Genomic DNA, 44,399 nt, shown 5'->3' on the forward strand with positions numbered 1-44,399 from the left:
CCGATGCGATCAGCATTTTTATTGCCCGCCCAGATTTGCTATAACCTATGTCAATTGCTTTAAATTGAGTTGGATTTGCTGCCACTAAACGCTCAACAAACGCCATTGTTTGTTGATAATCAGGCGAGTTCATGCCTTCACTAAGTTCAAAGTCAGTGGTTAAAGGACCTTTCATTTGCATCAATTGCTCGCTTTGCCCTTGCCAAGGCTCCAGCGGCGGCAAATGAGCATCTAATGACAAGCTTGCGGTTAACATGATCATGCTTGCTATCATTTTTATTTCTCAATTTTCAGCCTAGATAGCACAATTATATCAATATTTTAGTTAACATCTTACAATGTGCGGTGATTCAACAAAAATATGCAGCTAATAACATCTCGCTCACACAAATAGGCTTTATTTTTCTTAAGAAGATACTTATGACGACATCAATACTCATTACAGGGTGCTCAACAGGAATTGGCTACTATTGTGCTCACGCACTTCACAACGCTGGCTTTCATGTTATCGCCTCTTGCAGAAAACAAGAAGATGTATACAGGTTAACTCACGAAGGACTAACCTGCATCCAACTCGATTTGAATGATGAACAAAGCATAGCTAACGGCTTTGAACAGGCCTTGAAGTCATGTGACGGGAAGTTAGATGCCTTGTTTAATAATGGTGCTTATGGGCAACCAGGCGCGGTCGAAGACCTACCCACTAAAGTATTGAAACAACAGTTTGAAACAAACTTTTTTGCATGGCATACCCTAACAAACCTCGCTATTAAGCATATGCGTTCACATGGTTCTGGTCGCATAATACATAATTCATCAGTGCTTGGTCTTGTGGCGCTACCATTTAGAGGCGCTTATAATGCCAGCAAATTTGCCTTGGAAGGTCTAACCGATACCCTACGCATGGAGCTGATAGGCACCGATATTCAGATCAGTCTAATTGAGCCTGGCCCTATTGCCTCTAAGTTTAGAGAAAACGCAAAACAAGCATTTGTTGATAACATTAATATCGAAGATAGCCCCCATAGACAAGACTACTTAGCACAATTGGATAGACTCGCCGCACAACGTGCGCCACAGCCATTTACCCTTGAACCACAAGCCGTCTATAAAAAACTATTACATGCATTGACAGCAAAGAAAGCCAAGCCTAGATATTACGTGACCTTCCCAACCTACTTTATGGGTTATCTTAAACGTATTCTCAGCACTAGTTGGTTAGATAAAATACTTATCAAGAATCGTTAAGATCAAAAAAAGGAGCCAAAGGCTCCTTTTTCGGGAAATAAGCTTAGTTGCTTATTAAGCAGCTAGACCGTCTTTTGCTTTAGCAACTAATGCTGCGAAAGCTACTTGGTCGTATACTGCGATATCAGCTAGGATCTTACGATCGATTTCAACAGATGACTTTTTAAGGCCATTGATGAAACGGCTGTAAGAAAGGCCGTTTTGACGTGCTGCAGCGTTGATACGTGCAATCCATAATTGACGGAAAGTACGTTTCTTCGCGCGACGGTCACGGTATGCGTATTGACCTGCTTTAGTTACTGCTTGGAAAGCTACGCGGTAAACACGTGAACGTGCTCCGTAGTAACCTTTAGCTTGCTTTAATACTTTTTTGTGACGTGCACGTGCGATAACACCGCGTTTAACTCTTGCCATTTCTGATATCCCCTATTAAGCGAATGGTAACATGCGGTCGATAAGACCAATGTCGTTTTTGTGAACCATAGACTTAGCACGTAAGTGTAGTTTACGCTTAGAAGACTTCTTAGTCAGAATGTGACGAAGGTGCGACTGTTTACGCTTATAACCGCCTGAAGCAGTCTTTTTGAAACGCTTAGCAGCGCCTCTGTGTGATTTTAGCTTATAAGCCATTGCAATAACTCCAAATGTATTGCTTTAAACAATGCAAGCAGGCGGATGTAAACACCACTTTAAAGGCCTAACTCACAACCAATTCCGGTGAAGACTCGCGCCTTTCTTTAAGACCGGTTAATGCAGGTGACCGTAAGGTACTTTAGACCTGCATTAAATTCGCGCGCATTATGCCGTGTTTATTACTTTTTAGCAATAGGCGACATCATCATAACCATCTGACGCCCTTCAACACGATTTGGGAATGATTCAACAACTGCTAAATCTTCTAAATCGGTTTTAACACGGTTTAGCAATTCGATACCAATTTCTTGGTGAGCCATTTCACGACCACGGAAGCGAATAGTGATTTTAGCTTTGTCACCCGCTTCTAAGAATTTTCTTAGGCTGCGTAACTTAACCTGATAATCACCCTCGTCCGTGCCAGGACGGAACTTGATCTCTTTAATTTGGATCTGCTTTTGCTTTTTCTTTTGTTCTTTTTGTAATTTTGCTTTTTCAAAAAGGAACTTACCGTAGTCCATTACCTTACAGACAGGAGGTTCAGCATTGGGACTAATCTCAACTAGATCCACACCTGCTTCATCAGCAATCGCTTGAGCTTCTTTTAACGACATAATGCTCGCTTCCTGACCTTCAACGCCAGATAAGCGAACTTCTTTCGCAGTTATTTCTTCATTGATACGATTTTTTTGAGCTGTAGTTTGCCCTTTTTTTCCGCCTCTAATGGTACGTTCCTCCAAGAAAATCAAAATATGTTGCGTATGACAATCGTAGATGTTTGTGCCACACGCAGGTTGTATTACTGTCGATGTTTAATTTCTTCACTGAGTTTAGCGATAAAATCTTCGACTGAGAACTTGCCTAGGTCTTCACCCTTACGCGTTCTCACTGCTACTTCTTGTTGCTCAACTTCTTTGTCACCAACAACCAGTAGGTAAGGTATACGTTTTAAAGTATGCTCCCGAATTTTAAAGCCAATCTTCTCATTTCTCAAGTCAGCACAGGCTCTAATTCCAAGTTTATTTAACTTTTGTACGATTTCGTGCACATAATCTGCTTGTTTATCGGTAATATTCATAATTACCACTTGCTTAGGTGCTAACCAAGTTGGGAATAAACCAGCGTATTCTTCTGTAAGAATACCGATAAAGCGTTCGATTGAACCCAAGATGGCGCGGTGAATCATAACCGGCGTCTTACGTTCATTGTTTTCAGCAACATAAGTTGCACCTAAACGACCAGGCAGAGCAAAATCTAGCTGCACAGTACCACACTGCCATGCACGCTCCAAACAATCATACAAAGTAAATTCGATCTTTGGACCGTAGAACGCACCTTCACCTGGTAAATATTCAAACTCAATGTTGTTCGTTTTAAGTGCTTCAGCAAGAGCAAGCTCCGCTTTATCCCACATTTCATCTTCACCGATGCGTTTTTCTGGACGCGTTGATAGCTTAACGACAATTTTCTCGAATCCGAACGTTTCGTATGTGTCGTAAACCATCTTAATACAAGCGGACACTTCATCCATGATTTGTTCATCAGTACAGAAAATATGAGCATCATCTTGAGTAAAGCCGCGTACGCGCATAAGGCCATGCAGTGCACCAGACGGTTCGTTACGGTGACAACAGCCAAACTCAGCCATACGCAATGGTAAATCACGGTATGACTTCAAACCTTGGTTAAAGATTTGTACGTGTCCTGGACAGTTCATCGGTTTAATCGCGTACTCGCGTTTTTCCGACTCAGTGGTGAACATTGCATCTGCGTACTTGTCCCAGTGACCTGATTTTTCCCATAACGCGCGGTCCATCATTAATGGGCCTTTAACTTCTTCGTAGTTATATTCACGTAACTTTTCACGTACGAAGTCTTCTAGTTCGCGGTAAATGCTCCAACCATCGTTGTGCCAAAACACCATACCCGGCGCTTCTTCTTGCCAGTGCCAAAGGTCTAACGCTTTACCAATTTTACGGTGATCACGTTTCTCTGCTTCTTCTAGACGCTTCAAATAGGCTTTTAACTGCTTTTTGTCAGCCCAAGCTGTCCCGTAAATACGTTGCAGCATTTTGTTTTCTGAGTTACCGCGCCAGTACGCACCTGCCACTTTCATAATTTTAAAGTGTTGGCAGAACTTCATATTTGGCACGTGAGGACCACGACACATATCAACGTATTCTTCATGGTGATATAGGCCAGGTCTGTCATCTTTGTCGATATTCTCGTCTAAGATTTCGATCTTATAGGTTTCGCCACGCGCAGCGAATGTCTCGCGCGCTTCTTGCCAAGAAACAGTTTTCTTAACAACGTCATAATTCGTCTTCGCAAGTTCAAGCATGCGCTTTTCAATGGCATCTAGGTCTTCTTGCGTTAGAGAGTGCTCTAAATCAACATCGTAATAAAAGCCATTGTCGATCGTTGGACCAATCGCCATTTTTACGTCAGGGAATAATTGCTTAATAGCGTGACCGATTAAGTGCGCACAAGAGTGACGGATAATCTCTAAACCGTCTTCGTCTTTTGCTGTTATGATTTCTAACTGTGCGTCTTCATTGATAATATCGCACGCATCAACGCGCACACCATTCACTCTCCCAGCAATAGTTGCTTTAGCAAGGCCTGGGCCGATATCTTGAGCAACTTGTAATGTTGAAACTGGGTTTTCAAAGACACGCTGACTACCGTCAGGAAGGGTAATAATTGGCATGATAAATCCTATTTACAGTGGTGACACCTACAACGCATCACATGTATTAATAAATTAATTTTTAAAATGAGTGCCCAACAACGCTTTTACGAATAAGCATTGGCGCCGGCAGCGATTTAGCATACCGTGTGCTTGGGGACTTTCAAACCGACGAGTATTTTGACCGTGCGCGTGACGAAATTCAAGGGAAAGACTAAAATTGATTCAATAAATTGTTAAATTTATGCACCCTAACGTCCCTGTGTGAGTAAAACATGACCAAACCGACGCGATATTGCTTTGCCTCTTTAAACCTGTTGAATTTTGCAGCACCGCCATATTCGTTTTATCAGCTAAGTGAACACTATGATGAGACCCAATGGCAGTCTAAAACTCAATTCGTTACGGGGCTTATCGAGCACATTGATCCAACACTAATTGTATTTCAAGAAGTGTTTAGTATTGATGCACTTAAATCTCTGTGTGAAGATATGGGCTTACCCTACTTCGCAACGGTTGATACCCCTCAACTAGACGCAATCTACCCAAACGTACTGTTTAACCCTGTTGTGGCGATTGCCTCAAAACTTCCTTTTCAACAGGTTTGTGCCTTTGAGCCCTGTCCTGAACTGCTAGAGTACCTCAACAATCAACATCAGTTTCGCTTTAACCGCACGCCGGTGAAATGCTGTATTGAGATAGCAGGTTTTGGCCCTATCACCTGCTACGCCGTTCACTTTAAATCACAACGGGTTCACTCCATGGCACACATGGTTGACGGCTCGGAGCAAGACGATCCCTTACTGGCGCTGCTACACAAAACCGTAGGTACTATGCAGTCGCAAATTTCACGCTCACTCGAAGCCTCAATCGTGTATTACGACGCTTTGAAAACACAGCGTGAACAGCGCCATGCCACCTTAGTTATGGGTGATTTTAATGACAATCTGACAAGCCCAGCACTATCGTTTATGACTCAAACATTTCCACTACAAGTTAACACCCATAATCGCTTCGACAGCGTAGGTTTATTTGATAGTTTTTCTTTTGCAGATAATGCGCATAGTTTTACTCAAAAGCCCGCCAGCCATTATTACCAAGGTGAAGGCAACGTGTTAGATTATATCCTAGCCTCCCAGCAGTTTAACCCAAACAATGAAGCATCCGTGCTCAAATCCCTAACCTATCATAATTATGATGCCCACTTAGACCCTAAACGCGACGAGGAAGATATTCGCTACTCTGATCACAGTGCAATTGCCATTGAGATCATGTTGTAAGCTTTTGCTTTATCTGAGAGATTGCTATACTCCGTCGATAATTAATTTGATGATTGGAAATATACAATGAGAACATGTGGCGTTGAGATCACAGGCAGCGAAGTGCTGTTATGTCTGCTAACTAAAGAAGATGACGTATTTGATATACGTGATGTGCGCCAAACACGCTTTACCCTAGCTAATGTTGGACAAGAAACAGATCAAATGCGTAAGTTCCAGTTCGACTTTGCAAAATTAATGGCCGATTATCAAGTCGACTCTGTGGCTATTCGCCAGCGCGCGCCTAAAGGCAAATTTGCAGGCAGCGCCACAGGTTTTAAAATGGAAGCGGCAATTCAGCTTATTGAAGGTTTGGATGTGCGCTTACTTTCTCCTACAGAAATAAAAGAGCAGCTGAAACGCAATCCTTTGCCCATAGATTTTGAAGATACAGGCCTTAAAAAGTATCAGGAAAACGCCTTCGTTAATGCGTACGTATACATTATGAAAAAAACCTATCGCCCTGACGAATAAAGGTCAATATAATAATAAAAAATCCGACTCAGGTCGGATTTTTTATTGGGTAATGATTCACTGCAAATGCAAAGCATACTTTTATCAAAAACAACGCACATACCAATTTATACCACCAAAGCATATCTAAGCTACTAACTATCAGTAGGCCAACACACACCACCAGTAGAGCCAATGAGGGCTGCTTTGGGATATCAAATAAACGGTTTAAAATACAGGCTGTCACGCTTACATATAGCCAAAAGAACAAAGATGGTAACAATGGCTGCTCAAAAAGCAGCGCTACAGCCACTAGATGCAGATGAATTAAAATAAATACCCATCGGGCACGAAGATTGGACGCATAATATTGGTTTGTTCCACGAGTGAAATTCGCGGCACACCCTGCGGTGATATCAATGATTAACACGCCACCACACAGATATTGCCACCAAGCATAGTGTTGTAGAGGTGTTTGCCATTGCATGAGTACAAAAATAGCTGTCGAACCGAACAAGGTAAACGCGCCTATCCCCAGCAAAGCCAATATGCTCTGCTGAGCTCCTAATACTTCGTGTAAGCATTTAGGCATATCCATACAATGGTTTGGGTGAAAAAGACTCTTAATACTTTTCTAACTCATAAAGCCTATCTGCCAGCACCTCAAAATGTTGTTCTAAATGTGATTTAGCATCGTCTATCGCTCGGTTATAAACTTGCTTGCCAATTTGTTCTATAAAAAAATCAACCAAAAACGCCGCGTCAAACTGCTCCAAGTCTAAATCAAGATTTTTGCGACAGTAATGCTGTGCCTGTAATACTAAGGCGTCATGTTGTTCACTAGTGAGATCAATTTTACGACTCATGCTCTGCCTCTACTTGATATAACTTGTCTGATACCGCTTTAAGATCCACATGGCTAATAAAGTCGTCGCTCAAGGTTAAAATCGCATTGAGATTATGCGTGAGCTTTTCGGTTTGCAGCTCACCGGGCTTTAGCGCTGTATGTAATAGGTGTAGTGCCATATCGGCCAATAGCAGTCGTTGTTTCTGTGGCCATTCTTTATCGGTTTTACTGGCTGGGTGCTTAAGCACGGCTTGCTCAACTTCATCGTGAAGGCTCCAGCTCAGTGTTAAAATATCTTGTCGTTGTTGTTTATCCATATCCTTGACTCCTGAAAATTCACATGTCTGGTACTTTGAATAAAATAACGCGCCAGTGCAATGGCGAATAATTCAACTTACTAAATGTTTATAGGTAGATTAATGATTCAATGTGTCAGCTTTTGGATTTTTTGGGTAATAATGCTCACCTTGTTGCGCACATAAATTGAACTCACGGGTGTTCTTGTATGGCAATTTCATAAATCCGGCCACCCCTACATCTTCAATGCTCATCGCATATTGCATGATGCGGTTGAGTAACGCTTTAAATTGCGCTTCTTTGCTTGCATCCAAAAGCCGATAGTAATGGTGTATTTTGAGACGATTTTCTAACGATTCAAAGATGATACAACCAGTGTGATGAATTTGGTTTAATTCGAATACACACTTAATGATGCTCTTTGGCAACTGCAATTGCTCATCAGGGTCTTTACCATCTTCAAAGTAACTGTGAGGTCGAGTCAACTCGTTGCTAGATACATCCACAACCGAATAAGACAGTTGAGGTAATTGATCAAAAATAAAGGCACCTGTTCCATCACGCTCTAGCTGAATGGTTTGCCTTGCATCAAACAAGCAACATTTGAACAAGCCTTTTTGGGTGATCCCCTGTGCCAGCATTACCGTGGCATTAATGGCATCCGTCAACGCTTTTTGTAATTCACTGTCGTGTAAAATTAAACTCGATTCGATATACAAAGAGTCTTGTTTCCAATGAAAGCTCAGCCCACCCACGACAGGGTACTTCGCCAAGCGACTGATTGACGCAAGAAACGCCTTCTCGATATCTCCCGTATCAAACAAAAACTCTTTATAGTACCTATCTAGTTGAGCGTCATTTACATCGTGGAGCTGCTGGTTATGATCGGCACGACGTAAAAACTCTTTCCGAGAGCTATACACCACTGTATCGGGTTGCTCATCGGTGTTGCTCACCCAAAATGGGATGTTGGCTTTCGGGTCTTTACGGGTCAAACGAGGTAAATATGCTCGCGCCATAGCTGGCATATTTCGCATAAAATAATCACCTGCTTGATCTCGAGTACGTTTGTCTTTGCTTAACATCGCATCGATCACTGCGGCAAACTCTTGGGGGAGGCCCAAGCTTTTAGCGGGAATAACCTGTGCACCAAAACGGCAAGATTGAGCACTAGCGAGCGCATAAATGGTTGATGCGACCCCTTGCTCGTCAAAGCGTGGGGATGATTGTGCCCCTGACATTTGTTCATCACCAATGAAGTAGACATCACCCATTCTAGCATTGGTACTGGCGACATCAGAGGACATCAAATCCATGATATTACTGGCTACAGGCTCGCCATGCTCATCTATTTGTGCATATACAGAGCTGCCCCAATCCACCAGCGAAAAATTCTTCGTCTTCTCATCCCAAACAATATTTGAGGGTTTAATGTCACCGTGGACAATCGGCTGAGGAGACATACCATTGCGATGTGCACGTAGGTCACGCAGTACATTGCGCAGCTTCAAAGCCAAAGCAACCAGTTCATCGGGGTAAAATCGACCGCGCTTGAGGGATATTTTTTCTAAATCTTCTCCCGGAGCACGTTCCATCATTAAGATACCTTGCTTTTTAACACGTTCAAAAGCAAAAAACTTCGGTACCATGGGGTTGTGGATCTGTGAAAGCATGTAGGCTTCATCTTCAAGCCTGTCACGTACCGCTTGAGATAAAGTAATGCGAGAAAATTTGAATACCCACTTTTGGTTGTCGGGGCTAACCCCTGCAAACACAAACCCAAATGCACCAGAACCTATGATCTCAACATCACGATAACCGAGCATAGAGAGCTGTTTTTTACAAATATTCAGCCACTGACGATGCTTTTTTGCGTCATGATGCGACAACAAATAGATTGATTGTTGTTCGTTGATATAGAAATTATGGATGGACTTGGCGCTTTGCTTGACCGAGGTCGGGTGTTTCATAGTGGCTTTCACCTGACGAAAAAAGGCCGAATTACTCGGCCTTTTTTAATAATGATTGACTTAGGCGTTTTCAATTTTCGCCCAAGAATCCCTTAAACCCACAGTTTGGTTGAATACCAACTCGCTCGCTTTGTTATCACGACTGTAATAACCCATGCGCTCAAATTGGAAACCCTGCTCTGCTTTAGCTTGGGCCAAAGATGGCTCTAACTTAGCTTGGTTGATAATAACCAATGACTCAGGGTTAAGTGTCTGTGTAAAGTCTTCTGCTGTAGCTGGGTTTGGTACACTAAACAAACGATCGTATTGACGCACCTGAGCTTCAATGCAATGTGTTGCAGAAACCCAGTGGATAACTCCTTTAACCTTACGACCATCACTTGGGTTTTTGCCCAATGTGTCAGCGTCGTAGCTACAGTATAAAGTAGTAATGTTACCCTCTGCATCTTCATCAAAACGCTCGGCTTTAATCACATACGCGTTACGCAGACGTACTTCTTTACCTAACACTAAACGCTTAAACTTTTTATTTGCTTCAACACGGAAGTCTTCACGTTCGATGTAAAGCTCCCTAGTGAATGGCAACTCACGGGTACCCATTGACTCATCACTTGGGTGGTTAGGTGCAACCAAATGCTCTACTTTGCCTTCTTCAAAGTTTTCAATTACCACTTTGATTGGATCTAATACCGCCATAGCACGTGGCGCATTCTCGTTGAGGTCATCACGAATACACGCTTCTAACATGCCCATTTCGACCATATTATCTTGCTTGGTAATACCGATACGCTTACAAAACTCACGGATAGATGCTGGCGTATAACCACGACGACGCAAACCTGCGATTGTAGGCATACGAGGATCATCCCAGCCTTCTACATGGCCGTTAACAACCAATTCGTTAAGCTTGCGCTTAGACATCACGGTGTATTCAAGATTTAAGCGTGAGAACTCAATCTGCTGCGGGTGACAGTCAATGCTAATATTGTCCAACACCCAGTCATATAAACGACGGTTGTCTTGGAACTCAAGCGTACATAATGAGTGAGTGATCCCCTCTAACGCATCAGAAATACAGTGCGTAAAGTCATACATCGGGTAAATACACCACTTATCACCTGTTTGGTGGTGATGCGCAAAACGAATGCGATAGATGATAGGGTCACGCAACACCATGAATGAGCTGGCCATATCAATTTTTGCACGCAACACACATTCACCTTCTTTGAATTCACCTTTGCGCATTTTCTCAAATAATGCGAGGTTCTCTTCAACTGGCGTGTCACGATATGGGCTGTTTTTACCAGGCTCGGTTAACGTACCACGGTACTCACGCGCTTGATCTGGTGAAAGAAAACAAACATAAGCCAGACCTTTCTCAATCAGCTCTACGGCATAACCATGTAATTGATCAAAATAGTTAGATGAGTAACAAATATCCCCATCCCACTTAAAGCCTAACCAGCTAACATCTTCCTGAATCGACTTTACGTAATTGATGTCTTCTTTTTCTGGGTTAGTATCATCAAAACGCAAATTACACAGACCTTTGTAGTCTTGTGCGATGCCAAAATTAAGGCAAATTGATTTAGCATGGCCAATATGTAAAAACCCATTTGGCTCAGGCGGGAAACGCGTGTGCGTTTGTTGATGCTTACCACTAGCCAAATCAGCATCAATGATTGTTCTAATAAAATTCGTTGGGCGATTTTCTATTTCCGCCATGGGCATGCATTCCTCTGAAATTTAGCACTGAATAACTTCGGCATTATTACAAAATCCACCGTGAACTTACAGCAAATCCTGCTTTAGATGTGAATAATTATTTTGCGATAGCACAAATTTTCAGCACAGACTTTAATATTTCATGACACTTTTTGTTCTATCGCAATAAAAAAGTCATAAAACCACTCTATAGTGATGCCATACAGTGATGTAATCCAAGGACAATTATATATGGCTTCAATGACACTTAATCGCGTCTATATTCCAACTAACGCGCGAAACAACCAGTATATACTCGCAGAGTTCAAACCAAGCGAAGAGTTTTATGATTGCTTTGATGACCTGCAAAGTTGTTATGAACGCTTGGCACGTCAACTTTTTGCACTATGCGACGAATATGAGCTTCACAATGTACACTTTATTGCCAACGATAAACTACCCGTCGTGCGTTTTCATGAGGAGTCATATTGCCTGCAAACCCAAAAGCAGATGCTGTTTTTCTATAACCCTAAATATCATGAAGCCCATAAATCATATTGGGAAGAAGGCGTTAAAGCACGTAAGATCACCCTGCTATTCCTAGCTACTGGCAGTGATATTAGAGCTAATGCAGCTCACTTTCATGGCAAAGTAAAGCGTACACTGGAAGCACTATTAGAGACGTCAAAGAACATTGGCGAAAATGCTCTAAGGATCAGAGATCACCAACATTTAACTTATGATATTTTCGCTAAAGCAAAAGGTAACAAAGAAAGCTATGGCTACAAGCTAAGAAGTTTGTACCCTAGGTATCAGGCCAGAAACTGTTCACTACCTGATGAACATTCTGAGATGACCTATGCCACATTTAGTTTACCAGTCACTCGGGCACTTAAAACAGAGTACCAACACCTATTACGTCCCGGTGACTATAGTCAGTTTTATAAGCATATCGAAGATATTTTCCTTTCAGGCTGTGCAGACAAACAATTGTCATTGTGTGCTTTCGTTGCTGATGGCCGTTTGCCATTAGTACGTAACAGCCAGATAGATAAAACAAGCGAAAATAGTGAGCTTCAAAAACTCAGCTTTGATACAGAAAGTGACGAAGTACAAATTACATCAGTGTGGGATGGCGAAAAACTCGTTGATACCATGAATTTTGTTATCGTGGCCCACGCGTCCAACAAGAAAGACATGGGCTATGGCAGGTTTATGAACAGTGTGGAAAGTGTGATCCATTCCTTTACCACTAAGCTACACATTAACCCTGCTAAACAAGATGTCAACGTGCGCTTCTTTCAACACATTAGTTATCAATTTTAACTAACTAGCCCTTGGTGCCAGTTTCCGACTCTACAAGTTCGTGAATTGGCACCTTTATTTTTACCTCGATCCCTTGTCCTAGTTCTGAAAAACAGCGGATCTCTCCTTTTAATAGTTGCGTGACCAAGTTATACACTATATGCATACCCAAGCCACAGCCCCCTTGGCTGCGCTTACTCGTTACAAATGGTTCAAAAACGGTTTTAAGCATGCTTGGTGACATGCCATTACCATTGTCCTGATAATTTATATACCAACCACCTTCAACAACCCCAAAGTCAATATGAACCGTGCCATTTGTGCGCTTCTCAAACCCATGGATCACCGAGTTATTCAACAAGTTTGTGAGAATTTGATACACAGCACCCGCATAGGTTTCGATTTCTATATCGTCACGACCGGTGACTTTTATTTCAATATCTTTTCCTTTTGTCAAAGGTTCCAAAGAGGTCAAAACATCTTGAATGTATGCTTTTAAATTGATTTGGCGACTCATTTCACTAGATTGGTCTACCGCAACCTGTTTAAAGTTGCTTATCAAGTTTTGCGCTCTATCTAAGTTTCTAAATATCAATTGATACCCTTGGGCCTGCTCGGTCAATGATTTACTGAGGTCCTTTTGGCTAAGCGTTTTGCTTTGCAGCTTTTTCTCAATTTTTTGCATGCTCTCTTCATTGTACGTCAATGCGGTTAATGCCACACCCAGCGGCGTATTTATTTCATGAGCAATGCCCGCCACTAAACTACCTAAAGATGCCATTTTCTCACTTTCTATCAACTCATCTTGGGTGTGTTTAAGCTCTAGCATAGCCTGTTCAAGCTTTTGGTTTTTCTTGTATAGTTCATCCGTTCGGACAGCAACTTTGATCTCTAGCTGTTCATTCAGGGCTTGTAGCGCATTTTGGTGTAGCTTTAATTCAGCTATGTCTTTAAGCGCCCCAGCAATACGTATTGCCTGCCCATTGCTATCACGCTTTACCACCTTACCTCTATCAAGTACCCAAGCCCAATGACCATCTAAATCTTTAACTCGAATGGCTATCTCATAGCTTTGTGCTTCACCATGTATACACAGCTCGACTTTATCTTGTAAATGCGGGCGGTCTTCTGGGTGTACGAACTGTCCTAAATCATCTAATGTCATGCGAGTCTGTGTGACACCGTAATCTACCCTTGGAGAAACGCTATGACGATATATGGTATGATCTGTTAAGTGCCAATCCCATAGCTCATCACCACTGGCCCACAATGACAGTTCAAGGCGCTGCTGTAAGTCTTGCATTTTTTTATTGGCCTGAATAATTTGCAGATAGCGACGCTGTCTGGCCTGAACAATCAGCAATATTATCAGTAAGATACTCAGCGCATACGCAGCCTTTGAATAGGTATTCCACCACCATGGGGCGCTAACCTTAATAACAAAACGGTGCGTAGGTGACTGGATATTAAACCGGTTCAATGTATAGGCTTCAACAGTATAATCTCCGGGTTCTAGACGCAGTAAATTTACTTGCCGCACGCCAGAGGCCAGCTTGAGCCATTTATCACTCAACCCCAATACGCGATAATAGAACTGTTGTTGCTCTGAACCATAATCGAGACTGGAGTATTGCAATGAAACAATATCCTCATCATGAGCCAGTTGCAGCTCTTTGGCCAACTCTGCGGAAGTATTCAAGTGCTCATCGACACTAGGCTGTAATGTTCTGCCCAACAACTCTATATTGCTCACAAGCAATGGTTTTTCACTTTTATCTACACGAACTTTTTGTGGGTAGAACTGATTAAAGCCCTTTGCTCCACCAACAAACACACGCCCGTCTGGCGCTAGCCAAGCTGCGTTATAGTTGAACTCATTGTCTTGGATACCATCTATTGGAGAGAAGTTATGTATCTCAAAATTGACGGTGTGTATTTGGCTCAGCCCCCCACTACTGCCCACCCACATATGATCAAAACCATCATAAACCAGCGCCCATACAGCATTGTTCACTAAACCACTTTCTTGACCAATAGTACGTACCAGTTCAAAATCAGCGTTAACCAAAGATAGCCCCAATTCACTGGCAATCCAGACGTTACCATATTGGTCTTGCTCTAGCATAAACACCAAATCTGAGACTAACCCGTTTTGGGTGTTGATATTATCTAGTTGACCATCTTTAAACTTGAATAAGCCATTTCCGATAGATCCAAACCACAACGCACCATCAATATTTTTCATAGAAGAAACGTGAGTTGGCGCCTTAACGGCCGAAGAGAAATAAGGTTCAACCCTGTGCTCATGCTCCACGTACTTAAGCAAGCCAGACGTGCGCGAGCTAATCAAAATCTCGCCATTATATTTTATCAAACTGTTAAAAGTGAGCTCGGGTCCATTGCCAAAATCAGGTTTAAGGTGATTTACTTGACCGCCAGCTATGTCAAACCTGATCACGCCGTTGCCTCTTGTCGTCACCCACATTTGTCCATCGATAAAGGCAATTTGAGTAATGAAGCTCTTATCCAGTAGCGCTAAGGCAGGATATAACTTATGTGCCACAACAAATCCCTTGCCGTCAAATGCATATAGCCCACTAGAGGTAGCAAACCAAAGTCTATCCTGACTGTCTATCGCAAAGCTTCTAATGTCTGGGCTTAATAACGGTGCTTGCGGGTAATTAAACTGACTAACATGACCAAATGATTCACTCAGCTTACTAAAAAAATGTAGTCCTCTTGTTTCTGTGCCTAACCAAAGGTCCTGATTTAAATCGCGCATCACGGTAATGACATTATTGTCCATAAGCCCGCCTGTTTGCAGAGGTCTTTTATACCAATGATTAATAAGCTGCCCTTGTCTATCGAGTAAATACAAGCCATTACTGCTGGCCACCAGCACTTCATCTCCACTTACAGAAACATTATGTAATGTCACACTGTTGTCATTGGTAAAATTGCGAGACCAAAGTACCCTTTCATACAAAGTATCAAAGTAGATCAGTTGCTGCATTTTGCTGATAAGCACAATGCGCTGCGCCGAGAAGCTCATTTTTTCATATTCGCCACCAAGCAATAACTGTGTTTCACCTGAACCTTTTAAGAATTTCATTAAACCTTGATCGCTCAGATAGTAGTAACCATCAGTGCGCTCAATTACGTTGCGGATAAAGCGCCCTGGCAGCGCCACTTTGCTCGGCACGAGTGTGCCCTGATTAACTTGATAAACAACACCATCCTCGGAAGACACCACCACATTAGGTCCATTGCAATCAAGCGAAATAACCCTATCTGATGTGATATCTTCATGCTGCTCTGATAAAAATGACGTAAATGTTCCTTTGCCGCTATGATAGAGGCTCAGACCCGTTCGAGTCCCTATCCAAACCTTATCTGCACTAATACATATATCCGTTACAAAGCCACCTGCAAGGCTTTTGGGGTCTTGTTGCTTGGGTGAAAACTGTTTAAATTCATGGCCATCAAAGCGATTGAGGCCCGCTTGGGTGCCTATCCAAATATAGCCGAATTGATCTTGCGCCAATGCCGTGACCGTGACTTGACTAAGCCCACTGCTATAGTCGTAGTGGCGCATGATCTGAGCCGTATCCGTAAAGTGTGGTACCGCATGAGCGACATTAAGTAGCAGCGCGAAGCATAAACACCATTTGAAATGCATATGGTTCCGAATGAGAAGAGTTTTAATAAATATAGCAAAAAGTTATGCAGTGTGAGGTACGAAAAACATCACACTATTACTGGCGTCAGTCTCAACCGTGTTTACTCTAACGTGAACTCTCTAACCCTGCCGTCATTATGCAATAATTGATAACGAGCAAGTTTGCCTTGTTCAAGGGTGACTAAACTAATAGCGCTATCGGAGATAAGGTATGGCTGCTTAGCTGACTGTGTGAGTAAAGGGTGCTTATTCACCTCCATATGCCAGCGCTTAGTGAAGTAATTCAGCGGACTCCATGGAGCGTATAGAATTGAGTCTAGTTTATCCAAACATTTAATTAACGTTTTAGGGAATTCATTTTTTATCCCTGATGCCGTCAATTGCCATATTCTATTGTCATGTTTGCCAAACCGACTTTGTACAGAGAAACAGAATGAGTAGTGCACATCACCGGATAGAATGATGGTTTCTTTTGGGGTATCTGCGCGTCGAAATATTTCTAACAACTTTCTGGCCGATCCCTCATGTGCCATCCAGTTTTCAACGTCAACCAACAACGGCTGACCACAGAAATTAAAGATAGATTGTATAGCTTCGATGGATTTGACACCAAATACCGGTGCGGGTGACACCAAAATAACTTCTCGCTCATCCACCAAGGTATCTTCTAGCTCCATCAGCATTTCCCAATCTAACAAACCGCTTGGCTCATTAAAATTCTGCTCGTTTCGCCAGCGATGTGTTCGCGTATCAAGTACTACAACTTTGGGGATTGTATCTAAACAATAATGCCAGTTTCCAAACCGATTAAGGGCTTTATCCATGGCTTTAAAGTGCCACCGGTCGACGTGCAAACTTCGCTCAAACTCAGCACATAAGCTACCACTTTGTGCCATTGCATCATTGCCTAGTCCCTGAAACAGCCAGTAGCTCAATAAACCACTATTAATAATCCTACGACTGCTTTTGTGTGCGGCGATTGCCTGCTCCCATCTAGCTGTCAGGTTCCAGTCATCCGTTACATCATGATCGTCAAACATCATCAACGTGGGAATATTCGCAAACAAACGCTGTGCTTTTGGTAAATCTTCCACAAATTGCATGATGGCTTCATACTGCGATGCAAAAGATTTTTGGGATTTGTTATTGGTTCCCTGATACGTCAACTGGCTATAATCAATCAGCTGCCAACTCGTGGCACTAAAGTTTAGTAAGTAGCAGGCAATAAACTCCTGAAAGTAAACCAAGTGATTACCCGCACTAAGGCTGGTAAAATGCGCTTCTCCCCTTTTAAACCAATAACTAAAGCTAAATCTAGAACAATCTTGCCATGGCGTTTTTGGTAAAAAGTGTTGCCTGTTATATAACTGCTGCTGAATATCATCAGGCAGCTCAGTAATATGTGCTTCTTCTTTGTACAGCCCCAATATTGCGACCAACTGGTTGATAGCCAATAGCATCGGACCGGCCACATCGTCAGCATAAATTTGATCGCCGGACATCAAAAGTAAGCTTGGTGTCGGTTTGCCTGCTTTTATATTTTGCTCAAACAAATCATCCGCGGCGGCTAATGAATCCCGACTGGGGTGATGTGGGTTACGACAAGAACCATGCAAGACTTGCTCAAGTTGCACAGGTACTACAAGCTGCGCAGAAGACTCTGATGTATAGCTAACAGCTTCGAGTGAATAAATATCATTATCTAGTAACAACTGATAATGCAATGGTGTATCAGCTTCAAATAGTCCTGATTTAGGCTTAACAATGAGCATTTTTAAAAAACAATACTCGCCTAGCCTGAAGGTTTTTTGTTCAGTAAGGCACTGATACCCTTCAACCTGTACGGTCACTTCATATTGTTTGCTGGTGACGATTTGCAAACAAATTGCTGCTTGCTCCGCACGCCTAAGCATTGGACCAAGCAAAACTTTGGGTAGTAACTTATCGTGTTGCATCCGAGCGCGACGCCAAACTAAATAATTTGTAGAAGTTATTGGTCGTCGCTTGTGCTAACTCTTTATAACTGATCCCTTTTAAATCAGCAACGTAATAAGCAACATCCTGTACATATGCGGGTTGATTGGTTTTTCCTCGGTGTGGTACGGGTGCCAAATAAGGAGAATCAGTTTCGATCAACAACCTATCCAGTGGGAGCTTTTTTACAACGTCCTTCAACTCAACAGCATTTTTGAACGTAACTATGCCAGATATTGAAATGTAGAAGCCCAAATCTAACGCCTGTTTTGCCATCTCCCAGTCTTCGGTAAAACAATGCAAAACGCCACCACAATTTTGAGCGTTATGTGACTTCATTAAGTTGATAGTATCGGCTTTAGCGTCACGTGTGTGAACGATCAGCGGTTTATTTAATTCATTGGCAACCTGGATATGACCAACAAAGCTATCTTGCTGGACCTTATGAGTATCTTGAGAGTAATAATAATCTAACCCCGTTTCACCGATAGCCACTACTTTGGGGTGTGTCGCCAAAGTGCTCAATCTTGCCTTATCCAATACGTCTTTCTGATCAAGTGGATGTACACCGCACGAGGCCGACACATCATCATACACAGAGATAACGTCAAGCATGCTGGGGAATTGATCCAAGGTGACACTCACACATAAAAAGTGCTCTACTTGTTTAGCACGCGCTGCGGCTAGGATCTCGGGTAATTGCTGGCCAAGCTTATCAAAATCAAGTCTATCTAAATGGCAATGTGAATCTACAATCATAACTACTCTTACATGGTGTAGGTGGGTTTATCAGAATTTAACGCTGTGCCCAGCTGCTTTATTATACGGTCATTTACTCGGTCAGGATCCTCAATAAAACTCACGCCAGCACCAGGTGGATTGGAGTTTTGAGCGCCTTGCGGTGTGATCCAAACAACCTTACCAACAATCCGGTGCTCTTCAATTTCATCGGGCAAAGTAACACGTAACACTACATTTTGACCTAACTCAAAGCGTGCATTGCTCTTAACAAAAAGCCCGCCTTGTTTTAAGGTTGCCATATAGCATCGGTATAACTCATCTGGTTCTTGGAGATCTAAGAGCAATTCTTGCACTGGTTTTCCTATTCAATGATATTTTTTATTGTATTCATTAGCTTATTAAGTCCCAGCGATTGGTTTAAACCCAATATTTGACGCGTATCTGACATAAATTGATTGAGCGCCGCCTGCCCTTCGCTATAAGCCTGATACGAAAGCCCTTCTAACAGTTTTGCTTTTAGCTTTTGTTGCATAAATACACAAAATACTTCAAGCAATTCAGGGTGATCATTTAAAATGCCCTGTACCTGATTGAAATTATGACTTGCTTTGATACCACATGCAAATCTGTATAACAGATCAACTTTTTCAAACACCCCCTCATTGAACCACATCGCTATTTTTAAGGGTTGATGAGCAAAGTGTGTCAACCAAGGAAACACCTGCTCCTGTGGGAGCATATTCTGCAGCCACTGTTGTGCATGTTGGGGGTCTGTTACTGTGACTTGAACTTTGTTACAGCGGCTTAAAATGGTCGCTGAGAGCTGACTTAAATCATCACTTGTCAGCAATAAATATCGGCCAGTATTCGGCTCTTCAAGTGTTTTCAGTAATGCATTTGCCGCTGAGTGAGTCATTTTGTGGGCATTGGCAATAACGGCAACCTTACGCCCACCTTGCTGTGCCGAGTGGTGGACAAAATCAGCCAGCTCACGAATAGCATCCACAGAAATACTCTGCCCTTGAGGCGCGATACACAGCAAATCTGGATGGGTTTGAGCCGCAATCAACAAACAGCTTTTACACATGCCACACGCTGTAAGCTGTTGATGTTGCTCACATAGAATTGCTTGAGCCAGCTGTTTGGCCAGCTCTTGCTTGCCTACCCCTGATGGGCCATGGAACAACTGGGCATGGTGAAAGCGCCCCTGCTGCTGGCTAAGCCTAAAATACTGCCAAAGCCCTTCATGCCACTGGTACATTATCCGCGTACCTGCTGAAAAAACTGCTCCAATGCGCGAATAATATCGGCATGTACTTGTTCAATACTCTGGTTAGCGTTGATTGTCACACAGTGTTCATCTTCTTCAGCCAGCTGCAAATAACGCGCTCTGGTGCGCTCGAAAAAGCTTAAAGCCTCTAGCTCTATTCTGTCTAATTCACCTCTGCCTTTAGCCCTTGCCAACCCAACTTGTGGTGGAATATCCAAGTACAGTGTAAGGTTAGGCTTGAGCCCCTTTAATACGATATCGGCCAAAGAAGATAAGGTGCTTATTGGCAAGCCACGACCTCCACCTTGATATGCCTGAGAAGACATATCATGCCTATCTGCCAACACCCACTGACCTTTATCTAGTGCTGGACGAATGACATTATGTAACAGTTGTGCGCGCGCCGCATACATCATCAGCAGCTCCGATTCAGCAGCTACTTTTTCCACATGCTGCTGTTTGATAAGGTCTCTCAAAGACTCAGCTAAAGGCGTTCCTCCGGGTTCCCGTGTTTGCACAAAATCAATTTCATGCTGTCGCAAAAATTGTTGGCATATGGCCATAGCCGTTGACTTTCCGGCTCCTTCAAGGCCTTCTATTACAATAAATTTAGCTGTCATTATTACTCTTTAGAATATACTTTTGTACCGCTTGATTATGTTCGCGTAAACTTTTTGAAAACTGGTGTTGTCCATTACCTTTAGACACAAAATAGTAATACGGTGTCTGCTTAGGTTGAGTCGCCGCATAAATCGCTTCAGCTGAGGGCATTGCAATTGGGGTCGGCGGCAACCCTTTAATTCTATATGTATTGTACGGGGTATGCTCTTTTAGATGTCGACGTTTAATGTCTCCGTCAAACTCATCTCCCAAACCGTAAATCACCGTGGGGTCAGTTTGCAAACGCATATTGCGATTCAAACGATTAATAAACACCGATGCTATGGTTGCTCGTTCGGGTGCATGCCCTGTTTCTTTCTCAATAATAGATGCCAAGATCAATGCTTGATACGGCTCATTTAAAGGCAAAGCATCCATTCGCTGCTGCCACGCATGTTGCAATACCGATTGCATCTTCTCTTTTGCGCGGTTTAACACTGCGCTTGCAGACGTATAGGCTTCATAATGGTAGGTTTCAGGTAATAGCCACCCTTCTGGCGCACCATCAACCTGCATTGCTTCTATGAGCTTTTGCTCATCATTTGGATAAACAACATACGGGCTGCTTTTTAATTTCTTTAAAATGTTTTGGAACGTATCCCCCGCGATGATGGTAAAACTAAATTGCTTCTGTTCACCACGATGTATTTTGTTTACAGCCTGAAGAACCGTCATCCCGCTTAGTTCATATACACCCGCCTTTAAATGAAACAATTCCGGCACAAATTTAGAATAAACTTGGTACTTAAAACACGATTCTACATAGCCCTTAGTTTGCCAGTCTTTGCACAAACGATTAAATCCAGTACCGGGAGTGACTTCATACAATTCAGTTGTTATTTTTAACGGCTCACTTTTGAGGCTCTGAACGCTGTAATAGATGTAAACGGATATTCCTAGCAGTGTTAGTAGGAGAAATAAGGATATTTTTTTTATCATAACACCCCAGACTCTAATTGAGATTTGAGCTTACGCGCAAGAGATAAATCAAATAACTGCTCGCCCAAGGAACGAACAAATATGCACCCCATCAAACTATTACACACGAACAGCGCATCCATTGCTTGTAAATCTTTGCGGCTCATATCTACCCTTTGAATATGGTTATTTCGTTCAAGATGCTGCAAATATACGCCTAAAATACCACAGTTATGCAATGTGGGCGTATACACTTTACCCCCCCTCATAGCAATTAAATTACCAACGGACGCTTCAATAACATTACCACTGATGTCTTCCACCAATACATCATCACAATCATATTGCTGCGCTTCTTGTTTGATGAGCACTTGCTCCAAGCGATTTAAGGTTTTTAGTCCAGCAAGCAACGGCTGATGACCCAATTTGGTTTGTGCATACTGTAAACGAAGACCGCTATCGTGCAAGGCTGGGTAATGGGCCGGATAAGGTGATGTTTGAACGATTACCGTGGGTGTTGCGTGCTCTGGTGGTAAATATCCTCTTCCTCCTTCGCCGCGAGTTACTACTATCTTAAGTACCCCTTGGGAGGTGCTGGCACATACATCCTTGCAGTATTTATCTAGACTTTGCCAGTCTAGTTGTGAAAAACCTAACCGTTGTTGACAGGTTCGCAATCGCTGCAAATGCAAGTCCCACAACAATATCTGGCCATGCTGAACATGCGCTGTGGTAAAGAAGCCATCGCCGTATAGTAGCCCTCGATCGTAACTGGATATTGATTTTTCTTGTTTTATTTCCATATCCTACCCACAAAAAAGCCCAGCGTAGCCAGGCTCTTTATTAGATGCCTACTTGGCATTATACCTTTTTAAATAGCAACGAGCCATTGGTTCCACCAAAGCCAAACGAGTTACAAAGTGCATATTCAAGCTTTGCGTCTCGTGCTGTGTGAGGTACATAATCTAAATCACACCCTTCATCTGGATTATCCAAATTAATGGTAGGCGTGACTTGCTGATTCACAAGTGATAAGGCTGTAATAATAGACTCAACCGAACCCGCAGCTCCGAGTAAGTGTCCCATCATAGACTTAGATGAACTCACCATAACTTGTTGCGCAGCATCACCAAACACCGATTTCACTGCTTGCGTTTCAGCTTTGTCCCCCGCATGCGTAGACGTACCGTGAGCATTAATATAGCCAACTTGTTGGGCATTAATACCCGCATCATTTAAGGCATTTTGCATCGCAAGCGCCGCGCCCGACCCGTCCTCCGGTGGAGAAGTCATATGGTAAGCATCACCACTCATACCAAAGCCTACCAGCTCTGCGTAGATTTTTGCACCACGCGCTTTTGCGTGTTCGTACTCTTCAAGTACCATCACACCAGCACCATCCGCCAGCACAAAACCATCACGGTCTCTATCCCAAGGACGAGAGGCTGCTTGCGGATCGTCATTGCGAGATGACAAGGCGCGAGCCGCACAGAACCCACCCATACCTATCGGTGTAGATGCTTTCTCAGCACCACCAGCTACCATAGCATCAGCATCGCCATACGCTATCATACGCGCAGCATGACCAATGTTATGCAAACCCGTTGTGCACGCCGTAACGATTGAAATATTTGGGCCACGCAAATTGTGCATAATTGAAAGGTGACCAGATATCATATTGATAATGGTCGACGGCACATAAAATGGTGATAATTTTCGTGGACCACTGTTTAACAGCTTAATATGGTTTTCTTCAATCAGTGTTAAACCACCAATCCCAGAGCCTACGGCTACGCCGATGCGATGGGCATTGTCATCAGTCACTTCCAACCCTGAGTCTTGAATTGCTTGCACACCCGCCGCGATACCATACTGGATAAATAAATCCATTTTCTTGGTTTCTTTTTTAGGCATATACAGGGTTGCATCAAAGTCGTTGACCAGGCCCGCAAATTTGGTTCCGAAAGATGATGTGTCAAAGTGAGTGATGTTTTCGATGCCGCTACGGCCATCTAATAAGCCCTGCCAGGTTGACGCTACATCGTTACCCAGCGGCGTCAACATACCCAAGCCAGTTACTACGACTCGACGTTTAGCCACGGTTTCCTCCAAAAAAGGGATTATTATTTTATGAGGGGAATAAAAAAACTAAGGGCAGCGAATGCTGCCCTGAGTGTTCGCTAATTACTCAGCGTGAGCAGTAACGTAATCGATCGCTGCTTGAACAGTAGTGATTTTCTCTGCTTCTTCATCAGGGATCTCAGTATCGAACTCTTCTTCAAGAGCCATTACAAGTTCAACAGTATCTAGAGAGTCAGCACCTAAATCATCAACGAAAGACGCTTCTGATTTCACTTCTTCTTCTTTAACACCTAGTTGCTCGATAATGATTTTTTTTACGCGTTCTTGAATATCGCTCATTCTTCTTTCCTTTATTAAAACGCATTTGCGTTATTTTCAGATTGCGGCGTAGTTTACGGCGCATAATACTGTGATTCAAGGATTTGCTCAGAATTTTTTGTCTGGTCAAACCTCTTAGCTAATATTTTCTACTTTTATCGCTCATTTTAATAGCAATTTCAAGTATGTTTGCAGCAAGATCACAAAAAATTAAACTGACATGTGACCTGTACCGAATTTATACCATGTACATCGCGCCATTTACGTGCAATGTTTCGCCAGATACGTATGCAGCAGCATCTGATGCCAAATAACAAACCGCTGCAGCAATTTCTTCTGGCTGACCTAAACGTCCTGCCGGCACGTTTGCAAGCGTTGCCGCTTTTTGCTCATCTGTAAGCTCGTTGGTCATATCTGTTTGAATAAATCCAGGTGCGATGACATTAACAGTAATGCCACGAGAAGCGACTTCACGTGCTAGCGACTTAGAAAAACCAATTACGCCCGCTTTCGCTGCTGCATAGTTAGCTTGTCCAGCATTACCCATTGTACCCACTACCGAACCAATATTGATGATACGGCCAGACTTTTTCTTCATCATTGGGCGTAATACAGCCTTTGACAAACGATAGATAGAGCTGAGGTTAGTGTCAATAATATCGTCCCACTCACTGTCTTTCATGCGCATCAATAAGTTATCACGAGTGATCCCTGCATTGTTAACCAGTACATCAACATCGCCTAAATCGGCTTTGATAGCGGCCAACGTCGTCGCGATTGAGTCTGCATCGGTTACATTCAGTGCATAGCCTTTACCATTAGCGCCAAGATAATCACTGATTTTTTCAGCACCAGACTCACTTGTTGCTGTACCTGCCACCTTAGCACCTTGTGCAACCAAAGCTTGCGCAACAGCCTTGCCTATGCCTCGGCTCGCACCAGTCACTAAAATGACCTTTCCTTCTAATGAAAATAGTTTACTCATGGTATTAGTCTTCTCTAATTATTTTGCTGCAGATATAGAGGCAATGTCGTTCACGGCACTGCATGCAACAGATTTATCAATACGTTTTGCTAATCCAGCTAACACTTTTCCTGGTCCAAACTCGTAAGCCTGAGTGATGCCTTGCTTCGCTAGTAGTTGTACAGTTTCGGTCCAACGTACAGGGCTGTATAACTGACGCACAAGTGCATCTTTAACTTCTTGTTCAGTTGTAGCAACAGCCACGTCTACATTGTTGATCACGTCGAATTTAGCTTTTGCAAAGTTTAAATCAGCCAAATCAGCTGCTAGCTTTTGTGCAGCTGGCTTCATCAATTCACAGTGAGAAGGCACGCTAACAGCAAGTGGCATTGCACGTTTAGCGCCAGCTTCTTTACACGCTTGCGAGGCGCGCTCAACGGCTTCTTTGTGGCCCGCAATCACAACTTGGCCAGGAGAATTATAATTAACTGGTGACACAATTTGTTCGCCAGCGACTTCACCGCAAACCGCCTCGATCGCAGCATCATCGAGGCCGATGATCGCCGCCATTGAGCCAACCCCTGCAGGCACAGCTTCTTGCATGTACAAGCCACGATTCTCAACCAGCTTCACGGCTTTGGCAAGAGACACGACACCCGCACATACTAAAGCTGAGTATTCACCTAGACTGTGGCCTGCCATAACTACTTTTTGCTCTTGGTTTTCACTTAACCAATGGCGATAAATAGCCACACTTGCGGTTAATAACGCAGGTTGTGTACGGTGAGTTTGGTTTAGCTCTTCCTCTGGACCATTGGATACCAATGCAGCGAGGTCATAGCCTAATGCTTCTGAAGCCTCAGCGAATGTCTGTTTTACGATTTCTGAGGACTCTAATAATTCTGACAACATGCCAACGGCTTGTGAGCCTTGGCCTGGAAACAAAAGTGCAATTTTTTGTGACATATTGTGCTCTTCTAGATAATTATTACGCCACGTAAATTCGGTTACGACAAAACTGTTATTTGCCGAATGACGATGGCGGATGTTCTGATTTTGCTGCTATCTGCGCAAAAGTTGCTTGAATCTTTTCTGGAATGCGGCGTTCTACTTCTCTGGCGGCTTCCTCAATCGCAGCAAGAAATGCTTTATTCGAGGCATTTCCATGACTTTTCACTACAATACCCCGCAATCCTACCAGACTTGCGCCGTTATACTGGTCGGGGTTCACCCTTTTATATAGTTTTTTTATAACTGGGCGTAAAGCTAAAGCTAATATTCGGTACAAAACGTGCTTTTTAAGCGCTTTTGTAAACTTATGCATAATAAGTTTGGCAATCCCCTCGCAGGTTTTTAACGCTACATTACCAACAAACCCCTCACATACAATCACATCCGCTTTGCCAGAAAACATGTCACTGCCCTCGCAATAGCCTTGGTAATTAATATGTTCAGTGCTTTTCATCAATTTTGCTGCTTGCTTAATGCCCTCATGGCCCTTGATATCTTCTGAGCCGATATTGAGCAAACAAACTTTAGGACGTTCAATAGAGAGTGCCTGACCCGCTACGATGGACCCCATAATTCCAAATTGAAATAACGTTTCAGCATCACAGTGAACGTTCGCACCAAGGTCTAGTAAGTATACTGGTTGCTTCTTTTCTGTTGGCACGGAAGAGATTAACGCTGGACGCTTAATGCCAGGCAACATTTTTAATACATAATGTGCCATAAAAAATAGCGCGCCAGTATTACCTGAGCTTACACAAGCTTGTGCTTGGCCTTCTTTAACAAGATCCAAGGCAATGCGCATGGAAGAAGCTTTTTTATTTCGCAAAGCTAAAGCAGGTTCACAGCTATTGGTGACCACTTCTGGACAATGTTTGATGATCAAACGGGGGTGATTGAGCGAGTCGAGCTTACTTAAACCATCACTGATAACGACTTCGTTACCACAAAGCAGTAGCGTTAAGTTGGGGTGCTTATTAACAGCATTGACTGCTGCAGGGATAGATGAACGGGGGCCGTAATCGCCCCCCATCATATCTAACGCTATGGTTAGATGAGTCAGCATAAAGCAATCTCTTAGTTAGAAATTACTTTAACGCCTTTGTAGTAACCATCTGCAGTCACGTGGTGACGACGGTGAGTCTCACCTGAAACTTGATCTACAGTTAAAGCTGGTCCACTGATAGCATCGTGTGAACGACGCATGCCACGACGTGCGCGAGACTTTTTGCTTTTTTGTACTGCCATTAGCCTTCTCCTAAGAATCTTTCTTAAGTTGTTTTAAAATTTCAAATGGATTTGGTTTGCTCTCTTGCGATTCTATTTCTCCGAAGCTGGCAGGCTCGTCAGAATAGGCGCATGATGCTTCGTTGTGCATAGGAACAATTGGAATTGCTAAAATCAATTCGTCTTCTATAAGTTGACGAAGATTGATTTCACCTTCTTCATTTAGTTCCACCACATCGTAGCATTCGGGAAGATCATCCGACTCTGAACCTAATCCAACAGGAGAATAAGCAAAGTCTTGTACCAAATCCAACCCTAATTCATCATTACATCGCTGACAAATAACAGAAAGGTGTGCGCGAATAGTTCCGCTAACAACAACTAACCCTTGCTCATCATTTTTGCAATGAATGTTTACCGCTATTTCACCTGATTGATCTTGTACAACTTGCTCTAGACGAGAAAGTTCTTCAAGCTGAACAACTCCGTCATAACTTAAACGGCGCTGAGCGGCTCTACAAGGATCAAGGGTGATGGGAATTTTCACCTTTTGCATAGGGGCTGCATCATATAGATAGTTAGTAGCTTAGTCAAAATAAAAATCAAACTTTCCTTTGTTTTTCGCGTTATTGCACCCTATCCTACCGGCATTGTTCAATTGACCCGTGAGTATTTATGAAAATACCCCTTATTCTAGCTTCAAGTTCTCCATTTAGGCAGTCGATTTTAAAAAAATTCAACTTACCTTTTGATTACTTTTCACCCAACATTGATGAGTCACCACTTGAGGGTGAGTCAGCAGAGCAGTTAGTGCTGCGACTCAGTGAGCTAAAAGCTAAAAGTGCCCAACAACATTTTGCAAAAGGCCTAGTCATTGGCTCTGATCAAGTAGCACTCCACAAAACCAGCATCTTGGGTAAACCGCACAATAAAGAAAACGCTATCAAACAATTGTGTCGTTTTAGTGGCGACAAAGTTACATTTTTAACGGGTCTGTGCTTGTATGACATTGAGTCAGATACTGCAACAACCATCCTAGAGCCCTTTCACGTGCACTTCAAAGAGCTTACTGAAGCGCAAGTTTCAGCATATTGCGACGCAGAGCAGCCCTATCAATGTGCTGGGAGCTTTAAAAGTGAAGGATTAGGGATCTGCTTATTTGAAAAGCTTGAAGGAGACGACCCCAATAGCTTAGTCGGTCTCCCTTTAATTCGTCTTAACCAGTTACTCGCAGAGCGCGGCTTCGACGTTTTGAGCTTGCAGCCTCATTGCTAGCTCAGCATAGCCTTCACAAATAGCCAGTGCACAGCTTTGTTCAAGTTGCTCCACACTGGCAGCACCACAACTCATTGCAATGGCATCAATGCCACTGTTTTGAGCCATCTTCATATCGAGTAAAGAGTCACCTATCATAAGTGCATCTTCTGGCTCAATATCCAGCTCAGCTAAGATTTGCAGGATCATATCGGGGTCTGGCTTAGATTTAGCGTCATCCGCGGTACGGGTTGTTACAAAGCAGTCGCCTAATCCTGATTTTGCGAGCATATTCTCAAGCCCTGAGCGGCCTTTTCCCGTCGCAACTGCAAGTAACACGCCTTGCGCTTTTAAACTGCGAATATATTCTTCAGCGCCTTCAAACAGTGGTGTATCGGTATTATCGCCATGTTTGTACTGGTGTTGATAAGCTTGAGCAAGCGCTGCCCAATGCGCTTGCTCGTGCGGAAATAGTGTGGCTACAGCCTTATCTAGTGATAAACCAATAATTGCTGCGGCCCTTTCATCACTGGGTATAGCAACACCCACGCTCTTTGCTGCGAGCTTCAACGTGTTGACGATTTTTGGCACGGAATCCATTACCGTTCCATCCCAATCGAAAATAACTAACTTATATTGCATTTACTCTTCCTTTAGGGTCTTCAAACAATTCGTTAGCGCCTTGTCCAGTGGCGCTTCAACGTGAACTGTAGTTTCTGTTTTAGGATGTAAAAAGCGTAAATCGTGGGCATGAAGAAACAACCTGTTTAAGCCACGCTCTCGCATTTTTGCATCAAACACCTGATCACCATACTTGTCATCACACGCGATTGGGTGACCTTTGCACTGAGTATGAACACGGATCTGATGTGTACGCCCCGTTACAGGTGACGCCTGTACTAAAGTACAGCCATTGAAACGTTCTAACACTCTAAAACGTGTGTGAGAAGGTTTACCTTGCTCTTCATCCACACGCACCACCCGCTCGCCTGATTGTAATGTATTTTTACGTAGCGGCTCGGTAACATTTTTGACCTTGGCAGCCCATTCGCCACAAACCAATGCCCAGTAGTTTTTTTCCATAGTTTTTTCACGCAACTGCTCGTGAAGTCCCTTTAATATGGAACGACGTTTTGAAATTAATAAACAGCCTGACGTATCTCTGTCCAAACGGTGAACTAATTCCAGACTTTTTTCATCTGGCCTGAGTACGCGCAATGCTTCTATTAAACCGTAACTTAGGCCACTCCCGCCATGCACCGCCATTCCAGACGGTTTATTAATAACTATCAGATATTTATCTTCAAAGATGATAGCATCTTCCAACGCTGATATTTTATCTAAGTTACGTGGCACAAACTCTTCGCGTTCGGCGGTTTTAATTGGCGGAATACGTACCAGATCATCAATTTGCAGGCGGTACACCGGTTTGACGCGTTTTTTATTTACTCGTACTTCGCCTTTGCGCAAAATTTTATACACCGCACTCTTTGGCACCCCTTTTAAATGGGTAACCAAAAAGTTATCAATCCTTTGACCCTCTTGATCTTCGGTAATGGTAACGAAGCTAACTTTTAAACCGGACTTTTCTGACATTGCCTAATCACTGATTTGAGTAATAATTTAGTTGCTATCACGAGGGTATTAGTGGGATAATCGGCTCGCAATTTTGCGAAACCGCTTTTTTAATCGCAAAATACTAATCGTGAAGCACATCATGGGTGTCAGATCATACAGATTGAAGCTGGGATTTCCAAAGCTTTTGTCACACCCGAAAAAACACGTGCGTTTAACCCCTTACGGTGCGCGTAATAGATCGTAAGTGAGATTAAGCACGATTAAAAAACAGAAAAAGCAAGAAATAAATATATTTGTCTGATAGTTAGCAACGCCGAGCCATTTAGCCCGTGCGAAAACCAAATGCAAATGCATCGCCCAATACAGAGCAGAGTTTGGCCAAATCCAAATCTGGTATTGCAAGGCAGGTTACTGTGAAATGTTCTTATTTTCCCCAGTCGTGAGACTGCATTAAAACCAATAGAACACTAAATTGGCTCCCGCTGAGACAGTCAGGCTCGACTAAATTTGAAAGTAGAGTAACAATATGAAACGTATGCTGATCAATGCCACGCAGCAAGAAGAAATGCGCGTAGCACTGGTTGACGGCCAAAGGCTATACGATCTTGATATCGAAAGCCCAGGTCACGAACAGAAAAAAGCCAATATATACAAGGGTAAAATTACCCGCATCGAACCCTCTTTAGAAGCCGCCTTCGTTGATTATGGTGCCGAGCGCCACGGTTTCCTTCCTCTTAAAGAAATTGCTAAAACATACTTCCCGAGTGGTTATACCTTCAATGGCCGTCCCAATATTAAGGATGTGATCAAAGAAGGTCAGGAAGTGATTGTTCAAGTTGATAAAGAAGAACGTGGTCAAAAAGGCGCTGCATTAACAACCTTTATCAGCGTAGCGGGTAGTTATTTGGTGTTGATGCCAAATAACCCTAGAGCGGGTGGTATTTCTCGCCGTATTGAGGGTGATGAACGTATTGAACTTAAAGAAGCGCTAAGCCGTTTAGAATTACCTAAAGGCATGGGGCTTATCGTGCGTACCGCTGGTGTAGGCAAATCGTACGAAGAACTTGAATACGACCTGAAAGCCTTGCTAGTGCACTGGCAAGCCATTCAAGAAGCTGCCAATAGTGGTAAAGCGCCATTCTTAATTCACCAAGAAAGTAATGTTATTTTCCGTGCTATTCGCGACTACCTACGTCGTGATATTGGTGAGATTCTTATCGATAAAGCTCGCGTATTTGAAGAAGCTAAAGCTCATATCGAGCGCTTTAGACCTGATTTCATGAATCGTGTTAAGCTTTATCAAAATGATGTGCCGCTATTCACACATTACCAAATTGAAAGCCAAATCGAATCGGCTTTCCAACGCGAGGTGCGATTACCTTCTGGTGGCTCAATCGTTATTGACCCAACTGAAGCGCTAACGTCTATCGATATCAACTCCTCTAAAGCTACCAAAGGTGGAGATATCGAAGAAACAGCACTCAATACCAACTTAGAGGCGGCAGACGAAATTGCACGTCAGTTGCGTTTACGTGACTTAGGTGGTTTGATTGTTATCGACTTTATCGATATGACCCCACCGCGCCACCAGCGAGAAGTTGAAAACCGTTTGAAAGATGCTGTTCGCCCTGACCGTGCGCGTGTACAAATTGGCAAAATTTCACGTTTTGGTTTGTTAGAAATGTCGCGACAGCGTTTGCGTCCAAGCCTAGGTGAAGCAAGCCAGCATTCATGCCCTCGCTGTAGTGGCCAAGGAACTATTCGTTCAAATGAGTCGATTGCCCTATCAATCTTACGTTTGATTGAAGAAGAAGCAATTAAAGACAACACCGCTCAAGTGAATGCCCAAGTACCTGTCACTGTTGGTGCTTTCCTCTTAAACGAAAAGCGCAAGTCAGTACATCGTATTGAAAAGCGTCACAATTGTGATGTGGTCATTATTCCAAATCAACATATGGAAACGCCACATTACGAAGTAATACGCCTGCGTAAGGATGAAACATCTCAGGCGGCAAGCTATGAGCAGATGACAGTACCAGAGCCTGAAGTGCTTGAAGTTTCTCGCGCTCCTTCGGCTGTTAGAGAAGAACCTGTACTTAAAGGTGTTGTGATGCCTACCGCTCCTGCACCGACACCAACAGCTGAAAAACCTGCAAAAGCGCCTGTAACTAAGTCAGAGCCTGGCCTGTTAGAGCGTATTGGTAATTGGTTGAAAGGCTTATTTAGTTCTGACACTGCGCCAGAGAAAGAAGTAGAACAGAAAAAGTCCTCCGCGCAAAAGCCTCGCCGTAGTAATGACAACCGTCGTCGCGGGCAAAATCGTCGCCGCAATAATGCGAAGAAAAGAGACGATCAACCACAAAGCGGTAATACACAGCAGGAAGCTCACAGCTCAGATAACCGTTCATCTACAGACAATCGTGAAAAAGGCGAAGGTCGTAATAAACGTCGCCGTCAAAACCAGCGCAAGCGTAATAATGATGCAAATAAAGCTGAAACACAAAGCACGACTGAGTCACAAAAAACTGAGGTAGAAGCTAAAGAAACTAAGGTTAAGCCACGTCGTCAGCGTCGTAACTTACGCAAGAAAGTACGCTTAGACGATCAGGTTGATGCAAACACTACTTCAAAAGATGACTCAACTGTTGCAGCACAAGATGTACAAGCGGTGGAAAATGTCCCTACGCAAACAACACCAAGTGAAGTTGAGCGCACTGAAGAAGTGTCAAAGCCAGAGGTAACGACTACATCTGCTGACAATGGCGCACCACAAAAGGTTAACGAGCTAGATGCGCCAACTGTAACCTCAGAGCCGACTGAGCAAGCGGCAACACCTGATGAAGAGTCGAAAGAAGAGGCACCAAGAACACGCTCTCGTCGCTCTCCTCGTCATCTTCGTGCTGCAGGTCAGCGTCGTCGTAAACCAGAAGGTGATAAAGAAGCCGAACCTGCGTTTATACCTGTTGCTGACCAAGCTGCGGCTGAGTATGAAGCTCAGTTAAAAGCTCAAGAGCAGCACCCTGAAGTAGCTATGACTGCTGAAACTGAGGTAGAAGCGCAACAACAAGCAGCTCAAGATGCGACAAATGCTGAAGCAAGTAACACTACTGATGAAGTTGCTTCACACGATGCAGACTCTCAGGAACCTAAAGTTGTCTCTGATGCTGTTGAAGTAGATGTTGATACACAAACGGCTGAATCAGTGACTGAAGCGATTGATGAAGAGAAAGCCACAGCACAAGTTGAACCATCAACTGAGTCTGTTGAAGTAGATGCTAAAACAAATGCTGAACCATCTGCTGAAGCTGATGCACAAGTAAATGTAGAGACAACAACTGAAACAAATACTGTTGAAGGTGATGTGGATACAGGTGCAGAAACAACACTTGATGCGAATACCGATACAGAGGCTGTTGAGACAAACGTTGAAACTCAAGCAACTGAGTTAGCTACAGATACTGCAGCGGAGCCGCAAACTCAAGACGTTGAACTTGATACGACTGAAACAGTACCGGCTAAAGCAGCAATCGTTAATGAAGAGCGAGCAAAGCAAAGTCAGCACGATACAAGCCAAGAGAAGTCTCGTGTGCGCTACACCAACACGGCAAGCTCACCAATGACGAAAGCCAGTAGTGTTGATGAAGCTATAGAGGTGATCACTCCGTCGGCTATGCCTCATGAGGCACGAGAAGTGGTGGCTAACTCTGGTTTATCTGCCGGTTCTAAAGCACCTACAGGTAAAGCTAGTGCAGCAATGGCCTCAACTATGGCTTTCACCACTGTAAGTGAACGCACCTCTGAAGCTCAAACGAGCCATGCCGAATAGAAATATTCAATAATAAAAAAGGCCGCAACTGCGGCCTTTCCTTTATAAAATATCCATAAACGATACTCTCACGCTGTTATTTATTTACTTTTTCCTTATCTAAGTACTACCGCTTTCTATTTGCGTAACCACAACAACATGATTTTACTTTACATTTATTCACAGTAAAAAACTTATTTACTAAATTGATTTATATTGATTTTTGCTTACAAGCTTTGAAAAATCGACTCTAATACCCCTCATAATTATTGCAACAGTTCTAATACTTTACTATTTAGTGTAGAATTTCCCCAAAATGGAACTTTATGGAAAGTGCTGACATAATTGCACTTGAATCAACGTCGATTACTCCCTGAAGTCACAAAAACTCACCTTTACTATACTTTTGGATATATAGGAATATATAACTATGTTTGATCATTTGAATACAAGCAGAAATCTTGTTTGTATTGCTGTGGCTATGTCACTACTTAGCGCATGTGGTGGCGGAGATTCTGGCTCTGCAACTTCAACCCCGAATATTGATACGGATAAAGCCACAGAAATTGTTTATCCTCTGCAAGGGGTTGCAGTAAAGGGGCCATTACAATTTGCCGATGTCAAAATATATCAGTTCGACAAACACGCTCCCAATGGCCTTGGAAAGTTACTTGGTACTGCTGGCACCGATGAAACAGCACAAATAAAAAACCTATCACTCAAAGGCGATATAAATGACTTTTTTGTCATCGAATACTCTGCCAATGAAAGCACCATAGATATCACTACTGGGCAAAAGCCTATCTTTGGTGTATTGCGTGGCATCTTCAGCGCTGAACAAATAAAAGCAAAGCAACCTCTATACGCAACGCCTTTATCTACCTTAGTTGTAAAACTGGCCCTTAGTAAAGCTATCGCTGGGTCAACCACACTCCAAGCTATTGTCAGTGCCGAAGCACAAATAAAATCTCTGTTCACATTTGGTTTGGATAAAGGTATCAGCCTGCTCAACACTGCACCTTTACTAACAGATGCAACCGTAGCGAGCAATCAACAAAAAAATACTTGGTATGTACGAACTATCAACGAGGTTAATGCAGCTTTAGTACACCAATTACGCCTAGCCATTGGTGATGAGCAACTCACGGTTGATCACTTACTCGATCAGCTGGTTTTAGACCTTCATGATGGTAAATTAGATGCACAATCAGAAAGTGATGAACTCTCTTACAGCCTAGAACACATCGCAGTTTTACTCAGACCAATTCACACTTTAAATATACCAGGTACTGATTTACCACTAGTTTCTGAACTAAGTCGTGTGATGGCAGAGGAAACTGCTGTGACTGGCTACAGCACTGTGGATACTTCAGCTATGAGTAGTTCAGAGCTAGTGCTACGTTATTCTAGTGTGTTTACAAATATCGATATTGATGGAGATGGCATTAGCAATATCGACGATTTAGACAATGACAATGATGGGATAAACGATGTCAATGATGCTGATGATGACAATGACGGCTATGACGACACACTAGACGCATTTCCATTAGACCCAACAGAATGGCTAGATACAGACTCAGATGGTATTGGTAATAATACTGATACTGATGATGATAATGACGGTGTCAATGATGAAGAAGACGCCTTCCCACTTAACAATTCCGAATGGTTAGATACGGATAGCGATGGCATTGGTAACAATTCAGATACCGATGATGACAACGATGGTTACGAAGATGCTGCTGACGCATTTCCTTTGAACGCATCTGAGTGGTTAGACACAGATGCCGATGGAACTGGCAATAATGCGGATACCGATGATGACAATGATGGCGTGTTAGACCTCTACGATGCTTTCCCATTAGACGACCAAGAATGGTTAGACACGGACGGTGATGGTACGGGCAATAACGCAGATACTGACGACGATAATGATGAAACGCCGGATACTGAAGATGCATTCCCTACAGATCCGAATGAACAAATCGACACTGACGGTGATGGTACAGGCAATAATGCCGATGCTGACGACGACAACGATGGTTTCAACGATGATCAAGATGCCTTTCCGTTAGACAATCAGGAATGGGCGGATACTGATCTTGACGGTGTTGGTAACAACGCAGACACCGATGATGACAACGACGGTATTGCTGATGAGCTAGACGCATTTCCACTTGATGCTACTGAATCACGTGACTCTGATGGTGATGGCATTGGTGATAACCAAGACCTTGACGACGACAACGATGGTTTCAACGATGATCAAGATGCCTTTCCGTTAGACAATCAAGAGTGGGCGGATACTGATCTTGACGGTGTTGGTAACAACGCAGACACCGATGATGACAACGATGGTGTTGCTGATGAGCTAGACGCATTCCCACTTGACGCTACTGAATCGCGTGACTCTGATGGTGATGGCATTGGTGATAACCAAGACCTTGACGACGACAATGATGGCACACCGGATACGGAAGATCACATTCAGCTAGTTGGCGCACAGAATAGTTATCTGACAGGCGAACAGATCAACATCAGAGTCAAAGGGTTCGGAAATAACTTTGAGGTATTATCAGCTCGCGATGGTTGGCACGTACAATACTACACTTATGATCAAGCCTCTCCTGATAGATACATAACAAAATATACCGAGGATGGTTACTTCAACGGAAGATATGACTATGACGCTATGGAATGGATTGTCTCCTTTCCAGCAGTTGAGTATTCGGGTAGCTTCCAAACAAGAGTGTCAGTATATTGTTCCAGAGCTGATAATGTGTGTGGTGGGCAGTATAATTCTGACGGTTGGCAACAAATCGTATCCTATACCGTAGAGTGTGCATCTGGAAGCACTTGTGAATATATGCCTGACCCAGATCCTGGTGTCAACATTACGGCTCAAAAGCCTGAAGAATCGTACGCATCATCTTTGATTACACGTAGTAATGGCGATTTATTAGCACTTTACAGCGCAGGTTTTAGTCGTGTAGTCATGTCGACTTCAACAGACAATGGCCAGAGTTGGTCTGAAGGCTCATCACCACCGACTAACACCTCCAGTCGTGGTGGCTTTTTGTTTGAAGACTCAGACAACAACCTAGTTCTAGCTACTTCTTGTAATTTAGCTTCTATATGTATTTTTAAATACGAATACAATAACTGGATCGCATTTTCTGAGATAGATTTATCTGAATATAGAACATGCGATCATCCAAATGAATGTATGATCAATACGTTTGAACCGCAGTCAATGGTTCGATTGCCAAGCGGCAAGTACGTTTTAACGTACAGAGCAGCGCCAAGCAATGACTACCGCCAAACCAATATCTATACTAGAACTTCTTACAATCTAAGAGGTTGGACAGAGCAGAAATTAGCAGGTGGTTACCAAGACTATGACATTGGAGCACAAACAATACAATTGCCAGATGGTAGAGTACTCATGACCTATTACTCTAGTGAGCATCAAGCAACTATTGTTTCTATTTCCAGTGATGGTGAGAGTTTCTCGGAGATTCAGAGGCTTCAATCTAGTGGTCGATCCAACCCATCATTGATTGAGCATAATGGTGCAATAAGGTTGTTCTATTCAAGTAACAGCACTCTTTATACACGTAAGTTTAATGAAGACGAGTTGTTCTCGAATGAAATAAGTGTCAAAAGCATAGACTCTTTTGCACCAGAAGTAACTGAGCTTTCAGACGGTACGCTGGGTATTATATATAGCAAAGATTTAAACGAGCGAAGAGATGTCTTTTATGAAAATATTGGTAGATTAGAAGACTAAACCTGACAGTAAAAAGCCGGGCAATTAGCCCGGCTTTTTAGTAAACAACTAAGTGAAATTCGTGATTGTCACTTTAGCAACTTAAATCTCTTGATAAAGCGGTTCGCGTTCGAGAACACGCTTTAAATAGTGCTTTGTTTCATCGTAAGGCAAACCTTTTTCTAATGCTTCTAGCACTCTTGCTGGCGTCATGGAGTTAATGATGCGACTGGCGCTACGAATATTACGTGAACCATCACTGTTAAACACTCTAGCCACATTGCCCGCTCCAGTATTATATGCCGCTATCATGCAATATTTGCGGCTTAACGGGTCGCTAATATGCTTTAAATAGCGTTTATCTAGTATATGAAGATATGCGGTCCCCGCTTCTATATTGTTACCTTCAATGTAAAGATAAGAACTGGGCATAGGCTCATCGCGGTTGTACAAGAAGCGGTTTACATCTACACCGGCACTGCTGGGCACAATTTGCATCAGTCCAAATGCAGGAATGGCTGATTTCGCTAGCGGATTAAAGTGGCTTTCTGTATGCATAACAGAAAAAACGAGGCTAGGCGCAATATCAAATCGCTCACTGTGCTTTGCCACAGCGTCAACATAGTTTTTAGCCCTCGCCGGACGCTTAGCGTGTTCAGTTAACTTAAATGTAAACTCACTCACCTTTTCTTTCGGTGGGGAAGATTTTGCAAATTCTCTAATGTGTGAAGCTAAACGCTCGATGCGCTTCGTCTGCAAACGTTCTAGTTGTTGGCGCTTCTGTTTTAGCAACTTTTTCGTTTTTTCTTGTTGTTCAGGATCAGAAGGTAGCGCAAGCTTGTCATCCAACTGGCGTTCAACAACCTGTAGTTGTTGCTCAGTTTGTTGCTTGATCTGTTGTTTTGCCTGCAGTAAAGATTTAACTTTGAGGTTATTGTCTACGTCATATTCAGCCACAGACTTAAAGTCTGCTTGTTTTATCTGAGCGATAAAGTCTTGGAAAAATACCTCTAGAACAGCGTTGTCGACAGAAGGTAAAAGCTGTTGAAACTCTCGGTACGCATCCTCTGAGTTAAGTTTTTGCGCCTCAGAATGGCGAACACTGATAGTGAGCGTGTTATTTTCAAAATCAATATTTAATCGCGCATTATTTTCTTGATTGTATTGAACAAACCGCGCTTGCTCAGAAATTTGCGCCTCTCCCCAACTCGATATCAGCTCATTTCTAAACTTATCGTATTCCCAAAAGTGTTGTTCAACATACCTATCAAACTCTTGTAAGTGGTCTAATTTGAATTGCTCAAATTCATCCTTGGCTGTTGTTTGTTGATAGCTGCTTTGCCACTGTGACATCGCCTCATTCAATTCACTGAATAGAATCGATTGGGCTGCAAGCGCTTGCCCGCTGGCCATCGCCAATGTGAGACAACTCAAAGCGCCAAGCATCTGTTTTTTATTCACCATTGCTGCTCCTTTTATAGCAATAATGACCGACTAATGAGACACACAATCCTTAAGCTAAGTTACAGTCGTGTGTCTCACAAATATAACTTAATTAGTTAGTCGTTCGATCTCTTTCTCTAAGTCTTGTTCAGCTTTAAATGCTTTAAACTCTTGATACAAGAACTGTTCGTCTCGAGGGTCTATTGAAGGTTTTGCAGATTGGATCAAGTCTTTAAACAGCGTCTTGGTCAACTCCGGTGACAAGGTCGTTAATGCGCAAAAATAATCTTTTCCTGATATATCCACAACATCAGCTTTAACTACGCGCGAACCGTTTAGGGTTTGTTTGGTTAGTTGCTTTGATACTGAACTGAACGTGCTACCTACCGTCATGGCATCATTCGCGTCGGTACGATTAGCAAAGGTTTTGTCTAGGCCCTCGATACGTACTTCAATTTGTTGCGCCAACGCCAAGCGCGCATTTGCGACGGCCATTTTTTGATCGACTGATATATTACCAGAATACTTAATACAATCCGCGGCAGCTATACCATTCTCAACAACTGGGTTAAGCACCCAATCAGGAATATTCACTCTTGAACTTGATGCACTGTCGTTTTTGGTAGAACTACAGGCTGTTAGCATCCCTGCAAGTACAAGCGTAGTGATCAGTGGTTTAATTTTCATTTTTGTTCCTTTTGGCCTGAAGTATTTATTATTCTCTAATCTAGCAAACAATCATGCACCGAACAGTAATAAATTGTAAAAACGATTTTTAACAATTTATTGCTTTTCAAATGCTTTGTGTTTATTTAAGTTAATCGCAGTAGTTATTCAAATCGTCTCTTTTCGACTGAACATAGGATGTGTCATTGAGTGCCCGTATAAAAAAAATTACAACATTGTGTATCGTTTATCTCCACACTGTATTACTCAGTGCATGTAATATTACACAGTTTAATCAGTTCTCACCCGCTCAACTTGCTCAGCAAGGAAACTTTATACAGGCTAAACAAAATGTTACCCAAAATTATAATAAAACTGGGAACGATAGACTACTGTATCACCTTGAAATGGCGAGTCTACTCCAGTTAGAGAAAAACTACCTTGAAAGTAACGAACAACTTGCAGTTGCGCTGACGCTAATAGAGTCGTTTTACACGCAAAGTGTTACCGAGCTGGCATTGGTACAATTTAGTGGTCCAACCTACTCAACCTACAAAGGTAAAGCCTATTACCTACCGCAAATTCATATTATGAAAGCCCTCAATTATAATGCACTTGCAAAACTTCACCCTAGTGACTCTGGGCATTATTACGACGCAGCTCTCGTTGAAATGCGTCAACTCGATGTTTTTTTAAGTCAGCTAAAAGCGCAAACCGGTGGTTATGATGAAAAACAAGAGGATGACTTCCTCTCAAAAAAAGTTTATCTGCTACTCAAGCCCATTTTTGCACCTAGCGATTTACTTGAAAACATTGATTATAAAGACGATGCATTTGCTCACTTCCTCAGTGGCGTATTATTTGAACAAAGCGGTGAATGGGATTCAGCTCGCCTGCAATATGAACGTGCAATGTTTATGTACAAAAATGGCTTTTCACAGCAATACAAATTGCCTGAGCAAATAGCAGAGCAAGCCCGTTTAGGGTTAATACGTGTGATGCGCAAAGCTGGCGGCTATGATAGCCAATTGCAAGCGCTCAAACCAACAGGTGAGCATGAAGCAGTCTCTGCTGCAAATGTAACACTGCTACAAAATATTGGCATTGCGCCAAAAAGAAAGCAACTCAACTTGCTGTTGCGTGCAGACACTGAGTCAAAAGCACTGGTGATGACACCCATCCTGCTTGGCAATCATAAAGAACGACAGGCCCAAATGCGTTGGTTCCAGATGCTTCATGCAGACACCAGCATATTTGATATGATGCAAAACTATATCTTGGGTGATGTGGGTGATGTTGCAATGGGCGCACTCACTAAACGTTTGCCTTTGGGGCCATTATGGGATGACGCGGTAAAACTAGGTGTTGTTGACGCACTTCAATTTGGCGCCCGGATCTCCGTCACCTATCTTGAGCCACTTGATAATCAAGTAACACATAGTGAAGTCTGGTTAAATGGCCAACCGCTCACCACCTTACTTCCCTATCACTCGGTGAGCTTACTGACATTGCAAGATGCGCTAAAGCAGGCCAATACCGAAATCCATGCTGCGCTTAGCCGAGAAATACTCAAAGCCTTGTCTGCTAGAAAGGCATTACACAAAGTCGGGTTTGAACAAAATGATCTGTTTGGGAACCTAGCAAAGCTGACCTCCTCAGTCGTGAATGCGGTTACGGCCTCAGCGGATACAAGGCAGTGGCAAACCTTACCAGCGGAGATACGCGTCGCACAACTATCGCTCCCCACGGGAGAACACGACATAACAATTAAAACTTATTTGCGCTCTGGGCATATTGTTGAGCAAAGTGAACATATCACTGCTAATGACGCCATGAGCCTTTGGCATACTCGCACTTTTATGAAGACACCAAGCGAGCAAGCCGTACACACCAACTCAACTTTGAACATGGAATAATGGTATGAAATACAATCGCAAATTACTTAAGCTAGTCCCTTTTGCGGTGATCTCGACACTTGCACTGAGTGCCTGTCAAAGCACCAAAGTACAACGTATAGATGCTAATCAAGAAGTGGCGCTGTCGGATAAATGGAATGGTAAAGACTCTCAGCTTGTTTCCGAGGCAATGATCAGCGACATGTTGAGCTTCCCGTGGGTTAATGATCACCTCAAAAAAGAAGGAACTCGCCCTGCTATCATCATTCAGTCTATTCGCAACAAATCACACCAGCATATCGCCGTGGATACGTTCTTGAACGATTTGAAACGTGCAATTTTGCGCTCTGGGCAAGCTGACTTCGTTGCCAATAAGGAGATCAGGCAGGAAATTAGAGATGAGCGTAAAGATCAAGAACTTAACGCTAGTCTAGAAACACAAAATGAAATGGGACAAGAGCAAGGCGCTGACTATGCGTTATCCGGTACTATCAACTCTTTTGTAGATCAACAAGGCGGCACGCGCGTTACATTTTATCAGGTTGACCTGCGTCTGATTGATATGACCAGCAATCGTGAGGTCTGGAATGGTCAGAAGAAAATACAAAAACTGCAAGAGCGATCAGGCTATGGTTTCTAGACTAACAAGCATATTATGCATTAGCACATTGATGCTAAGCGGATGCCAAACAACGGCTGAGCAGCCCACTGAGGTTGCTCAGCCACAATGGCTAACCAATACACCAAGCTCTGATTATTTGATTTATGGAGTTGGCATTGCTGACAGCGTAGGTGACAAGCAAAATGCAAAGCTTGCCGCTCAGGAGTCTGCTCGACTTGCACTGGCTAAGCAACTCAATGTCACCATTGCTGCCCACACCACGGTTGCACAATCAGCAACCGAAAAGTCGATGCAATATCACGTCGATGAGCTGATCAGTAGCAAAGTTCCAAACATCTTACTGCAAGGCGTGAAGATAGAAGACGAGTTTTGGCAAAACAATACTGCCTTTGCATTAGCTTCATTTAATCGTACTGAAGCGGTTATGCAAACAGAGTTAAGCATTCATGCGCTTGATGAAGAAATTATGCAGATTTCACTCTCCAAGCAAAGCAAGTCACAACGCCTAAAACAGGCAATCAGTTTACGTACTCTGGCCGTAAAAAGGCAAAAACTGAACGACTATTTACAGATGTTGCAAAGCCCTAAGCTCCCACTGTCCAACGACGTACTATCGCAATTATCACTTAGCGAGCATGTACTCAACACACTGAGCTTTAGCATTGTTGCAGACTCCTCAGAGCATAATAATATTCGCGATATCATGGCCAGTTCACTGTCGAGCAATGGTATTCAAATCAGTAAGAATAACGCTGATTTTGAGCTCGCTTTTCGTGTTAATTGGCAGGAGGTATTCAAATCCGGCACCCATTACAGCATCGCCGAAAGTTTTATGGTGGTAAAAGAACAAGGTATGGAAAAGGCCCACTTCAATGACAAAGTGAAAGCCGCGTCTTCTTATGCGCAAACAGCCAAGCACAACGCCATGCAAAAGTTAGCTGATAAGTTGTCACAGCAACTGGCGCTGTTTATCGTCGATGGCGGTGTATAATTTAGTCGCAGCTAAAAAAGCTTAATATGATTAGGTCTTAGCTTGAACTGTCAGAGCCGACGAGTAGGACCTAATCAAATCTGACTGTCTCATTTGTGTCATAAACTGACTTTTAAGCGTTGCCCCAAAGTGAGTTAGAGTTAAGGTCTCAATGGAGCGAGAAGCGGACGTTGATACGCTGGCACAAGGCTTCAATCAGCCGACTCGTTAGAGGCTGGCTGCATTGACTTGTTATATTCTGCGACCACCGATTTGATATCATAGTTTCGTAAGTCATCGTCGTTTAAACTATGCTCTATAAATTTTGATTCTAACGAATATGATTTTTTAAGGTCTTCTTCCAATTCTGAAAGTGGACGGTTTAATTTTGCTTTATAATAGGCGCTATTGTAGTAAACAGCTGCAATATCGGATGCATTTTTAAAATCGTTAAGTCGAATTGAGTCAATTGCACAACTTAAAGCTTCAGAATACAGCTCTAAACAGCTAAGTGAGTATGCTTTTAAAGCCAATATTTCTGAGCTTTCACTAAGTTTGAGCAATTCATCCATCCAAGCGATAGCGGTTTCGTGGAGACCTTGCAACTTGTATGTATACATTCTTAGGTAGCATCGCTCATACTCCAGATGTTTTTCTGCCTGCTCAATCCTAAGGTTTATTTGATTGATTACTTCTTCGGAAATATCCTTTTGCAAATTTCCTCGAACCGCATTTGTCAACTTTACAAAATTATCTTCATTGCTAAAGTCGTTAGGGGAATAAAATTTTTCATGGTGACAGGTAACCAACCATACGTACGTGGCAAGTACAAGCAATGAGAATATTACAATAAACCATATAATTATTTTTCGTTCATCAGCCTGAAGATTAGAGCTAAATGTGATAACCAAAGCTGCAAATGAATATATTGGTACTATAAAAAGAGCAAGAATACCGACCGGGTTTTTCGATAGATTCTTTGCTGAGTTACCAAATTGTCTTAAATCAGTCATTCACAACTCCATTTAGAATATAACGCCCGCTACAGACTGTAATACGTGGACAGCCACTTTAAAATGTAAAGACTG

At 42.9% G+C, this 44,399-nt stretch carries 40 protein-coding genes (1 of these 40 only partly in view); 10 read left to right on the forward strand and 30 right to left on the reverse strand.

Annotated features, from left to right (window positions below):
• A protein-coding gene (locus L1070_RS01585; RefSeq protein WP_237124211.1) for a M14 family metallopeptidase crosses the window boundary here: on the reverse strand, positions 1-274 show its beginning. Its footprint begins 1,517 nt before the window's first position; only the first 274 of its 1,791 coding nucleotides appear in the window; it begins with the start codon at positions 272-274; the stop codon falls past the left edge of the window.
• A gap of 146 nt (positions 275-420) precedes the next feature.
• On the opposite strand from L1070_RS01585, the gene L1070_RS01590 reads away from it, so the two are divergent.
• On the forward strand, positions 421-1,248 hold the full coding sequence (locus L1070_RS01590; RefSeq protein ID WP_237124212.1) for an SDR family oxidoreductase: 828 nt from the start codon (positions 421-423) through the stop codon (positions 1,246-1,248).
• A gap of 54 nt (positions 1,249-1,302) precedes the next feature.
• Here L1070_RS01590 and rplT read toward each other — a convergent pair whose 3' ends face one another.
• From rplT to thrS, 4 genes are all read right to left on the reverse strand, one after another.
• Positions 1,303-1,662, reverse strand: a complete 360-nt coding sequence (gene rplT, locus L1070_RS01595; protein ID WP_070990847.1) for a 50S ribosomal protein L20 — start codon at positions 1,660-1,662, stop codon at positions 1,303-1,305.
• A 15-nt stretch (positions 1,663-1,677) separates the two neighbouring features.
• The gene (gene rpmI / locus L1070_RS01600) at positions 1,678-1,878 is read right to left on the reverse strand and encodes a 50S ribosomal protein L35 (RefSeq protein WP_070985175.1); all 201 of its coding nucleotides are present in this window, start codon (positions 1,876-1,878) and stop codon (positions 1,678-1,680) included.
• Positions 1,879-2,060: 182 nt separating this feature from the next.
• Positions 2,061-2,621, reverse strand: a complete 561-nt coding sequence (gene infC / locus L1070_RS01605; RefSeq protein ID WP_083330511.1) for a translation initiation factor IF-3 — start codon at positions 2,619-2,621, stop codon at positions 2,061-2,063.
• Between the two features lie 59 nt (positions 2,622-2,680).
• Positions 2,681-4,591, reverse strand: a complete 1,911-nt coding sequence (gene thrS, locus L1070_RS01610) for a threonine--tRNA ligase (protein WP_237124213.1) — start codon at positions 4,589-4,591, stop codon at positions 2,681-2,683.
• Between the two features lie 254 nt (positions 4,592-4,845).
• Here thrS and L1070_RS01615 point away from each other — a divergent pair, with 254 nt between their 5' ends.
• Both L1070_RS01615 and L1070_RS01620 read left to right on the forward strand, forming a co-directional pair.
• Positions 4,846-5,850 (forward strand): endonuclease/exonuclease/phosphatase family protein, encoded by a 1,005-nt coding sequence (locus L1070_RS01615; protein ID WP_070985170.1) that lies wholly within the window; start codon positions 4,846-4,848, stop codon positions 5,848-5,850.
• A gap of 66 nt (positions 5,851-5,916) precedes the next feature.
• Positions 5,917-6,363 carry a DUF3010 family protein gene (locus tag L1070_RS01620; protein ID WP_237124214.1) on the forward strand — a complete coding sequence of 149 codons (447 nt, stop codon included), beginning with the start codon at positions 5,917-5,919 and terminating at the stop codon, positions 6,361-6,363.
• A 28-nt stretch (positions 6,364-6,391) separates the two neighbouring features.
• On the opposite strand, the gene L1070_RS01625 is transcribed toward L1070_RS01620, so the two are convergent.
• From L1070_RS01625 to glnS, 5 genes are all read right to left on the reverse strand, one after another.
• On the reverse strand, positions 6,392-6,934 hold the full coding sequence (locus tag L1070_RS01625; RefSeq protein WP_237124215.1) for a hypothetical protein: 543 nt from the start codon (positions 6,932-6,934) through the stop codon (positions 6,392-6,394).
• A gap of 31 nt (positions 6,935-6,965) precedes the next feature.
• Positions 6,966-7,208, reverse strand: a complete 243-nt coding sequence (locus tag L1070_RS01630; protein ID WP_070985166.1) for a DUF2164 domain-containing protein — start codon at positions 7,206-7,208, stop codon at positions 6,966-6,968.
• Positions 7,198-7,506, reverse strand: a complete 309-nt coding sequence (locus L1070_RS01635; RefSeq protein WP_070985164.1) for a hypothetical protein — start codon at positions 7,504-7,506, stop codon at positions 7,198-7,200. The genes L1070_RS01630 and L1070_RS01635 overlap by 11 nt, the downstream gene beginning before the upstream one ends.
• Before the next feature lie 99 nt (positions 7,507-7,605).
• Complete coding sequence (locus L1070_RS01640; RefSeq protein ID WP_237124216.1) at positions 7,606-9,456, reverse strand: phosphotransferase; 1,851 nt, start codon at positions 9,454-9,456, stop codon at positions 7,606-7,608.
• A 60-nt stretch (positions 9,457-9,516) separates the two neighbouring features.
• A complete protein-coding gene (glnS, locus tag L1070_RS01645; RefSeq protein ID WP_237124217.1) occupies positions 9,517-11,181 on the reverse strand; it encodes a glutamine--tRNA ligase in 1,665 nt (554 codons plus the stop codon).
• 231 nt (positions 11,182-11,412) lie between these two features.
• On the opposite strand from glnS, the gene L1070_RS01650 reads away from it, so the two are divergent.
• A complete protein-coding gene (locus tag L1070_RS01650) occupies positions 11,413-12,486 on the forward strand; it encodes a DUF3083 family protein (RefSeq protein WP_237124218.1) in 1,074 nt (357 codons plus the stop codon).
• 4 nt (positions 12,487-12,490) lie between these two features.
• Here L1070_RS01650 and L1070_RS01655 read toward each other — a convergent pair whose 3' ends face one another.
• The 15 genes from L1070_RS01655 to yceD form a co-directional block, all read right to left on the reverse strand.
• Positions 12,491-16,144, reverse strand: coding sequence for a two-component regulator propeller domain-containing protein (locus L1070_RS01655; protein ID WP_237124219.1), 3,654 nt, complete (start codon positions 16,142-16,144; stop codon positions 12,491-12,493).
• 101 nt (positions 16,145-16,245) lie between these two features.
• The gene (locus L1070_RS01660) at positions 16,246-18,099 is read right to left on the reverse strand and encodes a metallophosphatase (protein ID WP_237124220.1); all 1,854 of its coding nucleotides are present in this window, start codon (positions 18,097-18,099) and stop codon (positions 16,246-16,248) included.
• The gene (locus L1070_RS01665; protein WP_070985150.1) at positions 18,086-18,877 is read right to left on the reverse strand and encodes a YchF/TatD family DNA exonuclease; all 792 of its coding nucleotides are present in this window, start codon (positions 18,875-18,877) and stop codon (positions 18,086-18,088) included. The genes L1070_RS01660 and L1070_RS01665 overlap by 14 nt, the downstream gene beginning before the upstream one ends.
• Positions 18,878-18,885: 8 nt before the next feature.
• Positions 18,886-19,212: a PilZ domain-containing protein gene (locus L1070_RS01670; RefSeq protein WP_070985148.1), complete on the reverse strand. Its 327-nt coding sequence runs from the start codon at positions 19,210-19,212 to the stop codon at positions 18,886-18,888.
• An 8-nt stretch (positions 19,213-19,220) separates the two neighbouring features.
• Complete coding sequence (holB, locus tag L1070_RS01675; RefSeq protein ID WP_237124221.1) at positions 19,221-20,120, reverse strand: DNA polymerase III subunit delta'; 900 nt, start codon at positions 20,118-20,120, stop codon at positions 19,221-19,223.
• Positions 20,120-20,749, reverse strand: coding sequence for a dTMP kinase (gene tmk, locus L1070_RS01680; protein WP_237124222.1), 630 nt, complete (start codon positions 20,747-20,749; stop codon positions 20,120-20,122). Before tmk ends, holB begins: the two co-directional genes overlap by 1 nt.
• Positions 20,739-21,728 carry an endolytic transglycosylase MltG gene (gene mltG / locus L1070_RS01685; RefSeq protein WP_070985141.1) on the reverse strand — a complete coding sequence of 330 codons (990 nt, stop codon included), beginning with the start codon at positions 21,726-21,728 and terminating at the stop codon, positions 20,739-20,741. The genes tmk and mltG overlap by 11 nt, the downstream gene beginning before the upstream one ends.
• Positions 21,725-22,510 (reverse strand): aminodeoxychorismate lyase, encoded by a 786-nt coding sequence (gene pabC / locus L1070_RS01690; RefSeq protein ID WP_237124223.1) that lies wholly within the window; start codon positions 22,508-22,510, stop codon positions 21,725-21,727. The genes mltG and pabC overlap by 4 nt, the downstream gene beginning before the upstream one ends.
• Positions 22,511-22,568: 58 nt before the next feature.
• Complete coding sequence (gene fabF, locus L1070_RS01695) at positions 22,569-23,807, reverse strand: beta-ketoacyl-ACP synthase II (protein WP_237124224.1); 1,239 nt, start codon at positions 23,805-23,807, stop codon at positions 22,569-22,571.
• Between the two features lie 84 nt (positions 23,808-23,891).
• Entirely contained in the window at positions 23,892-24,128 is a 237-nt protein-coding gene (gene acpP, locus L1070_RS01700) for an acyl carrier protein (protein ID WP_070985135.1), read from the reverse strand.
• A gap of 217 nt (positions 24,129-24,345) precedes the next feature.
• The gene (gene fabG / locus L1070_RS01705; protein ID WP_070985133.1) at positions 24,346-25,092 is read right to left on the reverse strand and encodes a 3-oxoacyl-ACP reductase FabG; all 747 of its coding nucleotides are present in this window, start codon (positions 25,090-25,092) and stop codon (positions 24,346-24,348) included.
• An 18-nt stretch (positions 25,093-25,110) separates the two neighbouring features.
• The gene (fabD, locus tag L1070_RS01710) at positions 25,111-26,037 is read right to left on the reverse strand and encodes an ACP S-malonyltransferase (RefSeq protein WP_237124225.1); all 927 of its coding nucleotides are present in this window, start codon (positions 26,035-26,037) and stop codon (positions 25,111-25,113) included.
• A 55-nt stretch (positions 26,038-26,092) separates the two neighbouring features.
• Positions 26,093-27,145 (reverse strand): phosphate acyltransferase PlsX, encoded by a 1,053-nt coding sequence (gene plsX / locus L1070_RS01715; RefSeq protein WP_070985130.1) that lies wholly within the window; start codon positions 27,143-27,145, stop codon positions 26,093-26,095.
• An 11-nt stretch (positions 27,146-27,156) separates the two neighbouring features.
• A complete protein-coding gene (gene rpmF, locus L1070_RS01720; protein WP_070985127.1) occupies positions 27,157-27,327 on the reverse strand; it encodes a 50S ribosomal protein L32 in 171 nt (56 codons plus the stop codon).
• A 10-nt stretch (positions 27,328-27,337) separates the two neighbouring features.
• Positions 27,338-27,862: a 23S rRNA accumulation protein YceD gene (gene yceD, locus L1070_RS01725; RefSeq protein ID WP_237124226.1), complete on the reverse strand. Its 525-nt coding sequence runs from the start codon at positions 27,860-27,862 to the stop codon at positions 27,338-27,340.
• Positions 27,863-27,981: 119 nt separating this feature from the next.
• Between yceD and L1070_RS01730 the strand changes: the two genes are divergently transcribed.
• A complete protein-coding gene (locus tag L1070_RS01730) occupies positions 27,982-28,581 on the forward strand; it encodes a nucleoside triphosphate pyrophosphatase (protein WP_237124227.1) in 600 nt (199 codons plus the stop codon).
• Here the strand turns inward: L1070_RS01730 and L1070_RS01735 are convergent.
• On the reverse strand, positions 28,531-29,202 hold the full coding sequence (locus L1070_RS01735; RefSeq protein WP_237124228.1) for an HAD-IA family hydrolase: 672 nt from the start codon (positions 29,200-29,202) through the stop codon (positions 28,531-28,533). The genes L1070_RS01730 and L1070_RS01735 overlap by 51 nt on opposite strands.
• Positions 29,203-30,156: a 23S rRNA pseudouridine(955/2504/2580) synthase RluC gene (gene rluC / locus L1070_RS01740; RefSeq protein WP_237124229.1), complete on the reverse strand. Its 954-nt coding sequence runs from the start codon at positions 30,154-30,156 to the stop codon at positions 29,203-29,205.
• 508 nt (positions 30,157-30,664) lie between these two features.
• Between rluC and rne the strand changes: the two genes are divergently transcribed.
• Both rne and L1070_RS01750 read left to right on the forward strand, forming a co-directional pair.
• The gene (gene rne, locus L1070_RS01745) at positions 30,665-33,964 is read left to right on the forward strand and encodes a ribonuclease E (protein ID WP_237124230.1); all 3,300 of its coding nucleotides are present in this window, start codon (positions 30,665-30,667) and stop codon (positions 33,962-33,964) included.
• A 409-nt stretch (positions 33,965-34,373) separates the two neighbouring features.
• Entirely contained in the window at positions 34,374-37,736 is a 3,363-nt protein-coding gene (locus L1070_RS01750; RefSeq protein WP_237124231.1) for a sialidase family protein, read from the forward strand.
• An 81-nt stretch (positions 37,737-37,817) separates the two neighbouring features.
• Here the strand turns inward: L1070_RS01750 and L1070_RS01755 are convergent, their stop codons facing one another.
• Positions 37,818-39,179, reverse strand: coding sequence for a transglycosylase SLT domain-containing protein (locus tag L1070_RS01755; protein WP_237124232.1), 1,362 nt, complete (start codon positions 39,177-39,179; stop codon positions 37,818-37,820).
• Positions 39,180-39,266: 87 nt separating this feature from the next.
• On the reverse strand, positions 39,267-39,845 hold the full coding sequence (locus L1070_RS01760; RefSeq protein WP_237124233.1) for an LPP20 family lipoprotein: 579 nt from the start codon (positions 39,843-39,845) through the stop codon (positions 39,267-39,269).
• A gap of 185 nt (positions 39,846-40,030) precedes the next feature.
• Here L1070_RS01760 and L1070_RS01765 point away from each other — a divergent pair, with 185 nt between their 5' ends.
• From L1070_RS01765 to L1070_RS01775, 3 genes are read left to right on the forward strand one after another with little or no spacing between them, the layout of a single operon-like run.
• A complete protein-coding gene (locus L1070_RS01765) occupies positions 40,031-41,740 on the forward strand; it encodes a hypothetical protein (protein ID WP_237124234.1) in 1,710 nt (569 codons plus the stop codon).
• Positions 41,741-41,744: 4 nt separating this feature from the next.
• Positions 41,745-42,359, forward strand: a complete 615-nt coding sequence (locus tag L1070_RS01770; protein ID WP_070985109.1) for a penicillin-binding protein activator LpoB — start codon at positions 41,745-41,747, stop codon at positions 42,357-42,359.
• Positions 42,349-43,332: an LPP20 family lipoprotein gene (locus L1070_RS01775; RefSeq protein ID WP_237124235.1), complete on the forward strand. Its 984-nt coding sequence runs from the start codon at positions 42,349-42,351 to the stop codon at positions 43,330-43,332. Before L1070_RS01770 ends, L1070_RS01775 begins: the two co-directional genes overlap by 11 nt.
• Before the next feature lie 191 nt (positions 43,333-43,523).
• Here L1070_RS01775 and L1070_RS01780 read toward each other — a convergent pair whose 3' ends face one another.
• A complete protein-coding gene (locus L1070_RS01780) occupies positions 43,524-44,324 on the reverse strand; it encodes a hypothetical protein (RefSeq protein ID WP_237124236.1) in 801 nt (266 codons plus the stop codon).
• Positions 44,325-44,399: the final 75 nt, after the last annotated feature.

Origin of the sequence: Pseudoalteromonas sp. MMG022 (genome assembly GCF_021654245.1) — a bacterium.
GTDB lineage: Bacteria > Pseudomonadota > Gammaproteobacteria > Enterobacterales > Alteromonadaceae > Pseudoalteromonas > Pseudoalteromonas amylolytica.

Coding starts and splice junctions, on each gene's coding strand:
- L1070_RS01590 (WP_237124212.1), top strand. CDS start 421: ATGACGACATCAATACTCATTACAGGGTGCTCAACAGGAATTGGCTAC.
- rplT (WP_070990847.1), bottom strand. CDS start 1,662: ATGGCAAGAGTTAAACGCGGTGTTATCGCACGTGCACGTCACAAAAAA.
- rpmI (WP_070985175.1), bottom strand. CDS start 1,878: ATGGCTTATAAGCTAAAATCACACAGAGGCGCTGCTAAGCGTTTCAAA.
- thrS (WP_237124213.1), bottom strand. CDS start 4,591: ATGCCAATTATTACCCTTCCTGACGGTAGTCAGCGTGTCTTTGAAAAC.
- L1070_RS01615 (WP_070985170.1), top strand. CDS start 4,846: ATGACCAAACCGACGCGATATTGCTTTGCCTCTTTAAACCTGTTGAAT.
- L1070_RS01620 (WP_237124214.1), top strand. CDS start 5,917: ATGAGAACATGTGGCGTTGAGATCACAGGCAGCGAAGTGCTGTTATGT.
- L1070_RS01625 (WP_237124215.1), bottom strand. CDS start 6,934: ATGCCTAAATGCTTACACGAAGTATTAGGAGCTCAGCAGAGCATATTG.
- L1070_RS01630 (WP_070985166.1), bottom strand. CDS start 7,208: ATGAGTCGTAAAATTGATCTCACTAGTGAACAACATGACGCCTTAGTA.
- L1070_RS01635 (WP_070985164.1), bottom strand. CDS start 7,506: ATGGATAAACAACAACGACAAGATATTTTAACACTGAGCTGGAGCCTT.
- L1070_RS01640 (WP_237124216.1), bottom strand. CDS start 9,456: ATGAAACACCCGACCTCGGTCAAGCAAAGCGCCAAGTCCATCCATAAT.
- glnS (WP_237124217.1), bottom strand. CDS start 11,181: ATGGCGGAAATAGAAAATCGCCCAACGAATTTTATTAGAACAATCATT.
- L1070_RS01650 (WP_237124218.1), top strand. CDS start 11,413: ATGGCTTCAATGACACTTAATCGCGTCTATATTCCAACTAACGCGCGA.
- L1070_RS01655 (WP_237124219.1), bottom strand. CDS start 16,144: ATGCATTTCAAATGGTGTTTATGCTTCGCGCTGCTACTTAATGTCGCT.
- L1070_RS01660 (WP_237124220.1), bottom strand. CDS start 18,099: ATGCAACACGATAAGTTACTACCCAAAGTTTTGCTTGGTCCAATGCTT.
- L1070_RS01665 (WP_070985150.1), bottom strand. CDS start 18,877: ATGATTGTAGATTCACATTGCCATTTAGATAGACTTGATTTTGATAAG.
- holB (WP_237124221.1), bottom strand. CDS start 20,120: ATGTACCAGTGGCATGAAGGGCTTTGGCAGTATTTTAGGCTTAGCCAG.
- tmk (WP_237124222.1), bottom strand. CDS start 20,749: ATGACAGCTAAATTTATTGTAATAGAAGGCCTTGAAGGAGCCGGAAAG.
- mltG (WP_070985141.1), bottom strand. CDS start 21,728: ATGATAAAAAAAATATCCTTATTTCTCCTACTAACACTGCTAGGAATA.
- pabC (WP_237124223.1), bottom strand. CDS start 22,510: ATGGAAATAAAACAAGAAAAATCAATATCCAGTTACGATCGAGGGCTA.
- acpP (WP_070985135.1), bottom strand. CDS start 24,128: ATGAGCGATATTCAAGAACGCGTAAAAAAAATCATTATCGAGCAACTA.
- fabG (WP_070985133.1), bottom strand. CDS start 25,092: ATGAGTAAACTATTTTCATTAGAAGGAAAGGTCATTTTAGTGACTGGT.
- fabD (WP_237124225.1), bottom strand. CDS start 26,037: ATGTCACAAAAAATTGCACTTTTGTTTCCAGGCCAAGGCTCACAAGCC.
- plsX (WP_070985130.1), bottom strand. CDS start 27,145: ATGCTGACTCATCTAACCATAGCGTTAGATATGATGGGGGGCGATTAC.
- rpmF (WP_070985127.1), bottom strand. CDS start 27,327: ATGGCAGTACAAAAAAGCAAAAAGTCTCGCGCACGTCGTGGCATGCGT.
- yceD (WP_237124226.1), bottom strand. CDS start 27,862: ATGCAAAAGGTGAAAATTCCCATCACCCTTGATCCTTGTAGAGCCGCT.
- L1070_RS01730 (WP_237124227.1), top strand. CDS start 27,982: ATGAAAATACCCCTTATTCTAGCTTCAAGTTCTCCATTTAGGCAGTCG.
- L1070_RS01735 (WP_237124228.1), bottom strand. CDS start 29,202: ATGCAATATAAGTTAGTTATTTTCGATTGGGATGGAACGGTAATGGAT.
- rluC (WP_237124229.1), bottom strand. CDS start 30,156: ATGTCAGAAAAGTCCGGTTTAAAAGTTAGCTTCGTTACCATTACCGAA.
- rne (WP_237124230.1), top strand. CDS start 30,665: ATGAAACGTATGCTGATCAATGCCACGCAGCAAGAAGAAATGCGCGTA.
- L1070_RS01750 (WP_237124231.1), top strand. CDS start 34,374: ATGTTTGATCATTTGAATACAAGCAGAAATCTTGTTTGTATTGCTGTG.
- L1070_RS01755 (WP_237124232.1), bottom strand. CDS start 39,179: ATGGTGAATAAAAAACAGATGCTTGGCGCTTTGAGTTGTCTCACATTG.
- L1070_RS01760 (WP_237124233.1), bottom strand. CDS start 39,845: ATGAAAATTAAACCACTGATCACTACGCTTGTACTTGCAGGGATGCTA.
- L1070_RS01770 (WP_070985109.1), top strand. CDS start 41,745: ATGAAATACAATCGCAAATTACTTAAGCTAGTCCCTTTTGCGGTGATC.
- L1070_RS01775 (WP_237124235.1), top strand. CDS start 42,349: ATGGTTTCTAGACTAACAAGCATATTATGCATTAGCACATTGATGCTA.
- L1070_RS01780 (WP_237124236.1), bottom strand. CDS start 44,324: ATGACTGATTTAAGACAATTTGGTAACTCAGCAAAGAATCTATCGAAA.